Source organism: Acidovorax sp. FG60, from assembly GCF_057808995.1.
In genome coordinates, this window is the sequence record NZ_JBMDJC010000006.1 from 226,020 (window position 1) to 282,627 (window position 56,608).

Below are 56,608 nucleotides of genomic sequence, written 5' to 3' on the forward strand. Positions count from 1 at the left end.
GCCCCACACCGTGCTGCCCATCGCACCCAGCGTGGGAAAGCCACCGCTCTTGGATGCGCCCGGGTCCTTGCCCATCATCTTGGCGTACTCGATCTGCTCGGCCGTCATGCCCGCCGTGCCGCCACCGCCGCCGGAAGACGACGTGGCCACGTACCAGATGCCTAGCAGCGTGAGGAAGATGAGCACGGACAGCAGGCCCGCGCGCAGGTTGAGGTTTTTGGCGGCAGTCATGTCATGCCGCCTTGCGGATGGGGAAGCTCTTGGCGTACTCGGCCGCCTTCGCCGCATCGAACTCGCGCCCCATGATCTTGAACTTGGGGTACGCGCCGTCGGGCACCTTCTGGTCCAGCGCCTTCATCTGCTTTTTCGCGTCGGTGATGAGGAACACCTTCTCGGCGATCTGCTTGTAGTCCACATCACCCTTGATGTAGCCCCAGCGCTGCATCTGCGTGAGCATCCACACGGCCATGCTCTGCCAGGGCATGGGGTCGAAGTCTGCGCGATCGGGCACGTTCTGGATCTTGCCCAGCCCGTCGGCGAACTTGCCGGTGAGCACCTGGTTGATCACGGCCTCAGGCTGGTTCAGGTAGGCCTGTGGCGCAATCACCTTGGCGATCAGCTCGCGGTTCTTGGGGTCGCGCGCCATGGCGGCCGAGGTGAGCACCGCGCGGTACAGCGCGGCAAAGGTGTTGGGGTTCTTCTGGATGAACTCGGTGCTGGTGCCAAAGGCGCAACAGGGGTGGCCGTTCCACAGGTCCTTGGTGAGCAGGTGGATGAAGCCAACCTCCTCGAACACGGCGCGCTGGTTGAACGGATCGGGGCCCAGGAAGCCATCGATATTGCCCGCGCGCAGGTTGGCCACCATCTCGGCCGGTGGCACCACGCGCAGTTGCACGTCAGTGTCGGGGTTCAGGCCCGCCTCGGCCAGGTAGTAGCGCAGCAGGAAGTTGTGCATGCTGTACTCGAACGGAATCGCGAACTTGAAGCCCTTCCAGTTCTTGGGGTCGCGGTTGTCCTTGTGCTTGAGGGCGAGCGTGATGGCCTGGCCGTTCACGTTCTGGATGGTGGCCACGTTCATCGGCGTGGCGTTGGAGCCCAGACCCATGGAGATCGCGAGCGGCATCGGGCTCAGGAAGTGCGTGGCGTCGTACTCCTTGTTGATCATCTTGTCGCGGATCAGCGCCCAGCCTGCTGTCTTGGTGACTTCGACATTCAGGCCCTGCTTGCTGTAGAAGCCCAGCGGGTGGGCCATGATCAGCGGCGTGGCGCAGGTGATCGGGATGAAGCCGATCTTGAGGTTGGTCTTCTCCAGCGCGCCCTGTTTCTCTTGCGCCATGGCCTGCAGGCTGGCCACCGGCAACACGCTGGCAATGGCCGCCATGGCTGTGCCCTTGCCCACGGCCTTGAGGAAACGGCGGCGCACCGCGTCTTGCGGAAACAGCGCCTTGACCAGCGTGGCTTCGATGAACTCGTTGCTGTAAAGCTCGAACTCGCGGGTCTCGCTGCGCTGGCGCAGGGTGGCTGCAGCGGCATCGGCAGAGACCTCGGCATGGTGGTCGGCCACCGTGTGGTCGCGGCCACAGCTGCATTTCAGCATCAACGGGCGGTCGGCATCGTAGGGCGAGAAGAATTCGGACATGGCACACCTCGAAGAAGTTGGTGCCAGGCGTTACGCAAAGCGCGGGCCAGTTTTTGCCGGTGCCGGCCCGCTGTCATGAATTCGTGGGTGTGGTGTCTACAGCGTGTAGGGCCAGCACTACAAATCGGGCATGTAGCGCCCGCAAATCACTCGGCAGGCGCGCCGCGCGCCAGCAGCGCCAGCTCCACGTCATTGCGCGCGCCGGTCTTTTCGAGGATGCGGGCGCGGTAGGTGCTCACCGTGTTGGGCGCGAGCTTGAGCTGCGCACCAATTTCGCTCACGCTCTGCCCGGCCGTGAGCAGACGGAACACCTGATGCTCTCGATAGGAGAGCGCGTCTACTCCAGCGGGCGCGCCCTGCTGGGCGGCGCGCACCACCCCGGTGCGCTCCACGGCGCCCGCCAGGGCTTGCGCCGTGGCCTCGGTCAGGTAGCGCCCGCCTGCCGCCACCTTGCGCACGGCGGCCACCATGTCGTCGGGGTCGGCGCTTTTGTGCAGGTAGCCCGCTGCGCCCATCTGGATGCAGCGCACCGCGTACTGCCGCTCGGGGTAGGTGCTGAGCATCAGCACCGGCAGCGCGGGCCAGGCCTTGCGCAGCGCCTGCAGCACTTCAAGGCCATCCATGCCCGGCATGGCGATGTCCAGCAGTACCAGGTCCAGCCCGGGTGCTCCCGTGCGCCCCTGCAGCGCAGTAACCTGCTCCAGCACCTCGCTGCCCTGGGTGGCTTCAGCCACCACGGTGATCTCGGGCGCACCGTTGGCGGGGTCGCCCAGCACCTGCTTGAGCCCCTCCCGCACGATGCGGTGGTCGTCTCCGATCAATACGCGAACCACGGAATTCATGACAGCTCCAGAGGAATCAGCAATTGCAGGCACGAGCCCTGCCCCGGCTCGCTGGTGATAGTCAGCTGGCCTCCCAGCTGCCGCGCCCGTTCGCGCATGCCCATCACCCCATAGGCGGTGGGCGCATCCAGGGCCTGGCGGGTGGCGCCTACGCCGTTGTCACGCACGCGCAGCTGCAGCACATCGTCCTGCACGTCGATGGCAATGTCGATGGCGCTGGCCTGCGCGTGGCGGCCCACATTGCTCAGCATCTCCTGGAAGATTCGGAACACGGCGATGGCTGCGGGCTCAGGCAAGTGCAGGGTGGCAGGCACCTCCATGTGCCACGCCAGCTCCAGCTCGGCCGACTGCACGAACTCCTGCGCCTGCCACTCCAGCGCCGCCCACAGGCCCTGGTGGTCCAGGATGCTGGGGCGCAGGTCGGTGATGATGCGGCCCACGTTGTCCACGGCGTTTTCGATCAGGCGGCTCATGTTCTGGCACTTGCAGCGCATCTGGGTGCGCATGTCGCCTGCGGCCTCGGGCGTGCGCTCGCCCTGCTCGCCCAGGCGCTTGTGCAGCCAGTTGACATCCATCTTCAGCGCCACCAGCAGGCTGCCCAGCTCGTCGTGCACCTCGCGGGCGATGCGGGTGCGTTCGTCTTCGCGCACCTGCTCTGAGTAGGCCGACAGCTCACGCAGCTGTGCCAGTGCCTGCGACAGCTCCTGGGTGCGCGCGGCCACGCGGCGCTCCAGCTCGTCATTGGCGCGGGCCAGGTCGTCGTGCGCGCGCTGCAGCTCGTCGGCGGCGCGTTTGCGGCTGGTGATGTCCACAAAGGCGATCACGGCGCCGTGCACCTGGTCGCCCTCCAGGATGGGGTGGCTGGAATACTCCACGGCAAACGCCGAGCCATCGCGGCGCCAGAACACCTCGGTGTCCACCCGGCAAGGCAGGCCCTGGCGGAACGCGTTGAAGATGGGGCAGTCGCTGTCGGCATACGGGCTGCCGTCGGGGTGGCTGTGGTGGGTGAGCGCGTGCATGTTGCGGCCCATCACCTCATCGGCCGCAAAGCCCAGCATCTGCGCGCCCGCCCGGTTGATGAACACGCAGTTGCCCGCCAGGTCGATGCCAAACACGCCCTCGCCCGTAGACTCCAGCAGCAGCCCCAGGCGGTTTTGCCAGAGGGCACTGGCACCGGCAGGCAGGTTCAGGACATGGGTGGGCATGGCAGCTCCCAAGCAATGGACGTGCCCAGTGGGCGGGCAGGAACACATCGGGGACTGTGCGCCCGACCGCCAACATCGCACAATAAGCGGATGCAAACCGTTACCCCGTCCTCCGTGGCCACCGTGGCCCCGCCTCCGCCGTCGGTGTGGCGCCCGCCCAGCCTGTCCGTGCGCTGGTGGCCCGTGTTCCTGCGCAACCTGCTGGTCTGGCGCAAGCTGGCGATCCCCAGCCTGGTAGGCAATATTGCCGAGCCGCTGATGTGGCTGGTGGCCTTTGGCTACGGCATGGGGGCCCTGGTGGGGCAGGTGAACGTGGGCGGCGCGGCGGGCGACACCAAGGTGCCCTACATCCTGTTCCTGGCCAGCGGCTCCATCTGCATGAGCGCCATGAACGCGGCCAGCTTCGAGGCGCTGTACTCGGCCTTCTCGCGCATGCATGTGCAAAAGACCTGGGACGGCATCATGAACGCGCCGGTGAGCCTCGACGATGTGGTGCTGGCCGAGATGCTGTGGGCCGCGTTCAAGGCGCTGTTCACCGTCACCGCCATCCTCGGCGTGATGCTGGCCCTCTCCATCAGCCACAGCCCCAAGCTGTTGGTGGCCTGGCCGGTGCTGCTGTTCGTGGGGGTGATGTTCTCCAGCATCGCGCTCATCTTCAATGCGCTGGCCAAGGGGTATGACTTTTTTACCTACTACTTCACGCTGGTGCTCACGCCCATGATGTTTCTCTCGGGCGTGTTCTTCCCGCGCGAGCAGCTGCCTCCCATCGTGCGCGCCATCTCCGACTGGCTGCCGCTGACCAACGCGGTCGAGCTGGTGCGCCCGCTGTTCATGGACCAGTGGCCTGCCCACCCGCTGCGCCATGGCCTGGTGCTGGTGGTGACCACCGTGGTGGCCTTCTGGGTGGCCCTGGCCCTGACCCGCAAGCGCTTCAAGGCATGACCGCACTGCTCGGCTCCAGCCATATCGCCATGGTGGCCAAAGGCGTGTCAGCCATCGTGGCGTCACGCGACGCGGCCCTGCGGCCGAGCATCATGCGGGCCGTGGGCAGCCACATCAGCGACGATGGGCAGGAGGTCACGGTGTACCTGCGGAGCAGCCAGTCTGAACAATTGCTGCAGGACATTGCGCACACTGGAGAGATTGCCGTGGTGTTCAGCGTGCCGTCCACCCACCAGACGCTGCAGCTCAAGGCCCGCCGGGCCACGCAGCGCCCGGCCCATGACGGTGACCTGCCGGTGTTGCAGGCCTACCTGCAGTCCATGGTGCAGGAGGTGGGCCAGGTCGGCTACGGGCCGCAGTATGTGGGCGCCATGCTGGCGGCACCGCTGCAGGATGTGGTGGCCGTGAGCTTCACGCCCACCAGCGCGTTCGACCAGACACCGGGCCCGCGCGCCGGCGCGGAGTTGTGTTCGCCACCCACATCACCCTCACCACCTACGCCGCAGCCCTCACCACCTACGCCGCAGCCATGAGCACCGCAGCGCCGTCCCTGCACAGCATCCGCCCCTGCCTGGAGGGTGCGATTCCCGCCATCATGGCCACCTGTGACCCCGACGGCACACCCAACGTGGCCTACATCTCGCAGGTGGTCTATGTGGATGCGGGGCATGTGGCGCTGTCGTTCCAGTTCTTCAACAAGACCCGCCAGAACATCCTGCGCAACCCGCGTGCGTCCGTGCTGGTGCTGGACCCGCTCACCGCCCACTTCTACCGCCTGCACCTGCTGTACGAACGCACCGAGGACAGTGGCCCGGTGTTCGAGAGCATGCGCGCGCAGCTGGCGGGTATTGCGTCGCATGCGGGCATGGCCGAGGTGTTTGAGCTCAAAGGGGCCGACATCTACGCTGTGGAGCGCATCGAATCGGTGGCCGGCGAAGGCCTGCCGGCACCGACGCCACGTTCTGGCTTGCTGCACACGCTGCGCCTGTGCAGCGAAAGCATCGCGCGCTGCTCGGGGCTGGACGAGTTGCTGCAAGGCGCGCTGCAGGGCCTGCAGGACAAGCTGGGCATCCAGCACGCCATGGTGCTGATGCTGGACGCCAGCGCCCAACAGCTCTACACGGTGGCCAGCTGCGGCTATGCCACATCGGGCGTGGGTTCAGAAATCCGGCTGGGGCAGGGAGTGATCGGCATGGCTGCGCGCGAGCGCACGCCGGTGCGCATCAGCCACATGACGCACGCCGCCCTGTACAGCCATGCCATCCGCGAAAGCATGGACGCGCATGCCGCACCCGATGCGCCCCCGTTGCGCGGCCTGGACATCCCTTACCCCGGCCTGCCAGAGCCGCACAGCCAGGTGGCGGTGCCGCTGCTGTCGGCCGGACGCCTGCTGGGAGTGCTGTTTGCCGAGAGCCCCGAGGACATGCGCTTTGGTTTCGAGGATGAAGACCTGCTGGTGGCCATTGCGGGCCAGCTGGCCGCCGCCATCGACCTGCTGCAGGCCGCGCCCGATACGCCCGAGCCGCTGCCTACTCCAACAGCGGCACCGCCGGTGAGCGGCAGCGCGCTGCGGGTGCGCCACTTTGCGGCCAACGACAGCGTGTTCATCAACGACGACTATTTGATCAAGGGCGTGGCGGGCGCCATTGTCTGGAAGCTGCTGCGCGACCACCAGCACACCGGGCGCGTGGACTTCACCAACCGCGAGCTGCGGCTGGACCCCGCCCTGCGCCTGCCCGATGTGGCCGACAACCTGGAGGCCCGCCTGCTATTGCTGCAGCGCCGCCTGCAGGAGAACTGCCCGCACATCCACATCGAAAAAACAGGGCGCGGGCGCTTTCGGCTGTGCGTGCTGCGCCCTGTGGTGCTGGAAGACGCCTGACGCCTTCACGCCACTGATTTCTCCAAGTCAGTGCACTAGACCCGGCACCACCGGCAGGCCCAGGCTGCGCATCAGCTTGGTCCACTCGGGCTGCGTGAGGTGCGGCTGCACTTGCGCCAACACCGCTGCCAGCACAGGGGCAGGCGCATGTTGCTTCATGTCCGACAGCATGGCCGTGCGCTCGGCGGGTGACATGTAGGGCACCATCCAGCGGGCCACCACCATCATTTCGTGCGGCGGGATCGAGGCCACCAGCGCATCGTGCACGCCCGCCAGTTCTGCGTCGGTGTAGCAGTGCCAGAGCACGCGGTTGTGCGCAGTCTCTTCCTCGTGCATGTGCTCAAAGTTGTGCGCCACAAACAGCGCCAGCTGGCGGTACAGGGCCAGGGTGGCGGCCGGGCGTGCGGGCTTGGCGCAGGCCATCAGGTGGTTCACCCCGTCGGCCAGGGCCGTGATGGCCTGTTCGTGCTCCACATGCTCACCGGCAATGCTCTGGCTGGAGCCGGGCTGGCGCGCCTCCATGGCGGCGTGCACGAACTGGTTCTCGTGGTGCAGGTGCGCGCGGCACAGGTCCAGCAGCTGCATCACACGGTCGCAGGTCTGGGCAAACTCCAGGTCGTCGTCCACATCCATGCGGCCCAGGCCCAGCAGCGTGTCGGCCATAAAGGCGCGCAGCGCCTTGTGGATGCTGGCGTACATGTCCATGCGGGGCGCAGCGGGTTGGGCTTGGGTCAGTGCGGCAATTTCGCGGGCATCAATCTTCATGTGCTTCTTTCACGGCCTCGTGGGGCCTCTCGACACCCTGCTTTGAGGGGTGCCGGGCCGGGTGCACCATGCACCCGCTTCCATGAAAAGAAGTCTAGGAACGCGCGGCCGTTTTGCCTGTTAAAAACTCCTTAAGCAGACCTTCTGCGAACCTTAAAAATCGCGTTCAGCGCCGCAAACGTGAATTCCTTCACACCCGCGCACGCAGCAGGTCCACCGCCTTCTCCGCAATCATCACCGTGGGCGCATTGGTGTTGCCGCTCACGATGCGCGGCATGATGGACGCGTCCACCACACGCAGGCCTGCGAGGCCATGCACGCGCAGTTCGGCATCCACCACGTCCATGGGCCCAGGCCCCATGCGGCAGGTGCCCACGGGGTGGTAGATGGTGTCGGCGTACTGGCGGATGAACTGCTCGATCTCCGCGTCGGTGCGCGCACTGGCCGAGGCCACCAGCTCCTTGGCGCCGAACTTCGCGAGCGCCGGTTGCATCAGGATCTCGCGCGTGCGCTTGAAGCCACGCACCATGCGCGCCATGTCGTCGGGGTCCGCCAGGAAGTTCGGGTCCACCAGTGGCAAGGCCATGGGGTCACGGCTGGCCAGCGTGACCGAGCCCCGGCTCTTGGGTTGCAGCAGGCACACGTGGGCCGAGTAGCCGTGGCCGAACACCGTTTTGCGCCCGTGGTCCACCAGCTTGCCAATCACGAAGTGCAGCTGCAGGTCGGGTGCTGGCTCGGACGGGTCGCTCTTGATGAAGCCCCCCGCCTCGGCAAAGTTGGTGGTCAACATGCCCGTGCGGTGCTTGCGCCATTCGACAATGCCGCGCAGCGTCTGCGCCATGCCCGACAGTGACAGGCCGAACAGGTCCTTCAGATCGGGAGCGTCCAGCACCTGCACTACGTCGGGATGGTCGTGCAAATGCTGGCCCACGCCCGGCAGGTCGTGCAGCACCGGGATGCCGTGTTGCTGCAAGTGTGCGGCAGGCCCCACGCCCGACAACATCAGCAACTGCGGCGACAGCAGTGCGCCCGCACTCAACAGCACTTCGCGCCCCGCACGCACCTGCTTCAAGGCACCGCCCTGGCGGTATTCCACACCCACGGCGCGCGTGCCCTCGAACAGGATGCGCGTGGCATGCGCACCGGTGATGACCTGCAGGTTGGGCCGCGCCAGGTGCGGCGTGAGGTAGCCCTTGGCTGCGCTGTGGCGCTCGCCGTTCTTGTGCGTGACCTGGTACAGGCCCACGCCTTCCTGCGTGGCGCCATTGAAGTCGGTGTTGTGCGGGTGCCCGGCCTGCACACCTGCGTCGGTGAAATATTGGCTGAACCGGTTGGGTGCACGCAGGTCTGCCACGTTGAAGGGGCCGCCCTGGCCATGCCAAGCGTTGGCGCCGCGTTCGTTGTTCTCGGCACGCACAAAGTAAGGCTTCACATCCTCCCAGCCCCAGCCCGGGTTGCCCTGCGCGGCCCAGTGGTCGTAGTCGGCATGCTGGCCCCGGATGTAGACCATGGCGTTGATGGAGCTGGAGCCACCCAGCACCTTGCCGCGTGGCTGGTAGCCGCGCCGGTTATTCAGCGTGGCCTGCGGCGTGGTGTTGAAGCCCCAGCCGTTCAGCTCGAACTTGGCCATCACGGCCAGCCCAGCCGGGCAGTGGATGAGCACGCTCTTGTCGGCAGGCCCGGCCTCCAGCAGGCAGACGCGCACGGCGGGGTTCTCAGTCAGACGGCCGGCCAGCACGGAACCCGCCGATCCGCCACCGATCACGATGTAGTCAAACATGTTTTGTGTCTCCTCCGCCATGCTGCGCAGCGGCTTGTTGGTTCAGGTTTGACGCACGATAACCGAACGGTCGTGCGATTCGCCTTACCATTCCATCCATCCGTTTCACTTTGAAGAGGGCTCTCTATATGACGATTCAGACCGTAGGCATCATCGGCGCAGGCACCATGGGCAACGGCATTGCACAGGCCTGTGCGGTGTCGGGCATCAACGTGGTGATGGTCGATATCTCGGATGCTGCAGTGCAAAAAGGCCTGGCCACCGTGGCCGGCAGCCTGGACCGCCTGATCAAAAAGGAAAAAATCACCGAGGCCGACAAGGCCGCCGCGCTGGGCCGCATCAAGACCTCCACCAGCTACGACGACCTGAAGGCCGCGCAGCTTGTGATCGAGGCCGCCACCGAAAACTACGAACTCAAGCTCAAGATCCTGAAGCAAGTGGACGCACTGGTGGGCCCCGAGGTGCTGATCGCATCCAACACCTCGTCCATCTCCATCACCAAGCTGGCCGCCGCCACCAGCCGCGCCGACCGCTTCATTGGCATGCACTTCTTCAACCCCGTGCCCATGATGGCGCTGGTGGAGATCATCCGCGGCCTGCAGACCAGCGATGCCACGCACGACGCCGTGAAGGCCCTGGCCGAGGCCCTGGGCAAGAGCCCCATCACCGTGAAGAACGCGCCCGGCTTTGTGGTCAACCGCATCCTGGTGCCCATGATCAACGAGGCCTTCTTCGTGCTGGCCGAAGGCCTGGCCACGCCCGAGGACATCGACGCGGGCATGAAGCTGGGTTGTAACCAGCCCATCGGCCCGCTGGCGCTGGCGGACATGATCGGCCTGGATGTGTGCCTGGCCGTGATGGATGTGTACCTCACCGAGTTTGGCGACAGCAAATACCGTCCCTGCCCGCTGCTCAAGGAAATGGTGGCTGCGGGCCGCCTGGGCCGCAAGACTGGGCAGGGCGTGTATACCTACTAACCCCCTGAGCCGCTTCGCGCCTTCCCCCTAGCAGGGGGACGCCCCCAGCGCGGCGAAGCGGCCCTTGCGCGGGGGCACTGGTAAGGCGCCGCGCCGGTTTTTGAAGCCGCGGCCGCATGGGAGCGCTGCGCACATGCGTTGTCCCCCAGGGGACGGCGCAGTCGGCGCGCCGGGTTTTGAATCGTGGAAACGAAAAGGAGACCCGGCCATGTCAGAAGCCAACACCACCACACCATCCAGCACCATGCCCCCGCCCGAGGGCTGCATAGACACCCTGGTGCTCGGCCACGTGCTGCTGATCGGCATCAACCGCCCGGCCAAGCGCAACGGCTGGACGCCGCCCATGTTCCGCCAGCTGGCCGAGGCTTACACCCGCCTCGACGATGACCCCGAGTTGCGCGTCGGTGTGCTGCATGCCATGGGCGACCACTTCACGGCCGGGCTGGACCTGCCCGCCGTGAGCGCCTACATGCAGCGCGGCGAAAAAGCCATCCCCGAAGGCCTGGTGGAGCCCCATGACTACGGCCTGCCCGGCTACCGGCGCCGCACCAAGCCCATGGTGGTGGCGGTCAAGGGCATCTGCTTCACCGTGGGCATCGAGCTCATGCTGGGCGCCGACATCGTGGTGGCGGCCGACAACTGCCGCTTCTCGCAGATGGAGGTGCAGCGCGGCATCATGGCCACAGGCGGCGCCACGCTGCGCATGGCCGAGCGCGCGGGCACGGGCAATGCGCTGCTGCACCTGCTGACGGCCGACGAGTTTGGCAGCGCTGAGGCGTACCGTTTGAACTTCGTGCAGAAGGTGGTGCCGGCTGGCCAGGAACTGGACGAGGCATTGGCGATTGCCCAGCGCATTGCCGCCCAGGCGCCCCGGGCGGTGGTGGCCACGCGCTTGAATGTGCTCAAGGCCATCGAGCAAGGGCAGGCGGCTGCGGTGGGGGACTTCATTCCGGTGCAGAAAGAGCTGGCCAACAGCGAGGACGCGGCCGAAGGCGTGCGCGCGTTTGTCGAGCGACGGCCCGCGCAGTTCAGCGGGCGATGAGGTCCTGGTGGTGCGTCGCCGCCAGAGCCACCACGCGCCAGATTTCAAGCCCAATTGACCGCCAGCGCAGATAAATCACGCGCTAGCAGCTTCACTATTGATAGCACCTCCTAAGGGCGACGTAGATGCGGCACCCCCGCATGCGCCAGCGGAGCGCGCGAATAGCACCGATGGCGCGGCGCCGCTCCCCCATCGGCACAATCCCATTCATTAACAAAGTTTTTCACAATTCAATTGCACACAATTGAATTCACACTCACAATTCACCCCATGCCCAGCCCCAGCACCCCCTCCACCCCCAGCCCCGCCATCCTGCGGCTGGACAACCAGGTCTGCTTTGCGCTGTATTCCGCCTCGCTGGCGATGACGAAGCTCTACAAGCCCCTGCTCGACCACATCGGCCTGACCTACCCGCAGTACCTCGTGATGCTGGTGCTGTGGGAGCAGGATGGCGTGACGGTGTCCGAGCTGGGCGAGCGCCTGTTTCTCGACTCCGGCACGCTCACGCCGCTGCTCAAGCGCCTGGAGGCGCAGGGCCACATTGCCCGGCTGCGCGATGTGCAGGACGAGCGCCGTGTGCGCATCACCCTCACGTCGCAAGGCCGCGCGCTGCGCGACCAGGCTGAGGCCATCCCGCCCTGTGTGCTGCAAAGCAGCCAGTGCTCGATTGCCGAGCTGACGGCCCTGACCACCGAACTCAAGCAACTGCGGGACCGGCTCAGCGAGCAACGCTGACGGCCTGCAGACAACACAAACACCGATTCCCTCCACCGCCCGCCAGTGGGCAACAACCGCAAGGAAGACACCATGACCAAGCTCGAAAAAGTCCTGTACACCGCCAAGTCGCACGTGACCGGTGGCCGCGATGGCGCCGCCAAGACCGATGACGGCCGCCTGGAAGTCAAGCTGTCCTCGCCCGGCACGGCCGGCACCGGCACCAACCCCGAACAGCTGTTTGCCTCCGGCTATGCAGCCTGCTTCATCGGCGCCATGAAGGCGGTGGGCGGCAAGATCGGCATCCCCGTGCCCCAGGACGTGTCCATCGACGCCGAAGTGGACCTGGGCCCCATCCCGAACGCCTACGGCATCGCCGCCCGCCTGGCCATCAGCCTGCCCGGCCTGGACAAGGAAACCGCCCAGAAGCTGGTGGACGCAGCCCACCAGGTCTGCCCCTACTCCAACGCCACGCGCGGCAACATCGACGTGACCATCACGATCGTCTAAGACCATGGGCCGCCTGCTGATTCCCCGCATCGCGGTGGCCCTGGTGGCCATCGAGCATGTGTACATCCTCGTGCTCGAAATGTTCTTCTGGAACAAGCCGCTGGGCATGAAGACCTTCAACCTGACCCAGGAGTTCGCCGACGCCACCACCACGCTGGCGGCCAACCAGGGGCTGTACAACGGTTTTCTGGCGGCGGGCCTGTTCTGGGGGCTGTTCACCGGCAACCGGGTGTTCAAGATCTTCTTCCTGGCCTGCGTGATCGTGGCCGGGGTGTTCGGCGCGGCCACCGCGGCGCCCAAGATCTTCTTCAGCCAGGCGCTGCCCGCGATCATTGCGCTGGGCCTGGTGTTGGCGCTGGACAAAAAACCCGCCGTACAGCGCAGCCTCTGAGCTACCAAAACCATAGCTGCCAGCGCTTGATCAACAAGCGCTGGCAGCTATTTTTTCTTTGAATCCACGCAGGTACTGCCGCCTGCAAGCTGCCATTCAGCCATGCGCGCGATGATGGGGTTGGAGACAACACCATGAAAATCGCCCTGCTGTCCGACATCCACGCCAACCGCCAGGCCCTGGACGCCTGCCTGCAACACGCCCGCGCCCAGGGCGCCGAACAATTTGCGCTGCTGGGCGACCTGGTGGGCTACGGCGGCGAGCCCGTGGCCGTGGTGGAGCAGCTGCGCGACCTGGCCCAGCAGGGCGCCCTGTGTGTGCTGGGCAACCACGACGCCATGGCCCTGGCGCCGCCCGCCAACCCCCGCAACCGCAGCGAGCTGGGAGCGCAATGGACACACGACCAGCTCGGCAACAGCCACATCGCCTTTTTGCAGTCGCTGCCGCTCACGGCGCGGCTGGGCAGCAGCGCCTTGCTGGTGCACGCCAGTGCCGACATGCCCGCGCAGTGGCGCTACGTGGAGGACTCCAACGCCGCCGAGCGCAGCATGACTGCGGCCCAGGCCCTCGACCCCGCCATCCGCTACGTGTTCAGCGGCCATGTGCACGAACAGGTGCTGTACTTCCTCACGCCCACCGCCAAGCTCATGCGTTTTGCGCCCGAACCCGGCGTGCCTGTGCCCGTGCCGCCGCACCGCCGGTGGCTGGGCATCGTGGGCTCGGTGGGCCAGCCGCGCGACGGCGATGCGCGCGCCATGTACGCACTGTTCGACGACACCGCCAGGCAGATCACCTTCTACCGCGTGCCGTATGACCACCTGGCCGCCGCCGCCGCCATCCGCGCGGCAGGACTGCCCGCGTTTTATGCCGACAGGTTGGAGCATGGTCAATGAAACTGCTCGAACCCGGCACCGAGATCGACGGCTTTCGCGTGGTGGACTGCATCCACACGGGTGGTATGGCCCACATCTACGCCGTGGAATACGCACAGCCCGACCGCAGCCCCGGCTTTCCCATGGCGATGAAGATCCCGCGCATGACGGCAGGCGACGGGGCCGAGAACATCGTGAGCTTCGAGGTCGAGCTGCAGATCCTGCCCGTGCTCAGCGGCCCGCATGTGCCGCGTTTTGTGGCGGCGGGTGACCTGGTGCGGCTGCCTTACCTGGTCATGGAATACATCCCCGGCCAGACGCTGCAGCACTGGCTGGATGCCCCTGGCCACTGCGACATCGAAACAATAGCCCGCCTGGGCGCGGCCACCGCGCGCGCGGCGCACAGCCTGCACCAGCAGAACGTGTGCCACCTCGACCTCAAACCGGCCAACGTGCTCATCAAAGAAGATGGCACGGCCGTGCTGCTGGACTTTGGCCTGTCGTGCCACGCGCACTACCCCGACCTGCTGGCCGAGGAAATGCGCCAGGCCGTGGGCTCGCCCGCCTGGATCGCCCCCGAGCAGGTGGTGGGCGTGCGCGGCGACCCGCGCAGCGACATCTTTGCCATCGGCGTGATGCTGTACGAGCTGGCCACGGGCGAGCTGCCCTTTGGCGCGCCCACCACCAGCGGCGGCATGCGACAGCGCCTGTGGATGACGCCTGCCCCGCCGCGCAAACACCGCGCCGACATCCCGCCCTGGCTGCAGGAAGTCATCCTGCGCTGCCTGGAGCCTGAGGCAGGGAGCCGCTACCCGTCGGCCGCGCACCTGGCCTTCGACCTGTCGAACCCCGAACAGGTGCTGGTTACCGAACGCGGCGAACGCACCGAGCGCACTCCACTGCGCACGCATGTGCGGCGCTGGTTGCGTGCTGCGGGCATGCACTACACGCCCAGCCCCCTGCCCTCGCAGCAGATCGAAGACACGCCCATCCTCATGGTGGCCGTGCCCCATGCCGATGTGAGTGACGCCACGCTGTACTCGCTGCGCCAGGCCGTGGCCCGCTCGCTGGGCATCCGCCCCGGCGCGCGGCTGGCCTGCGTGACGGTGATCTCGCCGGGCGCCAGCAGCACCAGCGACAGTGAGCGCAGTGAAACCACGCTGCACCGCCAGCACATGGCACGCCTGCGCCAGTGGGCCCAGGGTCTGGACCTGACCGGACATGCCGTGAGCTACCACGTGCTCGAAGCGGGCGACGTGGCCCAGGCGCTGGTGCGCTATGCGGCCAGCAACCACGTGAGCATGATGATCCTGGGCGCCGCCACGCACGGGCTGCAGATGCAGCGCTTCATCGACACCGTGCCCATCCGCGTGGCGCGTGATGCGCCCTGCACCGTCATCCTGGTCAAACAGGCGCTGCCGTTCGAGCAGCTGGGCCAGACGTTCCCGGGCTAAGCGCCCGTTCAAAGAGTGGGCCCCGCTGTCGCCGAGGTGGCGCGGCCCGCTTGAGCCGCGCCGGGCTTTCGTTTAGCGTGGCGGCATGAGCACCACCACCCTCCTCGTGCGCCAGGACAACCTGGCCAGCACCCGCCTGTTGACCGCCGACGACACCCCGCTGGAAGGCGGCCAGGTCCGCGTGCGGGTCGAGTCGTTTGCCCTCACGGCCAACAACATCACCTACGCCGCGCTGGGCGACATGCTGAACTACTGGCAGTTCTTCCCCACGGGCGAGGCAGGCTGGGGCATCGTGCCCGTGTGGGGCTTTGGCACGGTGACAGAGTCACAGCACCCCGAGGTGGCCGTGGGCGAGCGCCTCTATGGCTACTGGCCCATGGCCAGTCAGGCCGTGCTGTCGCCCCAGCGCGTCAACCCCACAGGCTTCAGTGACGGCGCCGCGCACCGCGCGGGCCTGCATGCGGTCTACAACCACTACCTGCGCACCGGCACCGACGGGCTGTACCGCGCCGACAACGAGGACGTGCAGGCACTGCTGCGGCCGCTGTTCATCACCTCGTGGGTTATCGACGATTTTCTGGCCGACCAGCAGTTCTTTGGCGCCAAGCGCATGCTGCTGTCCAGCGCGTCGAGCAAAACGGCCTACGGCACCGCCTTCCAGCTTGCACAGCGGGAGGGCATCGAGGTCATTGGCCTCACCTCGCCGGGCAATGTGGCGTTTTGCGAAAGCCTGGGCTGCTACAGCCGCGTGGTTACCTACGACGCACTGGACAGCATCGACAGTGCCACACCCAGCGTGTACATCGACTTTGCGGGCAGCGTGGGCCTGCGCCAGCGCATCCACGCCCACTTCACGGGCCTGGCCTACAGCTGCTCGGTGGGCGCCAGCCACGTGCAGGACCTGGGCGGCGCAGGCCAGCTGCCCGGCCCGCGCCCGGTGATGTTCTTCGCCCCCGCCCAGGTCAAGAAGCGCCACGCCGACTGGGGCGCTCAGGGCCTGAACGAGCGCCTGGTGGCGGCGTGGAACCAGTTCAGCACCGCCGTGTCGGCCGGGCCGCAGCCCTGGCTGGTGGTGCAGCACCATACAGGGCCCCAGGCCACGCAGGCGCTGTTTGCGGGCGTGCTGGCGGGCAGCGGCGACCCGCGCGCCGGGCATATCGCGACGATGCTGCCTGGCTGAAACGCTATGCCGGGCCGTCAAGGGCGCGGCGGCGACAATGGGGCATGACCCCATTGCCCCCCGATACCGCTGCCAACGCCTCGAACGACCAACACCCCTACGCCCGCCTCACGCCCGACCAGGTGCTGGACGCGCTGGCCAGCGTGGGCCTGTATGGCGATGGCCGCCTCATGGCCCTGTCGTCGTACGAAAACCGGGTGTACCAGGCCACGCTGGAAGACGGCGAACGCGTGGTGGCCAAGTTCTACCGCCCAGGCCGCTGGAGCGAGGCGCAGATCCTCGAAGAACACGCCTTTGCCGCCGAGCTGATGGCCGCCGAGGTCCCCGCCGTGGGCCCGCTGGTGCTGAAAGGCACCACCCTGCACCAGCACGATGGCTTTGCGTTTTCCGTCAGCCCCTGGCGCGGCGGGCGCCAGCCCGAGCTGGACGACTTCGAGGTGCTGGAATGGATCGGCCGCTTTCTGGCGCGCATCCACACCGTGGGTGCGGCCCAACCGTTTGTGCACCGGCCGCTGCTGGACCTGGAGACCTTTGGCACGGCATCGCGCGACTGGCTGCTCACGAACGAGATCATTCCGCTCGACATGCAGGCCACCTGGAAGGCCCAATGCGACAAAGCTCTTGAATTGATAGCTGCCAGCGCTTATCCATCAAGCGCTGGAGCCTCATTTGGCTTAGAAAATGCAACAGCAATCCGCCTGCATGGCGACTGCCACCCCGGCAACATCCTCTGGACTCCGCTGGATGAATGGGGCCGGGGCGGCCCGCATTTTGTGGACCTGGACGACGCGCGCATGGGCCCGGCCGTGCAGGACCTGTGGATGCTGCTGTCGGGCGACCGGCGCCAACGCACCCACCAGCTCGGCGCACTGATCGACGGCTACGAGCAGTTCCGCAGCTTCGACCGCCGCGAACTGGCGCTCATCGAGCCGCTGCGCACGCTGCGCCTCATCCACTACAGCGCGTGGCTCGCGCGCCGCTGGCAGGACCCGATCTTTCCCGTCAACTTCCCGTGGTTTGGCACCAGCGACTACTGGCGCGGGCAGGTGGACATGCTGATCGAGCAGATTGAGGCCATGCAGGAAGAGCCCCTGGTGGCGTGAGATGAACGCGCACTGAGCCGCCTGCGCTGCGGTGTGGTGCAAGCCGCTGCGGCGCCCCGGAGAGGCGCCAGAGGCGCCCGGGCATTGCAAACGATTGTCAACCCGTGTGCACAGGGGCGCGATGTCGCGCAACATCCAGAGACGCCTTCCTGGAAAGGCGTTTTCTGACTTGCGAAGGGCGCTTGCGCCCGAAGACCGACACCATGCGCATTGCCGTCCTGCACGACGACCCCCTCTTGCCCGACATGATCCGGGGCGCCCTTGAGCGCCACCACCATGTGTGCCATTTCTATACCAGCGGTGCGAGCCTGCTCAAGGACACACGGCACGAAACCTTTGACCTGCTGATCTCTGGCTGGCACCTGCCGGACATGGACGGCATCGAGGTCATCCAGCGCCTGCGCGAGATGGCCGGCCAGCAACTGCCCATCCTGCTGGTTACACGCCGCAATGAAGAACGTGACGTGATCGAAGCACTCAACCGGGGCGCGGACGACTACATGGTCAAACCCCTGCGTGTGGGGGAGCTGGTCGCCCGCGTTGCGGCCTTGCTGCGGCGGGCGTATCCGCAGGCCATGGGCCAGCAGCTGGTCTTCGGCCCCTACCGGTTCGATCCGGAGAAGCGGCTGTTATCCCTGCACGGCGAGCCACTGGCGCTGAAGAACCTGGAATACGAACTCGCCCTTTTCATGTTCCGCAACGCGGGCCGCCTGTTGTCGCGCGCGCACCTGCGCGAAGCGGTGTGGGGCGAGCGCAGTGAAGCACCTTCACGCTCGCTCGACACCCACGTTTCGCGCCTGCGCACCAAGCTGCAGTTGACGCAGCAGGCCCACGGCTATGCGATCACGGCCATCTATGGCATGGGGTACCGGCTGGACACGGTAGACACGGTGGCCCTGGCGGACCCACGCGGCTGACACGCCGCGCGCAGGGCGGCGCACAAGCCGCCACGTGCTCCTTCCCTGAACAACAAAAAAAGGCCAGCACGCTTTGCAGCGTGCTGGCCTTTTGGCGTTCAGCCCGCCGCCGCGAAGTGATCGCGGCGGTGGTGGCTGCCGGGCTACCGGCGGCGGCCCATGGCAGGGTGCTGCCAGGCCATCAGACCCAGCAATGCAGCCAGCAGGATCAGGCCCCATTCCGACAGCGTCGGAATGTTGCTGGCGTTGCCCGTCACCGTCGTCGAGGCGCTGGACGTGTTGTTGCTAGGGTTGGTGTCGCCCGGCGCATCCACCGTGGCAGAGTTCACCAGAGGACGCGCACCGCTGTAAGGGGTGGCCAGGGTGGTGTTGATCGTGAAGGTGCGCGATGCACCCACCGCCAACGCTCCGACGCCGCAGCTGACAGTCCCGGCCGCGTTGACGCAACCTGGCGCTGAAACAAAGTTCACCCCGGCGGGCAGCACGTCCACGACCTGCGCTCCATCACTGGCCAGCGGGCCATTGTTGGTGACCACCAAGGTGTAGGCGAGCCCAGCGCCGGGCGTAAGAGGACCTGCCGGCGCTGTCTTGTTCAGTGCCAGATCCGTGGCCACGGTAAAGCGGCGCGCGGTGGTGTCATGGGTCACCACGTTGTTGGCCAGCGTGGTCTCGGTTTCGTCCACCACCACACTCGCCTGGTTGAAGGCCGTGCCGCTGGTGGCGCCATTGACGGTAAGGGTCTCCGCGCGCATGACGTAGGTGATGGTGGCGCTCTGGCCGCTGCTCAGCCCCGGAAAGCTACAGGTCAGCGTGCCGCTGGTCGCCCCCATCGTGGGTTCGGTACACGCGCCGCCTGCATTCACCGTGAGCGCGCCCTGGTAGCTGAAGGTGGCCGTGGGCGAGGAGCCCGGTGCGGGGAAGATGTCGGTCATCACCACATTGGTGCCGAACGACGGCCCGCTGTTGTTCACCGTGATGGTGTACGTCGTCGATTGGCCCAGGTCTACCGGGTCAGAGCTGTCCACCTTGTTCACCAGGATGTCCAGCTGCGCGGCAGTGACCGGGGTGCTGGTGGTGGCGCTGTTGTTGGCGGTGTTCGACTCGGCGGTTGCCGTGGTCGCAGCCACACTGTTGACCACCGTGCTGCCCGTTGCACTGCCCAGGGGGCGCATGCGGTAGTTCACCGTCTGCTGCGATCCGGAATTGATGCTGGCCCAATTACAGGTGAGCGTTCCGCCCACCGTGCCCGCGGCGATGGGCGCGCAGCTGCCGCCCCCGCTCACGCTCACCACGTCGATAAAGGCGGCATTGGACGGCAGGGTGTCCACCATCTGCACGGTCTGTGCCGTGGAAGGCCCTGTGTTGCCAATCGTCGCCACGAAGGTGATGGGAGCCCCGGCCGCAACGGTGGACGGAGTGGCCGTCTTGGCAGCCGTCACATCCACGATGGCCGTGACCTGGCTGGTCACGCTGCCACTGTTGTTGGCCTGGTTGGGGTCGCCCACGTCGGTAGAGCGCACGGTCGCGGTGTTGGTGCGAGGGCCACTGACGGCAATGCTGGGGCGCACCACCACAGTCACGGTGGCCTGCGCGCCGGAGTTCAGCGTGCCCAGGTTACAGCTCAGGTTCTGCGAGGTGCCGTTGGTGACAGCGTTGGGCGTGCAGCTGCCTTGCGAGGCCACGGCAGATTGAAACCCCCCGGTGTTCACAAGACTACCCAGCGTATCCGACACCACCACGTTCGTGGCAGCGGCCGGGCCGACGTTGTCCACAGTGATGACATAGGTCAGGTTCTGGCCCGCGACCACAGGGTCGGGCGCAGCGGTCTTGGACACGACGCGCAGGTCGGCCTCGGTGGCCGTGGAGGTCACGCCCACACCCACGCAGTTGTTCGCACCGTTGCTGTCCACGCGCACACCCGCCCCCAGCGCCACGCAGGCGTTGTTGGTGGCGGTGCCAGTGCCCGTCAGCACGGCCGACACCGTGACGGCAGGGGCATTGGTATTGGCGTTCAGGCCGGTAGAGCGCGAGCAGGCCCAGTTGCCGGGGCCGGTGAACGGCAAAGCGTCGCAAGTCCAGCCCGTCGCGCTGACCAGGCTGTCGAGCCTCACGCCCGCCGGCACCTGGTCGGTGATGGTGATGGTCTGGCCATTGGGCACGGCCAGCGGCCCGGTGTTGCGCGCGGTCAGCGTGTAATTGAAAGCCTGGTTCGGCACCACGGGGTTGATGCTGGCCGTCTTGGTCAGCTGCATGTCGGCGTCGTTGCTGGCCGTCACGTTGACCGAAGCCGAATTGTTGGCGGGCACCGGGTCTGGCAGCACCGTGCTGATACCGGCCGTGTTGCCCAGCGTGCCTGCGCTGTTGGCCGTGGCGGTCACGGTGATCGTGGGCATGTTGCTGAAGTTGGCACCGGTGTATTCGGTGCGCGTGCAGGTGATCGTGGCGTCACAGACCCAGCCCGTGCCGACGGCAGATACGAAGCTGAGTCCGGCGCCCAGCGTATCGGTCACGGTGACCGGCTGACCCGCCAGCGACACCCCGCCGTTGAGGCGCGGCGTGAGCGTGTACACCACGTTGGCACCCTGGGCCACATTGGAGCTGGCGGCTGTCTTGGTGATGGACACGTCGGCACCCGAGGTGGACGTTACGTCCGCCGACGTGGTGTTGTTGGAGGTGTTGCCATCGGGCATGGCGGAGTTGTCGGGCTTGATGCCATCGATGGCAAAAGCTGCCGTCACCGTGCCATTGACGTTGGACACGGCGGGAACCGTCAGCACCGAGGCGGACGCTCCACTGGCCAGGGTGCCCGTGCGCGTGCAGGTCACATTGCCGCTGCTCAGCGGATAGCCGCCCGATGGCGTGCAGGACCAGCCCGTGCCTGTCGGAACAGAGGTAATCGACGCGCCGGCTGGCACTGTGAAGGTAATGCGCTGGCTGCCATCGGCCGCGTTCGGGCCGTTGTTGGCAGCCTGCAGCGCGTAGCTGTAGGCCTGGCCGGCCACCACGTTGGCCGTGGAGGGCGTAGCCACCAGCGCAAGGTCGGCCGCCTGCGTGGCAGTGGTGTCCTGCACGCTGTTGACGTTGTTGCTGGTGTTCGGGTCGGACGTGGCGCTGCCAGCCGTGGCGGTGTTGGTCCAGACCCCGGCGGAAGGCAGCCGCACCCGGATGGTCACGGTCTGGTTGCTGTTGAACGGGATATTGCCCAACGTGCAATCGACGACACCCGCCGCCTGGCTGCAGGTGCCTGCTGTGGTGGCCACATCCACGAACGTGGAGCCCACCGGGAGTGTGTCCGTCAGCGTGACGCCGGTGGCGCCGTTGGGGCCGTTGTTGTCGATGCGCAGCGTGTACGTGAAGATGCCGCCTGCGGGCCCGGGGTCCGGCGAATCCGCATGGTTGACCACCAAGTCGGCAGACTGTGCCATGGCTGCACCCGCAAACAGGCCACCCGCCAGCAAGAGCCAGCGGAAGCGGCGTACCGCGCTGTGCGCAGGGCTTGTAGCAGGCTGCGCGGGCCCACTGGATGTGCGCGCGCGCCAGAAAGCGCATGCGCCCTCCCAAGATCGCGTCAATCGATAAAGCATCAAAAATACTCCTGAGGTGAATGGCTCCGACTTCCGGCCACGCCGCAACCTCACCAGGCCCCGAGGGGCTGGCAAAAAATGCAGGGAGTGCGTGGATGTACCGTGGCCGCCACGGACCAAGGCTGGGTTGGAATTTATCGACGGACGGGGGCGCAATCCGCCCGGCAACAATCGTTAACGGTTGCGAACGGTATTGCGTATTGTTTGCACCACGGGTGCACGCCACCCCGGTTGGCAGCACGGGTGGTGGACCGGCTGGGGGCCCCTGGGCTATGCTGCGCCATCTTCGATCTACCGCGAGTTGGCCCACCCATGAAGGACATGTTTCGCACGCTCCTCTCCATTCGCCAGAAGCGCAAGCCCGCCCCCGTGGGGCCTTTGCCCGCCGTGGGCACCGTGATCCTGCGGGGGCAGGTCAAGATGGCCGTCACCCATCCGCTGCCCAGGGAACTGTGGGACTGGCTGGTGCTGTCGGGCTGGCGCAACCTGCCGGTCAAGAACGACCGGCGCAAGGGACTGCGTTTGCCAGAGGGCGCGCTCAAGGAGCTGATCGACACCCCCTCACAGGAACGCAACCAGGCACACAGCCGCATCCTGGAGCAGGCCCAGCCCGAAGATTGAGCGGCTTTGTAAAGCCCCATAAAAAAACCGGTGGTGCCAGGCACCACCGGTTTTTACTACTATTTTTATAGCACCTAGCGCTTGATGGACAAGCGCCAGAGGCCGATTTGGCCTAAATTTTTACACCAGCAAGGCGTTCACGCGCTTCACATACGCGGCGGGGTCTTCAGGCAAGCCGCCCTCGGCCAGCAGCGCCTGGTCGAACAGGATGTGCGCCAGGTCGTGGAAGTGCACGCTGCCATCGAGCTTCTTGACCAGCGCGTGCTCGGCATTCACCTCCAGCACAGGCTTGGTCTCGGGCGCCTGCTGGCCGGCCTGCTTGAGCATGCGCGCCAGCTGGGTGCTCATGCCATCGTCCTGCACCACCAGGCAGGCGGGTGAATCGACCAGGCGCGTGGTCACGCGCACGTCTTCGGCCTTGTCCTTGAGCGCTTCCTTCAGCTTGGCCAGCACAGGCTTGAAGGCTTCGGCGGCTTCTTCAGCGGCCTTCTTCTCGGCTTCGTCCTGCAGCTTGCCCAGGTCCACCGCGCCCTTGGCCACGCTTTGCAGCGGGGTGCCGTCAAACTCGTGCAGGTAGTTCAGCGCCCACTCGTCCACGCGGTCGGTCATCAGCAGCACTTCGATGCCCTTCTTCTTGAAGACTTCGAGCTGCGGGCTGTTCTTGGCAGCGGCCAGGGTGTCGGCGGTGATGTAGTAGATCGCCTCCTGGCCTTCCTTCATGCGGGCCTTGTAATCGGCAAAACCGACCGTCACCGCATCGCTGGTGGTGCTGGCAAAACGCAGCAGCTTGGCCAGGCGCTCGCGGTTGCCAAAGTCCTCGCCCAGGCCCTCTTTCAGCACCGCGCCAAACTCGGCGTAGAACTGCGTGTACTTGCCTTCCTTGGCCTTGTCGTCGGCATCCACCACATCGGTCACGCCGTCGGCATTGGCGGCGGTGTCGTGCTTGTCGTGCTTGTCGTGTTTGTCGTGCTTGGCCAGGTCTTCCAGCATCGAGAGCACGCGCTTGGTCGAGCCTTCGCGGATGGCACGCACGTCGCGGCTTTCCTGCAGCAGCTCGCGGCTCACGTTCAGCGGCAGGTCGGCGGAGTCGATCACGCCCTTCACAAAACGCAGGTAGGTGGGCATCAGCGCTTCGGCGTCGTCCATGATGAACACGCGCTTCACATACAGCTTCACGCCCGCCTTCTTGTCGCGGTTCCACAGGTCAAACGGCGCCTTGGCAGGGATGTACAGCAGCTGCGTGTACTCGGTATTGCCCTCGACGCGGTTGTGCGCCCAGGTCAGCGGGGCCTCGTGGTCGTGACTGATGGTTTTGTAGAACTCGGCGTACTGCTCGTCGGTGATGTCCTTCTTGGGACGCGTCCACAGAGCGCTGGCCTTGTTGATGGTTTCCCACTCGCCGGTCTTGACCATGCCGCCGGGCTGGCGGCCGCCGTTTTCGTCGTTGGGGTTGATCAGCTCGCCGTCTTTCCACTCTTCCTTTTCCATCAGGATGGGCAGGCTGATGTGGTCGGAGTATTTGGCGATGACCTGCTTGAGCTTCCAGGCGTTGAGGTATTCCTCGGCGTCGTCGCGCAGGTGCAGGATGATGCTGGTGCCGCGCTGGGCGCGGGTGATGGTTTCCACCTCGAAGTCGCCCGTGCCGCCACTGATCCAGCGCACGCCTTCTTCGGCCGAAAGGCCCGCGCGGCGCGATTCCACGGTGATCTTGTCGGCCACGATGAAGCCGGAGTAAAAGCCCACGCCGAACTGGCCGATGAGCTGGGCGTCTTGCTTCTGGTCGCCTGAGAGACGGCCCATGAAGTCCTTGGTGCCGCTCTTGGCGATGGTGCCCAGGTGGTCGATGGCTTCTTGCTGGCTCATGCCGATGCCGTTGTCGGTGATGGTCAGCGTCTTGGCGGCCTTGTCGAAGGTCACGCGCACTTCGAGGTTGGGGGCGTCTTCAAACAGCGCGGAGTTGTTCAGGCCTTCAAAACGCAGCTTGTCGCAGGCGTCCGACGCGTTGGAGATCAGCTCGCGCAGGAAGATCTCCTGGTTGGAATACAGCGAATGGGTGACCAGGTGCAGCAGTTGCGCTACTTCGGCCTGGAAAGACAGGGTTTGTTTTGTGCTCATGGTGTCTTGGAGGTTGCTGTGTAAGGTGCAAAAAGAACGCGTTTCACGCCCAGGAGGCTAGGAAAGGCATTCGCGCGTGTTCACCTCGGGGCGGACTCGGTGATTTCAAGGGTTGCACTGTGCGGCGCACGCCCCTCACCACCCGCGGCCCGCACCGAAGCCATCCCGCACAGCCATTTCGGCGCTGAAGATTGTTGACAATTTGCAGGCATTTGACAGCATTTTCTGTCATTTAGACCCCATAAGATGCACGCCACCGAAGGCGCTCGGTGCGAGGCCGCCTTCCCATCCTCTGCCCCCTTTCCTCCGGAGCCCTCTTGCCATGCCCACATCCCTGAAAAAATGGTCCGCTGAGTTCCTCGGCACGTTCTGGCTGACATTTGGCGGTTGCGGCAGCGCCGTGTTGGCTGCCGCCTTCCCGCAGCTGGGTATCGGTTTTGTCGGCGTGTCCCTGGCCTTTGGCCTCACGGTGCTGACCGGGGCCTATGCGCTGGGGCCGATCTCGGGCGGGCATTTCAACCCTGCCGTGTCGGTAGGGCTGGCGCTGGGGGGCCGGTTCAAGGCGTCCGAGCTGCCGGGCTACGTGGTGGCCCAGGTGCTGGGCGCCATTGCTGCAGCGGCCGTGCTGTACCTCATTGCCACGGGCAAGCCGGGCGCAGACATCGGGGGCTTTGCCACCAACGGCTATGGCGAACACTCCCCAGGCGGCTATGGGCTGATGGCCGCCGTGGTGACGGAGGTCGTGCTGACAGCCATCTTCCTCATCGTGATCCTGGGCGCCACGGCCAAACGTGCGGCGAGCGGCTTTGGCGGGCTGGCCATCGGCATGTGCCTCACGCTCATCCACCTGATCTCCATCCCGGTGACCAACACCTCGGTCAACCCGGCCCGCAGCACCGGTCCGGCGCTGTTTGGCCCAGCCTATGCGCTGTCGGAACTGTGGGTCTTCTGGGCCGCACCCATTGCCGGCGCACTGCTGGGCGCCGCCATCTACCGCGCGCTGCTGAGCGACGACTGAAGTGAAACACCCCCTGAGTCGCTTCGCGCCTTCCCCCTCTCTCGCCTCGCTGCGCGAGCTGGGAGGGGGACGCTCCCAGCGCGGCGGGGCGGCCCTTGCGCGGGAGCACTGGCCTGGGCCGCGCCAGCTTCGTGTGCCGTGGTTGGCGCGAAGCGCAAGGGATCACTGGTACGACGTGCCTTGCCGCGCTACAGCACTGTCGGCAGCTTCCAGCCTGGCATTCCGGTTGAATGCAAACCATGCGGGCCTTGTGGCGGCCTGCCCCCTCAGCCTTCCAGCGTGATGCGCTGCACCAGCGACTGCAGGATCTGGTCGGCCTTGTCATTGGCCACCTGGCAGGTGCCCGCTGCCGCATGCCCACCGCCCCCAAACTCCAGCATGAGGTTGCCGATGTGAACCTGGCTGCTGCGGTCCAGGATGGACTTGCCGGTGGCCAGCACCGTGTTCTGTTTTTGCAACCCCCACATCACGTGGATGGAGATGTTGCAGTCAGGGAACAGCGCGTAGATCATGAAACGGTTGGTGGCCCAGATGGTGTCCTCCTCGCGCAGATCGAGCACGACCAGCTTGCCGATGCGGATGGCGCAGCGCTGCAACTGCTCCTGGGCCTTGGGGGCGTGTTCGCGGTAAAGCTGCACGCGCTCCTGCACATCGGGCAGGGCCAGGATCTCTTCAATGGTGTGGTCGCGGCAGTACTGGATGAGATCCATCATCAGTGCGTAGTTGCTGATGCGGAATTCGCGAAAGCGCCCGAGACCCGTGCGCGAATCCATCATGTAGTTCAGCAGCACCCAGCCCTGGGGGTCGAGGATGTCTTCGCGCGAATACTGGGCCGAGTCGGCCTGGTCCACCGCCGCCATCATCTCGTCGGTGATGCGCGGAAAGGCCGCCTTGCCGCCGTAGTGGTTGTAGACCACACGGGCTGCCGAGGGGGCATGGGCTTCGATGATGTGGTTTTCGGAGCGCCGCCCCGAATTGCGCACCGTTTCGGACTCGTGGTGGTCGAACACCAAATGGGCCCCGGGCACATAGGGCAGGTTGGTGGTGATGTCACGGCTGGTGATGGCAATCTTGCCGTCCTGCATGTCCTTGGGGTGGACGAAGGTGATCTCGTCGATGAGGTTGAGCTCATTGAGCAGCACGGCGCACACCAGGCCGTCAAAGTCGCTGCGGGTTACCAGGCGGTATTTCACGTCACTCACTAGCTTCTCCTTGTTACATATCTCGTGGCCACATGGTAGCGGTGGCCTCACACCCGACAAGACCGCTGGCGGGGAAAAACAGGCCATCCGAACCGCTTTTCCGGTTCTGCCGTGTTGCCTGTTTTTTTGCTTGTCTTCACGCAGGCTGCAGCCATTGCTCCAGCTGCTGCGCCACACCCGCATCTCCCAGCAACGCCAGGTGGCCCATCCGGTGGAACACGGCCTGCCGACTCTTGGCAAAACCCAGGGTTCGTTTCGCATCATCATGGATGCCCAGGGCACTGTGCAATGGCACCAACCCGTCCCCCACCAGCCGCTCGGCCGCCGGACTGCGCCGCGCCGCCAGCGTGGCGGCCACGGCATGGCAGGCCACCCCTTCGGGCAGGGGCACGGGGGTACGCCGGTCGGGGTGCCGCACGAAGCGGTCACGCCCCTGCCAGTCGGCCTCCAGCACATGGCCATGGCGCAGGTCAGTAATGCCCGCGCTGCGCAGCTGCGCCAGCCGGGCAAACGGCCGGGAATACGGCGTGCTGCCCAGCAGGGTGTCCACCCAGTGCCCTGCGCGCTCCAGCGGTGCGCCATGGTGGGGCGTTCCCAAAAATACGAGGTGGCGCAGCAGCGCCAGCCAGCCCTGCCCCGCAGCCGCCGCCTGGTGGCAGGCACTGCGGGCCACCAGGCCGCCCATGCTGTGGGCCAGCACCGCTACCTCTTTCACGGGCACGGGCCAGGCCGCCACCAGGGATTCCAGCTGGGCGGCCAACTCGGCACCGTTGGCGGACGTGTGAAGGCCCGTGTTGTAGCGCAGGTAGACCGGCGTATAGCCCAGCGCCTGCGCGAGGTGGGCGCCATGGTCATGACCCTGGTGCAGCCACTGCAGATCGTTCATGCACAGGCCATGGACCAGCACCAAGAGCTTGCCCGTGGCCCCGCCGCTGGCGGCCAGGGCGGGCAGGTCCAAAGGCAGCCCATCCCGGTAGAACCCCATGCGGGTGCACAGTGGGTTGTCGTCGCGCTGCAGGCGGTCGCCCATCACGCCGTTGAGGGCGGCGAGCACGGCCTCGCGCTCCCACTGCACTGCGGTGGGCGGCGCATCGGGTTCAAAAAACGGCTCCAGCCGCGCCAGGCCTGCCTGCAGGCCCGCGTCCACCAAGCGTGTCACGCCCCGAATGCTCTGGTAGACCAGCCCGGTCAGGCCGCGCGCCTGGCCCGGCTGCGCCCCTCCAGGCAGGCCCAGCGTGCCCAGCACCGACTGGTGGACCCCCTCGGCCACGCGGCTGATGCCCGTGGTGGCCTGTGTGGCCAACCGCGCCACTCCCCGCAAGTCGGACGCACGCAACTGGCGCAGCGGATGGGGTTTGGCGGCGTTGGCAGCATCAGCGCGCGGTCGCGGTGGGGTAGACATGGAGAAGGCTCCGTTCAAGGGATGCAGTGCGGTGACGCGGGGAGCCTGGTGGTACTCAGAACCGCTCGCTGGGAGACAGGTAGCGCCACTGCCCCACCGGCAGATTGCCCAGGGTGACGCGGCCGATGCGAATGCGCTTGAGCCCCACCACCTTGAGGCCCACCAGCTCGCACATGCGGCGGATCTGGCGCTTCTTGCCTTCGGTGAGCACAAAGCGCAGTTGCTCGGGGTTCTGCCAATCGACCTTGGCGGGCTTGAGCGGCTCGCCGTCCAGGCTCAAGCCGTGGCGCAGGCGATTGAGCAAATCGGGCGGGAACACCGCCTGCACATTGGTGCTGACAGGATCGCGCTCGTCAATCTCCTGCAGCGGCGCGGAGCGCTCACTGGGATGGCGTGGCACCACCTGACCCGGTGCCTGGTAGACGACGCGCACCAGGTACTCCTTTTCCATCTCGGAGTCCTCACCAATGATCTGCCGGGCCACCCGACCATCCTGGGTCAGCACCAAGAGCCCCACCGAGTCGATATCGAGCCGCCCCGCAGGCGCCAGGCCACGCAACTGCGGCGGAGAAAATCGGTTGCGGCTGGGGTCGTCACGCCAGTGCGTGCGGGGGTTGATCAATGCCACCGCGGGCGTGTGGCCATCCTCGGCCTGGCCGCTCACATAGCCGATGGGCTTGTTCAGCAGGATGGTGACCCGCTGGTCCTGGAAACCCTGGGCAACCTTGTCTACGTCGATGCGGTCGGTAGGCAACACCTGCACGCCCATCTCGGCCACCTGGCCGTTGACCTTCACCCAGCCCTGGGCGATCCAGTCGTCCGCCTCGCGCCGCGAGCACAGGCCCAGCTCGGCCATGCGCTTGTTCAGGCGGGAGCTGACCATGCCGTTCACGGTGATCGTCGCGGACGCCCGTTCGGGCGCTTGCTTGATGGGCGCAACAAACGAGCCCGACGCCGTGCGGTAGTTGGGGGGCGCGGGCGCCCTGGCAGCGCGCGGCGGCGGCGCAGGCCGGACGGGAGCGGCTTTGACGGCCACGGCGGGACGGCGGAGAACAGGACGGGTTGCGGGTGCCGCTGGTGCGCTGGCACTTGCAGCAGGCGCAGGGGCAGCAGCGGGGCCGGCAGGCGGGCGGGAACAGGAAGGAGGAGACATTGCGCGTATTTTCGCCTGCGGGGCCTGGCAGACCAAGAACTAAAGAAACTTACCCCTGGCGCACCTGATGCGCCTGCCCCTCTTGCCAGGCCAGGAAATCATCGACCGGCAGTGGTCGTGCAATGTGATAGCCCTGCGCCTCATCGCACGCCAAGGTGCGCAAGCGCTCCAGAATGGCGGCGGTTTCCACCCCCTCGGCCACCACGGTGAGCCCCAGGTTGTGCGCCAGATCGATGGTCGAGCGCACGATCATCGCGTCGTCCTCGCCCGTCTCCATGCCCATCACAAACGACTTGTCGATCTTGAGCTCATGGACCGGCAGGCGCTTGAGGTAGGCCAGCGAGGAATAGCCGGTGCCGAAGTCGTCAATCGACAGCTTGAAGCCCTGCTCCGACAGCCGGTTGAGCATGGCCTCGGCGCGCTGGGGGTCGTCCATGATGGCGCTTTCGGTGATCTCCAGGCAGAAGGCACTGGCCGGCACGCCATGGCGCACCAGAATGTCGGCAAGGCGGGTGCTGAGTTCCGGGTCGAGCAGATCGCGTGTGGACAGGTTGACCGACACCCGCAGCGCCAGGCCCTGGGTGCGCGGGTCGGCCAGCAGGCGCGCCACCTCTTCGAACATCCACAGCGTGAGCTGCCGCACGAACCCCGTCTGTTCGGCAAACGGAATGAACTGCATGGGCGGCACCAGGCCGCGCTGCGGGTGCTGCCAGCGCACCAGGGCCTCGGCAGCCCGGCCGGGCTGCCCGTGCAGCGGCACCTTGGGCTGCAGGTACAGGCGCAGCTCGTGGTGCTCCACCGCGTGGCGCAGCTCGGTCAGCAGCGACAGGGTCTGCGCGCTGGCCGAATCAAATGAGGCGTCGTACTGCTGTGCCCCGCTGAGCCTTCGCTTGGCGGCATACATGGCGATCTCGGAGCGGCTCAGCAGCGTGTCGGCATCGTCGGCATCGCCAGGCCAGCAGGCAATGCCAATGCCAGCGCTCAGGTCCACCGTCTGGTCCTCGAAGGCCAGCGGCTCTTCGAACGATTGGGTGATGCGCAACGCCGTGGCATGGGCGGTGGCCGCATCGGCGCCCCGCAGCAGCACGGCGAATTCGTTGCCGCCCAGGCGGGCGACCATGTTGTCGGGCGATGGCACCTGCTGGCGCAGCCGTTCGGCCACCGCCTGCAGCAGGCGGTCACCAAAGGAATAGCCGAGCACGTCGTTCACGTGTTTGAAGCGGTCCAGGTCGAGCGTGAGCACGGCCAGCGGGTGCGAGGGCACCGCACCGCCGGTGTTGCGTGCAATGGCAAGCACCACCGCCTCGCGAAAGCGCTCCCGGTTGGGCAGGCCCGTGAGGCGATCCCAATAGGCCAGGCGGCGGACCTCGGTTTGCTGCGCAGCAATGTCCCTGCGCATGTGATCGAACGAACGTGCGAGGTTGCCAATCTCGTCGCTGCGGTCGGTGTGTTCCAGCGGCACATCGTATTCACCGCGCGACAGCCGCTGCGTGGCGGCCAGCAGCGAGCGCAGCGGCGTGGTCAGGCGTTGTGCGACCAGCCCCGTGCCCACCGCAAACAGCATCACCCCCGCCACGGTGATGATGGCCAGCAGCACCTGCAGCTGCCGGTAGGGGGCGAGCACTTCCTCCACCGACCGCAGCAGCAGCGCCTGCACCTCGCCCCCCACGCTGTCCAGGCGAATGGCCCTCGCCAGCAGGATGCCCTCGGGCGTCTGCAGCTCGCCAGAGGGCACACCCTCGCGCTGCAGCAGCGCCAGCGAGCCGGGCGGCAGCGTGCTGACGGGCACCTTGGCCCTGCCGTCCTCGCCCTTCACGACCAGCGCCACGTGCACCGCCAGCAGCTGCCGCATCTCATCGGCCAGCGGCTGGTTGACCGGGAACCCCATCAGTACCCAGCCAATGACCACCGGTGCGCGCAGCGGCACCATCACGAACTGGTAGGGCACGCCGCCCATCACCGCGATCTGGCTGCCCTGCGGCTGGGCGGCCAGCGGCGGCACCAGCGCGCGCAAGGTGGCCGGAAACGCCTCCATGTTGCCCGCCAGGCTGACCGCGCGCAGTTCCAGGTCGGTGCCCAGCAGCGCGGTGACCGCCGCGCCAATGCGGTTGCCGTGGTTTTCGAGCACCGACTGGATGGTCTCCTCGTCGCCCGAATTCACGGCCGAGCGAAAACCGTAGTCGGCGGCCAGCAAGGCCGAACCCTGGCGCAGCTTGTCGGCGTTCTGCTCCAACAGACGGCGCCAGACGTTTTCATCCAAGTCCAGGGCCTGGGCAATCTGCGCACGGGCATTGCGCTCGATGGTGGCGCGCACCACGGCAAAACCTGCAGCCTGCACGATGAGCAGCAGCAGCAACGTGAGCCCAATCAGCCGCAAGATCAGGCTGCGCCCCAGTTCGCACAGCTTCTTCCGGTTCAAGGCTGCAGCCCTGCCAAACGCACCGATGCCGCCGCAGCACCCGTGGCGGGCACCGTGAGCGCCTGCTCCTGCGCGGGCGCGCCCACGGGCAACCGCGTGTGCCAGGTGCGCAAGGTGTAGGTGCCGGGCGGCACGTTGTCGATCTGCGCCCGGCCCGGTGCGGCAGGTGTGCGGGCGTAGTACGGGGTGTCCACCACCACAATCCAGCCGACCATCTGGTCGTGGATATTGCAGCCCAGCACGGCCACCCCAGGGCGGTCGAACAGCACAGGGTTGGAAGGCGTGCCTGTATAGAGCTTGAGTTCGAACTTCTTGGCCGGAGAGAACGAATAGACGTGGTGGCGCACCGAATCATGGTTGGGGAACCGCACCTCGGTGCCTACGGGCACCACGAGGACGCCGGGCACAAACTGCCGCTTTTCCTGCGCCATCTCCGCACCGGACAGCGGCTTGACCGCCTTGCGGGCATCGGCGGATTCGAGAAACACCACGGCGTCTGGCAGCGGCCTGCCCGCCGCATCCAGCACCTCCACCTGCACTGTGGCAGCCTGGGCAGCGGTGGGCAGGCCTGCCAGACACGCCACAAACACCACAACCACGCCGGTCAGCGCAGACAAAGCCCTGGTGCGCTGGGCATGGCAGCTGGTGGTCATGGTTCGATGGCCATGCCCAGCAGGGGGGCGCCTTCACCCACGGTGCCCAGCGGCCGGGTGGCCCCTGTGCGCAGGTCTACGAGGTGCAGCCGCGTGTGGCTGTCTACCGAAGTGCGCACCGCAATCAGCGCGGTATTGCCGACGTCCGAAATATCGAACGCCACGTCGGTGAGCCGTGGCAGCCCCAGCGACCCCACGGTGCGCAGCTGGCCGGTGTTGGGCGACACCACAGGCGTGGTGCCTTCGCGTGAGCCCTGCATCACCAGCACGCCGAGGGTCCGGTCGATGGCGTAGTTGGTGGTGATCTTGCTGTCCTGGGCGTTGTAGGTATAGGCGGCGCCTGCGATGTCGGGATTGCGGCCGGCGTGGGTGTCGCTCCACGCATAGCGCAGGGCCGGGTCGGGTTGCACACCCTCGACGGCCGGGTCGCCATCCACGGCAGCCCCGGTGTCGGGGTGCAGGCGCAGGTTCTGGCCCGTGTTCGACACCACACGGATCCGGTCGGCCGCAGGGTTGAAATCGAAGCCGAAGGCCGTGCCCCGCAAGCCCAGGACCGCTGGTGCAGGCCCCACGGGGCGCAGCGCGCCAGTGGGAATGTCGAGCGTGTACAGGCGGCCCGCCTGAGAGAGTGCATAGAGCACGCCACGCGCCACCCGAAAGTCGATACCCACCAGCCGCTCACCTGTGGGCAGACCCGTGACGGGGCGCCGCTCCAGGATGCGGTCTGGCTGGCCGGCGTGGAAGGTGATGAGTTCGTGCGAGGCCGTGATCGCAACGACCAGTTCGCGCTGGCTGGATTCTGGCGCGGGTGCGGTGGCGCAACCCGCCAGCGCGGCGCCTACCAGCGCTGCAGCAGCCATATGGCGCACCAAGGGGAAGGAAAGAGCTTTCATCGTGGGGCCTCGCATCTGTAACGGATTTATACCTGATGGGCCACTCCCGCGTGGCCACAGAGCAATCCAAGGAAAGTGGATTGCTATATTTTGTATAGCATTTGATGCCTTAAATACAGGCGTAAACACCAGTTCTATCTGCAATCTTGCGAAGCAACAATACCGCCATACGCTTTCACAAATGGCAAAAAACTGCCCGCCAATTTGTAACAACGAGCCCATGCACATTGGGCATACCACTATCCGCAAGCGTCATGACACATTTTGTAATTTGTGCCTACACTGCCTTGAACCCGGACGCAGACCAAGGCCATTCAGCAGGTGGCTGACACGGGCACCCTTATTGCTTCGTTCTCCCCACACGATTCATTGTCCCCAGAGACTCCAAGGAACACCATGCAGGCCGCAACGTCACTCAAATCCCTGTCGATTTCCAGCCGGCTGAGCCTGGGCTTTGGCTGCATGCTGGTGCTGCTGGTGGCGGTGGCCGCCGTGGGCCAGCTCTCGGTGGGCAAGGTGCACGAGCAGATGCGCCAGATCACGGGCATCGGCGCCAACAAGGCCAAGCTGGTCAATGGCATGCTGGAGAGTGTGAGCGCCATAGGCATTCAGAGCCGGTCGGCGGCCATGCTCAACGACATCGACCCCAAACAGGCCCGCGAACAGATTGATGCTGTGGCCAAGACGCTCAAGCTGTATGCGACCCAGGAAGCCGCGCTGGCGGAGTTGCTGACCCCCGCCAACGCCACCCCCACCGAGATCAAACTGCTGGGCGAAGTGCAGGCCCTGGGCAAGAAGACCCGCCCCGAACTGGACACAGCCATCAAGGCCGCCGACGACGGCGATACCGTGAGCGCCACCCTGGCGCTGATGACCCGCGTGGCCCCCGCCGAAACCGCCTGGCGCACCAAACTGGGCGAACTCATCGACCTGCAAAACACGCTGAATGCCGAAGCCACTGCATCGGCCGAGCACACGCAGAGCCAGGCCCGCGTGGTGGGCGGGCTGCTGGTGCTGCTGGCCATTGGGTTGGGCGCGCTGATTGCCTGGCGCATCACCACCAGCATCACGGCCCCCATTGGCCGCGCCGTGGTGGTGGCCGAACGCATTGCGCGCGGCGACCTCACCTCGCAGGTCGAAGTGCGCATCCACGACGAAACCGGCCGCCTGCTCGAAGCCATCGCCGCCATGCAGGAACGCCTGCGCACCCTGGTGGGTGAGATTGGCCAGACGGCAGATTCCATCCTGGTCGCCAGCTCGGAAGTGGCCTCGGGCAACCTGGACCTGAGCCAGCGCACCGAACAAACCTCGCACAACCTGCAAAGCGCGGCCAGCTCGCTGGTGGACCTGACCGGTACGGTGTCGCAGAGCGCCGACTCGGCCCGCCAGGCCAACCAGCTCGCGTCCACCGCATCGGATGCCGCCACGCGCGGCGGCGAGGTGGTGTCGCAGGTGGTGCGCACCATGGACACCATCAGCGCCAGCTCGCGCAAGATCGCCGACATCATCAGCGTGATCGACGGCATTGCGTTCCAGACCAACATCCTCGCGCTGAATGCGGCAGTCGAAGCAGCCCGTGCAGGCGAACAAGGCCGGGGCTTTGCCGTGGTGGCCGGCGAGGTGCGCAACCTGGCGGGCCGCTCGGCCAATGCCGCGCGCGAGATCAAGGCGCTGATCGGTACCAGCGTAGACCAGGTGCAGGAAGGCAGCACCCTGGTGAACCACGCCGGCAAGACCATTGAAGAACTGGTGCTTTCGGTGCGCCGTGTGTCGGACATCATGGGCGAGATCACCGCCGCCACACAGGAGCAAAGCCAGCGTATTGGCCACGTGAGCCACTCGGTGGGTGCGCTGGAAGAAATGACCCAGCAGAACGCGGCGCTGGTGGAAGAAGGCGCCGCCGCCGCCGACAGCCTCAAAGACCAGGCCGGGCGCCTCACACAAATGGTGGGCACCTTCCGCCTCACGCGCGACGGCGGCGATGACAACAGCTGGGGGGCAGGCAGCCCCTCAGCATCGCCAATGGCTGTGCCCGCCCCAGCCCGCACCACCGGCAGCCGCCCCCTGTCCTCGCCACCTTCCCGCCCCCGCGCCCTGCCGCGCAGCTAACCGGACTTTGAAACCGGCGCGCCCCACGCCAGGGACGCCCAGCAAGGGCCGCCCCGCAGCGAGGGCGTCGCCCCCAGGCGCCGATCGCCTCAGGGGGGAAACACGCTCGACCGCAGCGCAGCAAGGTCCAGCACACGCAGGCCGCCATACTCCACACGGATGGCGCCCTGCGCTTCCAACGCGGCCAGCGCCTCGTTCACGCGCTGGCGCGACAGACCCACCAGATAGGCCAGCTCCTGCTGCGTGATGCGCAGCACCTCGCCCACGCCCGGGTACAGCACCGGGTTGAACAGCGACGCCAGGCTGCGGGCCACACGCACATCGGGGTTGTTCAGGCGGTCGATCTCGCGCGCGGCGATGAACTGGCCCAGGCGCTCGTTGAGCTGGTTCATCACAAAGCGGTTGAAGCCGATGGAGTGGTCCAGCAGCCAGTGAAAGCTGTCAATCGGCAACCCCGCCACCACACTCTTGCGCAGCGCCTGGATGTTGTAGCGGTAGGGCTCGCGCTTGATGGTGGTGCCCTCGCCAAACCAGCCGCCCGGCGGCAGGCCCGCGTACGTCATGGTCTGGCCCTGGGCGTTGTCCGTGCTCATCTTGAGCAGCCCCTCGACCACACCAAACCAGTAGGTCACCGGGCGCCCCACGCGGCACACATAGTCGCCCGCCTTGGCATCCCCCACCAGCAACGAGGCCACAGCGCGCTCGCGCTCGGCGGGCAGCAGCAGTCGCAGCCAGGGAATGCCGTCCAACTCATCCGCCGTGGGCGGCCGACGACGCTGGTGCAAAGACAGATCCTGGTTCATGCGTGAGTCCATGGCGCGAAGGTTCTCATGAAAAAGGGCAGTCTGCCGCGATGGGGAAGTGCGGGAATACCACGATCCCAATTGTCGCCAGACCGACAAAAAAATGCCAATCGTGATTGGATGATGTCGCCTCCCCCGGCCGCCGCTGCGCAGGCCCGGGCCTTTTGAGGAGACACACATGCCCGCCGACCTGCCCCCGACCACCGCCCGCCCACCGTCCCACATCGCCCGGCGCCAGTTGCTGGCTGCCGCGACCGCCACCATCAGCCTGCCCTGGCTGGGCCTGGGCAGCGCCCGCGCACAGGAAGGGACCATCCGTATTGCACAGTCCACCGCCCTCACCGGCCCGCTGGGCGATCTCGGTTCGGCCATGCACCAGGGTGCCAAGGCGGCGTTTGCGGGCATCAATGCACGGGGTGGCATCCACGGCAAGACCATTGAACTGGTCACACAGGACGACACCTACGATGTGCCCAAGGCGCTGGCCAATGTGGAGCAGTTCCTGGCAGACCCTGGGTACTTTGCGCTGTTCAACTGCATGGGCACCCCCATGATCGACGCCATGCTGCCCAAGGTGATCGAGAGCGGCATTCCGTTTTTTGCACCCTTCACCGGCGCGCAGCTGAGCCGCACCAAGGCTCGCAGTGTTTTCAACATCCGCGCCAGCTACGCCGACGAGGCCGAAAAGCTGGTGCAACACCTGTCTACCATCGGCATCCAGCGCATCGGCATCGTCTACCAGAACAACGCGTTCGGCAAAGAGATCTTTACCGCCGCCAAACAGTCGATGGACCGCCTCAAGCTGCCCGAGGCGCTGACGGTGACGGTCGAAAACAACGCGTCGGATGCCGGCGCCGCAGCCACCAAACTGGCAAGCGGCAACCTCGAAGCCATCGTGATCGGCCTGGCAGGCAAGCCCACGCTGGAATTCGTGAAGGCGTTTCGCGCCATTAAGCGCGGCGTGACGCTGTATGCACTGTCGGTGATGGGCACCCCCGCTACGGTGAAGGCCCTGGGCGCAGATGCCACGGGCATGGCCATCTCGCAGGTCGTGCCCCTGCCCTCCAACGTGGTCATGCCGGTGGTGCGCGACTTCCAGGCCGCCTGGAAGGCCTCGGGCGCCGCGGCCGAGCCCTCGCACCTGGCGCTGGAGGGCTACATCAACGCCCGCGTCTTTGCCGAGGCCCTGCAGCGCGCGGGCCGCAACCCCACACGAGCCGCTTTCATCGACGCCACCTGGAACCTCAAGAAGTGGGACCTGGGTGGCTTCGAGATCAACGCCAGCACCCCCGACCGCAATGCATCGCGGTTTGTGGAGCTGACGCTGGTGGGGCGCGACGGCAGGTTTATCCGGTGATCCCCGGGGTTGCTGCGCCGCCCCCACCCGGACGCTGGTGGGCCGGTGACGCCGACTCCACCGTAGCTCTCGCTTTGCGTGGAGCCAGGTGTTGAAAGCACAGCGCCTCACAAAACAACTATCAAATAGATAGCTATTAGCGCTTACAGGATAAGCGCTAGAGGCTGTTTTAACTGATTTTTTTACTACTGCGCCGCCACACCATACCGGTAGCCCTTGAACGACCAGACAGTACGCCCAGGCTCGATCTTTTCCAGCACCAGGCCGGGTGCCGCCTGGTCGCCTTCGTGCAGCACCTGTCCGTTGACGATGGCCATGCGGTAGGCCGGATTGTTCGAATGGGTGGCGCCCGTCACCTTGAGCGCAGGCAACTGCGTGCGCAAGGCCTCGGGCAGGTCTCCCTGCGCAAACACGGGGCTGGCGGGCGGTGGTGCCACTCCGGCGTCTGGTGACGGCCGTGGCGCAGGCGCTGCGGGGGCCTGGGGGGCGGGCGCAGCTGCCGGGCTGCGCGGGCGCACGGGCTGCTCGGCTGCGGGGGCGCGGGCCGCCGCAGGAGCCGCCACCACCACGGAGGCCACGGGCCGCTCACGTTCACGCGGGGGTGGCTGAGGTGCTGCGCTGCGTTTGTCAGCCGGGCGCTTGTCGGCGCTGCGGGGCTCAAGCGGTGCCATCGGTGCGGGTGCGGGTGCCGGGGCAGGCTCCGGCGCGGGCACAGGGGGCGGCGGCGGGGTTGGCGCTGCCACGGGGGGCGCCACGGCAGCGGGCGTTGGCACAGCCGGGGCCGCTGCCACCACAACAGCCGGGGCCTGGGGCCGCAGGGCCCACCAGGTGCCGCCGGCCGCCAGCGCAGCGGCTCCGACCACGCCCGCTGCTACAAACCACAGGTTGATCGGCCCGGCCTGACTCGGCATGGAGGAAGCGCCAGAAGTGGGCGCAGCCTGCGTGTGCAGGCCCGGCACGGCGCCCCGGCCGCGTTCGGCATCGGCACGCCGCAGGGCATCAAGGATGTAGGACATGGTTAAGGCGTGTTCCGCAGACGTGGCTCGTTCACGCCGGTGGCGCGGTTGAGCAGCATGAGGGTCAGGGGGCCGGCGCGGCCGTCGGGCGTCACGCCCTGGGCCAGCTGGAACCGGTGGATGCGCGACTGGCGCTGAGCGGGTGTCACCGGCTTGCTGCCGGGTCCCGAGCCACCGGCGGCCTTGCTCGCCAGCCGTTGGTCCAGCCAGGCCGCGCCCGCCGGGGAATCGGTGATCTCGCCCCGGTCGGGCATGCCCACCGGGGCGCGCCACAGCGTGGCCATCTCGCCGCGCCAGACCTGGGCCAGTTCGGCCACGGGCACGCGCAAGCTGCGGCCGCCGCCTTCGAGCGTGGCGTTGTCGCCATCCAGTCCACGCAGCAAGACCGAGACAGGGGCCTCGGCCTCTTCCGACGGGTACAGCGCAAGCAGGACGGGCCGGTCGATCTGGCGCACCAGGTTCAGGCCCGCACGGCGGTTGCGGTAGCAGCGCAAGCCCTCGCGCGGCAGGGTAGTGCAGGCATCCGCGCCCGCAGGCAAAGCCGCCCCCCAGGCCGAGGCCAGCGCCTGCCAGGCCGGCGCATCGGTGGCAGGCTGGGCCTGCATAAATTGGTCCAGCGCAGAAGACGGTGCCGCCGATGACGCCGGTACAGCGGGCGCGGCAGCTACCGGGGCGGAGGCAGCCGCAGCGGATGCGGGCAGCACTGCCGCAGGCGCCGCAGGCGCCGCAGCCGCCGGGGGTTTCGCGCCCAGGCTGGACGCCGCACCCTGCGCCACGGCGGCACCAGGGCCTGTAGTGGCCACCTGCGGGCCGCCACGGTGCGCAGGCCACACCCCCATGCCCCAGCCCGCAGCCGCCACCGCTGCAGCACCCGCCACGGCACCCAGGCCCGCCAGAGCCCAGCGCGGCAATCCAGCCTGCCGGGTGCTGCGCGCTGCAGCGGCCGAGGCCGGCGCATCGAAGACCTCGCGCGCAGCGCGGTTGACGATGGCCCGGTTCACCTGCCGCGCGCCAGCCGCATAGGCACCGAGGAGCGCCCTGTCGCACAGCAGGTTGATGCGCCGGGGCACGCCGTGCGAGAGCGCATGCACACGCCGCAGGGCACCCCGGTCAAACGGCAGCGGCCCGGTGAGCCCGGCCACGGCCAGGCGGTGTGCGATGTACTGCTGTGTCTCCTGCGGGCTCAGTGCGCCCAGGTGAAAACGTGCAATCACGCGCTGGGCCAATTGCTCCATCGACGGCTTGGCCACCATGGCGCGCAGCTCGGGCTGGCCGATGAGGATGATCTGCAGCAGCTTGCGCTCGCTGGTCTCCAGGTTGGTCAACAGCCGCAGCTGCTCCAGCACGTCGGCCGAGAGGTTCTGTGCCTCGTCGATGATGAGCACGGTGTTGCGCCCGGCGGCGTGCGCCGCCAGCAGCGAGGCGTTGAGCGGGTCGATGTAATCCTTGACCGTTTCCACACCACCCGGCACGGTGGGCTTGTGCGGCACCCCGAACTCGTCGCAGATGGAACGCAGCAGCTCACGCACCGTGAGCTTGGGATTAAAGATGTAGGCCACGTTGCAGTGCGACGGGATCTGCTCCAAAAAGCAGCGGCACACGGTGGTCTTGCCCGCCCCCACCTCGCCCGTGAGCAGCACGAAGCCCCCCCCTGCATCCAGTCCATAGAGCAGGTGGGCCAGCGCCTCGCGGTGCCGCTCGCTCATGAACAGGTAGCGGGGGTCGGGGGCGATGGAGAACGGCGGGTGCTGAAGGCCGAAGAACGGGGCGTACATAGCCCGTGAGGATACCGCCCCCCTGTGAAGCGTTCCGCGATACCCCGTCCGCCACCCTCGCCAATCGGCCATTCGCCGTGCGTCAGGGTTTTACCCGAGGAGTAGTTTCCCGTAAATTGTCGTCGGCAAGACAAGATGACGTCAAAGTCAGTCCTAGCATCCATCCCATACACAGATACGCAGCCACAAGGCCGCGCTCCCGGCAGTCACCGGACGGACACCTCTTACTTTCAGGAACCTGCAATGTTGACCACGTTCCCGCAATTGCTGCTCAAGCATGCCGCCGAGCGCCCCACGGCCCCGGCCCTGCGCGAAAAAGAATATGGCATCTGGCAAACCCACAGCTGGGCTGACCTGGTGCGGCTGGTGGAGCAGGTGGCCGCCGGCCTGCACCTGGCCGGGCTGCAGCGCCATGAACACATGGTGGTGATCGGCGCCAACCGCCCCCGCCTCTACGCCACCATGCTGGCCGCGCAGTCACTGGGCGCGATTCCTGTTCCGCTGTACCAGGACGCCGTGGGGGCCGAATGCGTGTTCCCGCTCAACAACGCCGAAGTGCGCTTTTGCCTGGTGGAAGACCAGGAGCAGGTGGACAAGCTGCTGGAGATCCGCGAGCAATGCCCCCAGATTTCGAACATCTACTTTGACGACCCGCGCGGCCTGCGCAACTACGAGGAACAGGGCCTGGCGTCGCTGGACTCGCTGATCGAAGCAGGCAAGGCGCACGTCGCCAAGAACCCCCAGTGGTTCCAGAGCGAGGTCGCCAAGGCCCAGCCCGACGATGTGGCGGCGATGTTCTTCACCTCGGGCACCACGGGCAACCCCAAGGGCGTGGTGCACACCCACAGCACCCTGCTGGACCGCGCCAGCGCAGGTGCCGAGTTCGACAAGCTCACCAGCAGCGAAGAAGTGCTGGCCTACCTGCCCCCGGCCTGGATCGGCCAGAACATCTTCAGCTACGCCCAGTGGCTGGCCTGCGGCTACGTGGTCAACTGCCCCGAGTCGGCCAGCACGGTGACCATCGACCTGAAGGAAGTCGGCCCCACCTACTACTTTGCGCCGCCGCGCATTTTTGAAGGCCTGCTGACCAGCGTGATGATCCGCATGGAAGACGCAGGCACCATCAAGCGCGCCATGTTCCACGCCTGCATGAGCGTGGCCAAGCGGGTGGGCCCCGCCCTCATGGACGGCGAACCCGTGGGCACCCTGGACCGCATCAAGTACGCGCTGGGCAACCTGCTGGTGTACGGCCCGCTGCGCAACAACCTGGGCTTTAGCCGCGTGCGCGTGGCGTACACGGCAGGCGAGGCCATTGGCCCGGATCTGTTCACGTTCTACCGCTCCATCGGCATCAACCTCAAGCAGCTGTATGGCTCCACCGAGACCGCCGTGTTCGTCTGCCTGCAGCCCGACAACCAGGCGCGCGCCGACACGGTGGGCGTGCCGATTCGCGGTGTGGAGATCAAGGTGGCCGACAACGGCGAGATCCTCGTCAAGTCCGCCGGCCTGCTCAAGGAGTACTACAAGAACCCCAAGGCCACGGCCGAGGTGCTCACCGCCGATGGCTGGTACCACACCAGCGACGCAGGATTCCTCGACGCGCACGGCCACCTCAAGATCATTGACCGCGTGAAGGACGTGGGCCGCATCAAGGGCGGCGCCAACGATGGCGCCATGTTTGCGCCCAAGTATGTGGAGAACAAGCTCAAGTTCTTCCCGCACATCAAGGAAGTGGTCGCGCTGGGCGACGGCCGCGAGAAGGTGTGTGTGATGGTCAACATCGATTTCGACGCCGTGGGCAACTGGGCCGAACGCCGCAACCTGCCCTACGCGGGCTACACCGACCTGGCGCAAAAGCCCGAGGTGTACGAGCTGATCCGCGAGTGCATCGAGAAAGTCAACGCCGACCTCGCCACCGACACCATGCTGGCGGGCAGCCAGGTCAGCCGCTTCCTGGTGCTGCACAAGGAGCTGGACGCTGACGACGGCGAACTCACGCGCACCAACAAGGTCCGCCGGGGATTCATTGCCGAAAAGTACGCGGTGCTGGTGGATGCGCTGTACGCAGGCCGCACCGAGCAGTACATCGAGACCCAGGTCAAGTTCGAGGACGGCCGCACAGGCAGCGTGAGCGCCACCCTGAAGCTGTCGGACACCAAGACCTTCGCGCCCGTCAAGGCTGCAGCATGAAACCCGCTCTCTACCCGCCTGAGCAGCAACACCCCACCATGACCAAAAAGAAGATCGGCGACGTCATCCTGGACGTCAAGAACATCAGCCTGCGGTTTGGCGGCGTGAAGGCGCTGACCGACATCTCGTTCAACGTGAAAGAGCACGAGATCCGCGCCATCATCGGCCCCAACGGCGCGGGCAAAAGCTCCATGCTCAACTGCATCAACGGCGTCTACACGCCGCAGGACGGCTCGATCACCTTCCGGGGCAAGACGTTCTCGCACATGAACTCGCGCCAGGTGGCCGAGATGGGCGTGGCGCGCACGTTCCAGAACCTGGCGCTGTTCAAGGGCATGAGCGTGATCGACAACATCATGACCGGCCGCAACCTCAAGATCAAAAGCAACCTGCTGATGCAGGCGCTGCGCATCGGCCCGGCCGAGCGCGAAGAGATCCGCCACCGCGAGTACGTCGAGCACATCATCGACTTCCTGGAAATCCAGGCGTTTCGCAAGACGCCCGTGGGCCAGCTGCCCTACGGCCTGCAAAAGCGTGTGGACCTGGGCCGCGCCCTGGCCATGGAGCCGCAGGTGCTGCTGCTCGACGAGCCCATGGCCGGCATGAACGTGGAAGAAAAGCAGGACATGTGCCGCTTCATCCTCGATGTGAACGACGAGTTCGGCACGACCATCGTGCTCATCGAGCACGACATGGGCGTGGTGATGGACATCAGCGACCGCGTGGTGGTGCTCGACTACGGCAAGAAGATCGGCGACGGCAGCCCCGACGAAGTGCGCAACAACGAAGACGTGATCAGTGCCTATCTGGGCACAAGCCACTGATCGGGAGAACAACTCATGGCATTCTTTTTGGAAACCCTCATCGGCGGCCTCATGGCCGGCATGCTGTATTCGCTGGTGGCGCTGGGCTTTGTGCTGATCTACAAGGCTTCAGGCGTGTTCAACTTCGCGCAGGGCGCGATGGTGCTGTTTGCAGCGCTGGCCATGGCCCGCTTTGCCGAATGGATCCCCAAGTGGACCGGCATCGACAACCCCATCGTGGCCAACCTGGCCGCCTTCGTGATTGCGGGCGCCATCATGTTCGTGGTGGCCTGGCTGATTGAAAAGCTGGTGCTGCGCCACCTGGTCAACCAGGAAGGTGCCACGCTGCTGATGGCCACATTGGGCATCACGTACTTTCTTGAAGGCCTGGGCCAGACGCTGTTTGGTAGCGACATCTACAAAATCGACGTGGGCATGCCCAAGGAGCCCATTTTTGCTTTTGACACGGTGTTCCAGGGCGGCATCCTGATCAACAAGGAAGACGTGATTGCTGCCGCCATTGCCGCTGCGCTGGTGGCCCTGCTGTCGGTGTTCTTTCAGAAAACCTCGACCGGCCGCGCACTGCGCGCCGTGGCCGACGACCACCAGGCGGCCCAATCCATCGGCATCCCTTTGAACCGCATCTGGGTGATCGTGTGGTGCGTGGCAGGTGTGGTGGCCCTGGTGGCCGGGATGATCTGGGGCAGCAAGCTCGGGGTGCAGTTCTCGCTCACCACGGTGGCCCTGCGTGCGCTGCCGGTGGTGATCCTGGGCGGCCTGACTTCGGTACCCGGCGCCATCATCGGCGGCCTGATCATCGGCGTGGGCGAGAAGCTCTCCGAGGTGTACCTGGGCCCGTTCGTGGGCGGGGGCATCGAGATCTGGTTTGCGTATGTGCTGGCGCTGGTGTTCCTCCTGTTCAGACCGCAAGGTTTGTTCGGAGAAAAGATCATCGACCGCGTGTAACCCATAACAACAAGAACAGGAGACTTCCATGCTCTACCGCGAAAACGGCCAGTTCAAGACGAGCTACCGCGCTGACCAGCAGATCTTTCCGATCGCGCAGGACCGCATTGCCATCGGCATCATCCTGGCCATCGCCTTCATCGCTGTGCCCATGCTGGCCAGCGACTACATCTTCCGTGCCATCCTGATCCCCTTCGTCATCATGGCACTGGCGGCCCTGGGGGTGAACATCCTGGTGGGCTACTGCGGCCAGATCTCGCTGGGCTCGGGCGCCTTCATGGCCGTGGGCGCCTACGGGGCCTACAACTTCTTCGTGCGTTTCCCCGGCATGCCGCTGATCCCGGCCCTGATCCTGGGCGGGCTGTGCGCCACGTTCTTCGGCATCCTGTTCGGGCTGCCCAGCCTGCGCGTCAAGGGGCTGTACCTGGCCGTGGCGACGCTGGCCGCGCAGTTCTTCAGCGACTGGATGTTCCTGCGCATCAAGTGGTTCACCAACAACTCCGACTCGGGCTCGGTGTCGGTCACCAACCTGCAGGTGCTGGGCATGCCGATCGAAAGCGCCACCAGCAAGTACATCTTCTGCCTGGCCATCCTGGTGGTGGTGGCCCTGCTGGCCAAGAACCTGGTGCGCGGCGCCATCGGGCGTGAGTGGATGGCCATCCGTGACATGGACGTGGCTGCGGCCGTGATCGGCATCCGCCCCATGTACGCCAAGCTCAGCGCGTTTGCGGTCAGCTCGTTCATCGTGGGCATGGCCGGTGCGCTGTGGGCCTTTGTGCACCTGGGCGCTTGGGAGCCTGCGGCCTTCTCGGTGGAAATTTCGTTCCGCCTGCTGTTCATGGTGATCATCGGCGGGCTCGGCTCGATCATGGGTGGCTTCTTTGGTGCGGCCTTCATCGTGGTGCTGCCCATCGTGCTCAACCAGTTCCTGCCGGCCTTCATGGGGATCTTTGGCATCGAGGTGTCCACCGCCGGTGTCTCGCATGCCGAGCTGATGATCTTCGGAGCTCTGATCGTGTGGTTCCTCATCGTGGAGCCCCATGGCCTGGCCAAGCTGTGGTCCACCGCCAAACAAAAACTCCGCCTCTGGCCCTTCCCCCACTGATCCCCTGCCAGTTTTCCCCGTGCTTCAACACATTCATCCAAAGGAGACATCCATGAAGCTTTCGAAACTCGTGATCGCCGCTGCGGTGGTTGCTGCCGGTGCCTCGTCCGTTGCGACGAGCGCCCTCGCACAAGCCAAGGAGCAGTTCTTCCCGCTGCTGTCCTACCGCACAGGACCCTACGCACCCAACGGTGTGCCATGGGCCAACGGCAAGCAGGACTACATCAAGATGATCAACGCCCGCGACGGCGGCATCAATGGTGTGAAGCTGACTTTTGAAGAATGTGAAACGGGCTACGCCACCGACCGTGGCGTCGAATGCTACGAGCGCCTCAAGAGCCGCCCCGGCGTGTCGCTGTTCGACCCCCAGGCCACCGGCATCACGTTTGCACTGACCGAAAAAGCCCCTGTGGACAAGATTCCGCTGATGACGCTGGGCTACGGCCTGTCGGTGGCGCAGGACGGCCAGGCGTTCAAGTGGAATTTTCCGTTCATGGGCAGCTACTGGACCGGCGCCGACATCCTGATCCAGCACATCGGCAAGGCCAATGGCGGCCTGGACAAGCTCAAGGGCAAGAAGATTGCGCTGGTGTACCACGACAGCCCGTTTGGCAAGGAACCCATCCCGCTGCTGCAAGAGCGCGCCAAGATGCATGGCTTTGAGCTGCAGATGCTGCCCGTGACCGCGCCCGGCGTGGAACAAAAAGCCACCTGGCTGCAAGTGCGCCAGAGCCGCCCTGACTACGTGCTGCTGTGGGGCTGGGGCGTGATGAACTCCACCGCCCTCAAGGAAGCCCAGGCCACGGGCTACCCCCGCGACAAGATGTATGGCGTGTGGTGGGCGGGTGCCGAGCCCGATGTGCGTGACGTGGGCGAAGGCGCCAAGGGCTACAACGCGCTGGCACTGAACACCTCGGGCCAGCAGCCCAAGGTGATCCAGGACATCCTGAAGAACGTGCACGACAAGGGCCAGGGCACGGGTCCCAAGGACGAAGTGGGCTCGGTGCTGTACACGCGCGGCGTGATCATCCAGATGCTGGCCGTCGAATCGGTGCGCCGCGCACAGGAGCGTTTTGGCAAGGGCAAGGTCATGACCGGCGAACAAGTGCGCTGGGGCATGGAAAACCTGGCCCTGGACCAGAAGAAGCTCGATGCGCTGGGCTTTGGCGGCGTGATGCGTCCGCTGTCCACCAGCTGCGCTGACCACATGGGATCCACCTGGGCGCGCGTCCACACCTGGGATGGCAGCAAGTGGAACTTCTCGTCCGACTGGTACCAGGCCGATGAGCAGATCTTGAAGCCCATGGTCAAGGCCGGTGCGGACAAGTACCTGGCCGACAAGAAGATGACGCGCCGCGACGCTGCGGACTGCCAGAGCTAAGCACATCCCCCTGAGCGGCTTTGCCGCTTCCCCCTTCTCTCTTAGCGCTTCGCGCTGCGGGAAGGGGGACGCCACCAGCGCGGCGGGGCGGCACTTGCGCGGTGGCCCTGGCCTGGGCAGCGACCGTTTCAAGGGCCAGTGAAAAGCGGTTGCCTCTTTGGCAGCCGCCAATCCAAAGGGTTGTGCAACAGCTCTTTGGATTGGTACAGGAAGGCAACACCATGGACTCCAACAGCAATATCGTTCTCAACGTCAACGGCATCGAGGTCATCTACAACCACGTGATCCTGGTGCTCAAGGGCGTGTCACTGCAGGTGCCGCAGGGCTCCATCGTGGCCATCCTGGGGGGGAACGGGGCGGGCAAGACGACCACGCTGCGCGCCATCTCCAACCTGCTGCAGGGCGAGCGGGGCGAGGTCACCAAGGGTTCCATCGAGCTGCGCGGCGAGCGCATCGAAAACCTCTCGCCCGCGGACCTGGTGCAGCGTGGCGTGGTGCAGGTGATGGAGGGGCGCCACTGTTTTGCCCACCTGACCATTGAAGAGAACCTGATGACGGGCAGCTACACCCGCACCAGCAAGGCCGAGATCGCAGCCAACCTGGAGAAGGTCTACAACTATTTTCCGCGCCTCAAGACGCGCCGCACCTCGCAGGCCGCCTACACCTCGGGTGGCGAGCAGCAGATGTGCGCCATCGGCCGCGCGCTGATGGCCAACCCCAGCATGGTGTTGCTGGACGAGCCCTCGATGGGCCTGGCGCCGCAGATCGTGGAGGAGGTGTTCAACATCGTGAAGGACCTGAACACCAAAGAAAAGGTCACCTTCCTGCTGGCCGAGCAGAACACCAACATGGCGCTCAAGTATTCCGACTACGGCTACATCATGGAAAGCGGCCGCGTGGTGATGGACGGCGCAGCGAGCGACCTGGCCAACAACGAGGACGTCAAGGAGTTCTACCTGGGCGTGGGCGGCGGCGAGCGCAAGAGTTTCAAGGATGTCAAAAGCTACAAGCGGCGCAAGCGCTGGCTTGCTTAGGGAGCCCCCTGAGGCGCTGACGCGCCATCCCCCTCAGGGGGACGCACCCAGTGGCCTGGCAGAGCCAGTTCCACGGGTGCGCTGGTGGGGCAGCGCGGGCAGCCAGGGCAGTGCTCATTTTCGGACCTCGGACAAATTCACTCTCAATTTCATAGCTGCTTGCGCTTTATGGATAAGCGCTAGAGGCCAATTTCACCTCAAACCACCTCACAAGGAAACCCAGGCATGAGCACGTTTTATGACGCCCTGGAAACGCGCAGCCCCGCAGAGCGCGAAGCAGCGTTGATGGCTGCGCTGCCGCAGCAGATCGCCCATGCCCAGAAGGCATCGCCCGCATTTGCCGGCATCCTGGCTGGCGTGGATGCAACCACCATCACCGGCCGCGCGGCCCTGGCAACGCTGCCCGTCACCCGCAAGTACGAGTTGCTGGAGCGCCAGCAGGCAGGCCGCGCGACCAACGTGTTTGGCGGCTTCAGCGCGCTGGGTTTTGGCGCGGCCATGCCGCGTGTGTTTGCCAGCCCCGGCACCATCTACGAACCCGAAGGCACGCGGCGCGACTACTGGCGCATGGCGCGCGCCATCCACTCCGCAGGCTTTCGGCCCGGTGAGCTGATCCACAACAGCTTCAGCTACCACTTCGTGCCCGCGGGCTCGATGATGGAAACCGGCGCACACGCTCTGGGCTGCACGGTGTTTGCAGGCGGCACGGGGCAGACCGAGCAGCAGGTGCAGGCCATGGCCGAACTGCAACCTGCGGGCTACATCGGCACGCCCAGCTTTCTCAAGATCATTGTCGAAAAAGCCGCCGAGATGGGTGTAACGCTGCCCACGGTGACCAAGGCGCTGGTGTCGGGCGAGGCCTTTCCGCCCTCACTGCGCGAGTGGTTTGCCGAGCGCGGCATCGCGGGCTACCAGTGCTACGCCACGGCCGACCTGGGGCTGATTGCCTACGAAACCTCGGCCCGCGAAGGCTTGGTGCTCGATGAAGGCGTGATCGTCGAGATCGTGCGCCCCGGCACCGGCGACCCGGTGCCCGAGGGCGAGGTGGGCGAGCTGGTGGTGACCACGCTCAACCCCGACTACCCGCTGATCCGCTTTGGCACGGGCGATCTGTCGGCCGTGCTGCCAGGGCAGTGCCCCACGGGCCGCACCAACACCCGCATCAAGGGCTGGATGGGCCGGGCCGACCAGACCACCAAGGTCCGCGGCATGTTCGTGCACCCCGGCCAGGTGGCCACGATTGCACAGCGTTTTCCGCAGGTGCTGCGCGCACGCCTGGTGGTCAGCGGCGAGATGGCCAACGACCAGATGGTGCTGCAGGTGGAAACCGTGGAGACCGCCGAGGGCCTGGCACACCAGCTCTCGGACGCTATCCGCGAAGTGACCAAGCTGCGGGGCGACGTGCAGATGGTGGCCCCTGGCACGCTGCCCAACGATGGCAAGGTGATCGAGGACGCGCGGAGCTATAAGTAGCCTCCGCCATGGCGCCCTGCGGCGCCTAGCCGCAGCTGCCAGGGGCTGCAGCTCCTCTATCCCCAACGGAAACGCCGCCCGTGGCCTGGCAAAGCGTTCCACGGTGGCGCTGGCATCGGATCGTGCCTGTCTCGGTGATGAGGGGCATGGGCGTGCTGTCAATGCGCAAACGTGGGCCCTTCCCGCTCCGCCCAAAGGTTTGCGTCAGCGCAAAAAGTGCCCGCTTTGCGCGGTGGCATGCCGCAGTGTTTACCCTAGCATTGCTCCTTATTTTGTAGCATTCAGCGCTTTATAGACAAGCGCTACAGACGTCTTTTTGTTAAAGACCATGCCCCCTGTGTGCTACGTAATATCCGCAATGTTCCCGCAAACCCCCCTCGCTATCATGGCCCGTCATTCACAGGAGAGACCCATGAAAACAACGCTGAAACTTGCATTGATCGCTGCGGCCGCAGCCACCGCTTTTGGCGCCAGCGCCCAAGACTATCCCGCCAAGGACAAGACCGTCACCATCGTGGTTCCCTTTGCTGCGGGCGGCCCCACCGACCGCGTGGCGCGCGACCTGGCCGAAGCACTGCGCAAGCCCCTGGGTGCTACTGTGGTGGTGGACAACACGGCCGGCGCCGGCAGCTCCATCGGTGCAGCCCGCGTAGCCCGCGCCGCGCCGGACGGCTACACGCTGCTGCTCAACCACATTGGCATGTCCACCATGCCCGCGCTGTACCGCAAGCTGTCGTTCAGCGTGCCCAACGACTTTGAATACCTGGGCATGGTCAACGATGTGCCCATGACGCTGATCGCTCGGCCCACCATGCCTGCGAACAACTTCAAGGAACTCACCGCCTGGATCCAGCAGAACAAGGGCAAGATCAACCTGGGCAATGCCGGCCTGGGCGCAGCGTCGCACCTGTGTGGCCTGATGTTCCAGAGCGCCATGCAGGTGGACATGACACCCGTGCCGTACAAGGGCACGGCCCCCGCCATCACCGACCTGATTGGCGGCCAGATCGACCTGCTGTGCGACCAGACCACCAACACCACGCCACAGATCGAAGGCAAGAAGGTCAAGGCCTACGCCGTGACCACGCCCAAGCGCCTGACCACCCCGGCTCTGAAGGACCTGCCCACCCTGGCGGAGTCGGGCCTGAAGGACTTCAACGTCAGCATCTGGCACGGCCTGTACGCGCCCAAGGGCACGCCAGCTCCCGTCGTGACCAAGATCAACGAAGCCCTCAAGCTTGCACTGAAGGACCCCGAGTTCATCAAGAAACAAGAAGGCCTGGGCGCGGTGGTCGTCACCGACAAGCGCATGGAACCCGCTGAACACAAGAAGTTTGTACAGGCCGAAATCGACAAATGGGGCGCTGTGATCAAGGCTGCAGGCACCTACGCAGACTGATCAAATTTTCCCTTCCAGTCATTGATGGAATAGCCGCCTCGGCCTTGGCCGAGGCGGCTTTTTTGTGCCTGCCATCGAGCTCGGCGCCACCACCTTGGGGTAATCCATCTGCACGGATCGCGCCGCGCCGCGTAAAAAGCTTTGCATGCATACGAAACACCTGCGAAAGGACGCCCCCGCCATGACAACACGCCCCCATCCACGCCGCCGCACCGTTGCGGCACTGGCCTGCGCCGCCCTGGGTTGCGCTGCCCTGCTGCCCCTTGCGCACGGCCAACAACAAGCCAGCACCTGGCCCGCCAAGCCCGTGCGCATCGTGGTGCCCTTTGCCCCCGGTGGCACCACCGACATCCTGGCGCGCGCCATGGCGCCCGAACTCTCGCGCGCGTTTGGCCAGCAGTTCATTGTGGACAACCGCGCCGGTGCTGGCGGGAATGTGGGCGCCGACATCGTCGCCAAGTCGCCGGGGGACGGCTACACGCTGCTGATGGGCACCGTGGGCACGCACGGCATCAACCGCGCGCTGTACGCCAAGCTGCCCTACGACCCCATCAAGGACTTTGTCCCCGTCACGCTGGTGGCTGCGGTGCCCAATGTGATGGTGATGAATGCCGACAAGGCCAAGGCCCAGGGCATCGCCAACGTGCAGGATTTCATCCGCGTCGCCAAGGCCAGCCCCGGCAAGATGAACATGGCCTCCAGCGGCAACGGCACATCGATCCATCTGGCAGGCGAGCTGTTCAAGAGCATGACGGGCACCTTCATGCTGCACTTGCCTTATCGGGGTTCCGGCCCCGCGCTCATGGACATGGTGGCGGGCAACGCCGACGTGATGTTTGACAACCTGCCTTCGTCGATGGCGCAGATCAAAGCGGGCAAGCTCACGGCCTTGGCCGTAACCAGTTCAGAGCGCTCCAGCGCCCTGCCCGACGTTCCCACAGTGGAGCAGGCCGGAGGCCCGACCCTCAAGGGCTACGAGGCCAGCTCCTGGTTCGGCCTGCTCGCCCCGGCGGGCACGCCCCAGGACATCGTGAACCGCATCCAGCAGGAAGTGGCCAAGTCACTGGCCACCCCGGCGATGAAAGAACGGCTGGTGGCGCAAGGCGCTATTCCGGGTGGCAACACACCCGCCGAGTTTGCCAAACACATCGACAACGAACACAAGAAGTGGGCTCAGGTGGTGAAGGCGTCGGGGGCGAAGGTGGACTGACCTCTTGCCGTGATGGCGGACCTGCGGGTCAGCCCGTGATGGCTGCCTGCGCGGGCTGCAGGCGCTTTTCACCCGTGGCAAACGAGGCGCGCTGGATGCGCCCGTTCGAGACTTCATACACGCACAGCATCTCCAGCGTCCCCAGACCCTCGGGGAAATTGCGCGTGATCAATTCGCAGTCCACCACCACATTCGCCACCACCGTGCGCGACAGCAGCCGTGCATGCAGGTCGGGCTCGGCAAAGCGCGCCAGAAAGCGTGGACGCATTTCGGCATGCCCTTGCGCAAGCCGTTCTCCGTGGAGGACAAACTGCTGCGCGTCTTCGGCGTAGGTCGCCAACAGGGCGTCGATGTTCTTGGCGTTGTAGGCGTCCAGCTGAGCCTGGACGACGGCCAGCGGAGAAAGGTCGCGGGTCATTGGAGGATTGCACGAGAAAGAAGAAACCTGCAGGGGGCTGCCGTGAAGATGCGCCGCGAACGAAGCTGCCCGCAGCCCACTGGGCTCAAAAGACGAGGCGCTATACCCCCCAGACCACGTCCACATCCGCCGCAGCACTGCGCTTGAGCATGTCGATCAGCGGTGCCACCCGCTGCCGCAGGCGCACGGCCTCAGCGCGGTCTTCCGCACTGGCCTCGTCCTCTCCACCCGCGTCTGCGGACGCCTGCTGAGCCTCTTCGGACGCCACGGCGGACTCCAGCGCAGCGATGGCGGCAGGGATCTGGGCGGCCGTCACGATGCCGCTGGCACCGGGTGTCTTGCCCATGATGGTCACCACCTGGCGGCCCTGCGGCTCCAGCATGATCAGATCGGCTGCGGCGCGGGATTTGAATTTGTATAGCATGGTGAAGCGTTTTCGTGGAAGAAGCAGACTCAGCTGCGGTAGATGTAATCGCGAATGAACGGATAGCCTGATTGTGCGCCGGGCATGGTCCCGGTGGCCACATCTCCGTCAGGCTTGATGGCCAGCATCTGGTGCAGTGCCATCCAGCCACGCTCAAACCCCAGGGCACTGCCCGCAAGATACAGGCGGTACGCACGCAAGACCTTATCACCCGGCTGCGCCCCACCCTGTGCGGCCAGCACCTCGCGGGCCGCAGGCAATTGGGCTTCGAGCCCGTCGGACCACGCCCACAGCGTACGCGCATAGTGTGGGCGCAGGTTCTCGGTGTCCACCATCTCCAGGCCTGCGCGGGCCATGTCGTGCAGCACCGTGCTCACATGCAACAGCTCGCCGCCGGGGAAGATGTACTGCTCGATAAAGTCACCCATGCCCGCACCCAGTTGCGCGTTGTCTGCGCCCCCCGCTGTGATGCCGTGGTTCAGCACCAGCCCTCCGGGCCGCAGCAGGCGCGCCACCGTCTCAAAGTAGCGCTGCATCTGCGCGCGGCCCACATGCTCGAACATGCCCACCGAGGCGATCTTGTCGAAGGGCTGCGCCACCTGCAGCTCGCGGTAATCCACCAGTTGCATGCGCACGCGCCCCTGCAGCCCACGCTCTTCAATGCGCCGCTGTACATGGGCGTGCTGGTTGCGCGACAGCGTGATGCCTGTGGCATCCACGCCGTAGTGCTCGGCCGCCCACAGCAGCAGGCCACCCCAGCCCGCGCCAATGTCCAGAAACCGGTCCCCCGGTTGCAGCTGCAGCTTGCGGCAAATGTGGTCGAGCTTGGCCTCCTGCGCCTGGGCCAGCGTCAGGTCTGGGGACCGGTAGTACGCACACGAATACACGCGGCGCGGGTCCAGCCACAGCGCGTAGAAGTCGTCCGACAGGTCGTAATGGAACTGCACATGGCGCGCGTCATGCGCCAGCGTGTGCACCGCCATCGACCGCGCGCGTGCCAGCACCCGCTGCCACCAGCCGTGGTGCTGGTCGCGGGCCGGGTCGCGGGTCAACAGGCCCGCAGCGGCGGCCATCAGGTCGCGCATGCCGCCTTCCAGCGCCACGCGCCCCTCGACGATGGCAGCCCCCACATTGCCGATCTCGCCCGTGGCCAGCGCCACCAGCGCCATGCGGTCACGAAAGCGCAGCGTTACAGCAGGCTCGGGCGCGCCCAGTTGCTGGCCCGCAGGCAACTGGACGGCCATCGGCACCGGCAAGGCCGCGAGCCGCCCCTCCAAGGTGTGCAGCAAGTGCTTCATGCGGCGCATCTTGAGAAATTTGCTGCACTGCGTCAACACCCCGCGATGGCATCAGGGGTTTCGCCGGGAAGGCCCCATTGACAGCATTTTGTTTAAGCCTAAACTATTTTGGCATGAACATCCTTTGCATTGGCGGTGGGCCCGCCGGTCTCTACTTCGCCCTGCTCATGAAGCAGCAAAACCCCACGCACCGCGTCACGGTGGTCGAACGCAACCGGCCGTTCGACACCTTCGGATGGGGGGTGGTGCTGTCGGACCAGACGCTGGCCAACCTGCAGGCGGCCGACGCGCCCACGGCCGCGCTCATCGGCGATGCGTTCAACCACTGGGACGACATCGAGGTGTTTTTCAAGGGCCGCAGCGTGCGCTCCACGGGCCACGGCTTCTGTGGCATCGGCCGCAAGCGGCTGCTCAACATCCTGCAGGACCGGTGCCTGGCGGTGGGCGTGGAGTTGGGGTTCGAGACCGATGTGGCCGACGACCAGGCGCTGGCCGCCGAGTACAACGCCGACCTGGTGATCGCCAGCGACGGCCTCAACAGCCGCATCCGCACGCGCTACGCCACCACCTACCAGCCCGACATCGACCTGCGCGAATGCCGTTTCGTCTGGCTGGGCACTCACAAAAAACTCGACGCTTTTACGTTTGCTTTCGAGCAAACGGAGCATGGCTGGTTCCAGGCGCATGCCTACCAGTTCGATGCCGACACCTCCACCTTCATCATCGAGACACCCGAAGCGGTGTGGAAGGCGCACGGTCTCGACCAGATGGAGCAGCCCGAGGCCATTGCATTCTGCGAAAAGCTGTTTGCCAAATACCTGGACGGCAACGCGCTCATCAGCAACGCCACGCACCTGCGCGGCTCGGCCAACTGGATCCGCTTTCCGCGCGTGATCTGCAACACCTGGGTGCACCGCGAGACCATCGGCGGGAAGCAGGTGCCCATCGTGCTGATGGGTGACGCGGCGCACACCGCACATTTCTCGATTGGCAGCGGCACCAAGCTCGCGCTCGAAGACGCCATTGACCTGGCCAACGAATTCGCCACGGGCTTGCCGATTGACGAGGTGCTGCAGCACTACGAGGCGCGCCGCAGCGTGGAGGTGCTCAAGATCCAGAACGCCGCGCGCAACAGCACCGAGTGGTTTGAGAACGTGGCGCGCTACGCCGGCATGCCCGTGGAGCAGTTCACGTACTCGCTGCTCACGCGCAGCCAGCGCATCAGCCACGAGAACCTGCGGCTGCGCGATGCCGCATGGCTGGAGGGCTATGAGGCCTGGCTCGCGGGTGGCAAGGCCGCGATTCCGCCCATGCTCACGCCCTTCACGCTCAAAGGCCTCACACTCAAGAACCGCATCGTCGTCTCGCCCATGGCCACCTACAGCGCGGTCGAGGGCGTGCCGCAGGACTTCCACTTGGTGCACCTGGGCGCTAGGGCCCTGGGCGGCGCCGCGCTGGTGATGGTGGAGATGACCAGCCCCACGCCCGAGGGCCGCATCACCCCCGCCTGCCCCGGCCTGTGGAACGACGCACAGCAAGCCGCCTTTGCGCGCATCGTGAACTTTGTGCACGGCAGCAGCACAGCCAAGATCGGCCTGCAGCTGGGCCACAGCGGCCCCAAGGGCTCGACCCGCGTCGGCTGGGAAGGCACGGATGAGCCGCTGGACGCGGGCAACTGGCCCCTGCTGGCCGCGAGCCCCCTCGCCTACGGCGCGCAGAACCAGACGCCTGCCGCCATGACCCGCGCCGACATGGACCGCGTGACCGCCGCGTTTGTGGACAGCGCCCGCCGCGCCGTGGCCGGCGGCTTTGACTGGCTGGAGCTGCACTGCGCACACGGCTACCTGCTGGCCAGCTTTTTGAGCCCCGCCACCAACCAGCGTACCGATGCATACGGCGGCAGCCTGGAGAACCGCTGCCGCTACCCGCTGGAGGTGCTGACCGCGCTGCGCGCCGTGTGGCCGGCCGACAAGCCGCTCTCCGTGCGTATCTCGGCCCACGACTGGCTCCCTGACGGAAATACTGCCGACGACGCCATTGCCATCGCGCGCCTCTTCAAGGCCGCAGGCGCAGACCTGATCGACGTGTCCTCCGGCCAGACCACGCGCAACTCGCGCCCGGTGTATGGCCGCATGTACCAGACGCCGTTTGCCGACCGCATCCGCAACGAGGTGGGCATTGCCACCATGGCCGTGGGCGCGATCACCGAGGCGGACCACGCCAACAGCATCATCGCGGCCGGCCGCGCCGACCTGTGTGCCATTGCGCGCCCCCACCTGGCCGACCCGGCCTGGACATTGCATGCCGCCGCGCAGTTGAGCCCCCAGGCCGCAACGCACACCGACTGGCCTGTGCAATACCACAGCGGCCGCGACCAGATGCTGCGCGAGATTGCCAAGCAAAAGCAGATGGCCGCGCTGACCGCACCGGCGCAGGAATCCAGCAAACCCGCAGCCATCGAGTAAGCCACCATGGACCTCGAAGCCCGCCTGCACGGCGCCGCCCCCAGCGAACATCCCGAGGCCCTGCGCCTGTGGCTGCGCCTGCTCACCTGCACCCAGCTCATCGAAAA

The 56,608-nt window shown here is 66.0% G+C and carries 48 protein-coding genes (2 of these 48 only partly in view); 28 read left to right on the plus strand and 20 right to left on the minus strand.

The window, feature by feature from the left end; translation table 11 throughout:
• From ntrB to ACODS0_RS11530, 4 genes are all read right to left on the minus strand, one after another.
• Positions 1-231: the 5' portion of a nitrate ABC transporter permease gene (ntrB, locus tag ACODS0_RS11515; protein WP_488835016.1), read on the minus strand. It extends 636 nt beyond the left edge of the window; only the first 231 of its 867 coding nucleotides appear in the window; its start codon is at positions 229-231; its stop codon lies off the left edge, out of view.
• Between the two features lies 1 nt (position 232).
• Complete coding sequence (locus ACODS0_RS11520; RefSeq protein WP_488835018.1) at positions 233-1,639, minus strand: CmpA/NrtA family ABC transporter substrate-binding protein; 1,407 nt, start codon at positions 1,637-1,639, stop codon at positions 233-235.
• Between the two features lie 146 nt (positions 1,640-1,785).
• The gene (locus tag ACODS0_RS11525) at positions 1,786-2,481 is read right to left on the minus strand and encodes a response regulator (protein WP_066783585.1); all 696 of its coding nucleotides are present in this window, start codon (positions 2,479-2,481) and stop codon (positions 1,786-1,788) included.
• Entirely contained in the window at positions 2,478-3,686 is a 1,209-nt protein-coding gene (locus ACODS0_RS11530) for a sensor histidine kinase (RefSeq protein WP_488835021.1), read from the minus strand. The genes ACODS0_RS11525 and ACODS0_RS11530 overlap by 4 nt, the downstream gene beginning before the upstream one ends.
• Before the next feature lie 90 nt (positions 3,687-3,776).
• Between ACODS0_RS11530 and ACODS0_RS11535 the strand changes: the two genes are divergently transcribed.
• The 3 genes from ACODS0_RS11535 to ACODS0_RS11545 are packed head-to-tail and all read left to right on the plus strand — an operon-like array spanning position 3,777 to position 6,510.
• Positions 3,777-4,628: an ABC transporter permease gene (locus ACODS0_RS11535; protein WP_488835022.1), complete on the plus strand. Its 852-nt coding sequence runs from the start codon at positions 3,777-3,779 to the stop codon at positions 4,626-4,628.
• On the plus strand, positions 4,625-5,161 hold the full coding sequence (locus ACODS0_RS11540; protein ID WP_488835024.1) for a hypothetical protein: 537 nt from the start codon (positions 4,625-4,627) through the stop codon (positions 5,159-5,161). The genes ACODS0_RS11535 and ACODS0_RS11540 overlap by 4 nt, the downstream gene beginning before the upstream one ends.
• On the plus strand, positions 5,158-6,510 hold the full coding sequence (locus ACODS0_RS11545) for a GAF domain-containing protein (protein WP_488835083.1): 1,353 nt from the start codon (positions 5,158-5,160) through the stop codon (positions 6,508-6,510). The genes ACODS0_RS11540 and ACODS0_RS11545 overlap by 4 nt, the downstream gene beginning before the upstream one ends.
• Before the next feature lie 27 nt (positions 6,511-6,537).
• On the opposite strand, the gene ACODS0_RS11550 is transcribed toward ACODS0_RS11545, so the two are convergent.
• On the minus strand, positions 6,538-7,275 hold the full coding sequence (locus ACODS0_RS11550) for a hemerythrin domain-containing protein (RefSeq protein ID WP_488835025.1): 738 nt from the start codon (positions 7,273-7,275) through the stop codon (positions 6,538-6,540).
• A gap of 190 nt (positions 7,276-7,465) precedes the next feature.
• The gene (locus ACODS0_RS11555) at positions 7,466-9,055 is read right to left on the minus strand and encodes a GMC family oxidoreductase (protein ID WP_488835027.1); all 1,590 of its coding nucleotides are present in this window, start codon (positions 9,053-9,055) and stop codon (positions 7,466-7,468) included.
• A gap of 128 nt (positions 9,056-9,183) precedes the next feature.
• Here ACODS0_RS11555 and ACODS0_RS11560 point away from each other — a divergent pair, with 128 nt between their 5' ends.
• From ACODS0_RS11560 to ACODS0_RS11605, 10 genes are all read left to right on the plus strand, one after another.
• Positions 9,184-10,032: a 3-hydroxybutyryl-CoA dehydrogenase gene (locus tag ACODS0_RS11560; protein WP_055396310.1), complete on the plus strand. Its 849-nt coding sequence runs from the start codon at positions 9,184-9,186 to the stop codon at positions 10,030-10,032.
• A 208-nt stretch (positions 10,033-10,240) separates the two neighbouring features.
• Complete coding sequence (locus ACODS0_RS11565; protein ID WP_488835030.1) at positions 10,241-11,074, plus strand: crotonase/enoyl-CoA hydratase family protein; 834 nt, start codon at positions 10,241-10,243, stop codon at positions 11,072-11,074.
• Positions 11,075-11,344: 270 nt separating this feature from the next.
• Entirely contained in the window at positions 11,345-11,809 is a 465-nt protein-coding gene (locus tag ACODS0_RS11570; RefSeq protein WP_488835031.1) for a MarR family winged helix-turn-helix transcriptional regulator, read from the plus strand.
• 72 nt (positions 11,810-11,881) lie between these two features.
• Positions 11,882-12,298 (plus strand): organic hydroperoxide resistance protein, encoded by a 417-nt coding sequence (locus tag ACODS0_RS11575; RefSeq protein WP_010462826.1) that lies wholly within the window; start codon positions 11,882-11,884, stop codon positions 12,296-12,298.
• A 4-nt stretch (positions 12,299-12,302) separates the two neighbouring features.
• Complete coding sequence (locus tag ACODS0_RS11580) at positions 12,303-12,689, plus strand: DUF1304 domain-containing protein (protein ID WP_488835034.1); 387 nt, start codon at positions 12,303-12,305, stop codon at positions 12,687-12,689.
• A gap of 134 nt (positions 12,690-12,823) precedes the next feature.
• A complete protein-coding gene (locus tag ACODS0_RS11585; RefSeq protein ID WP_488835037.1) occupies positions 12,824-13,582 on the plus strand; it encodes a metallophosphoesterase family protein in 759 nt (252 codons plus the stop codon).
• On the plus strand, positions 13,579-15,015 hold the full coding sequence (locus ACODS0_RS11590; RefSeq protein WP_488835038.1) for a serine/threonine protein kinase: 1,437 nt from the start codon (positions 13,579-13,581) through the stop codon (positions 15,013-15,015). The genes ACODS0_RS11585 and ACODS0_RS11590 overlap by 4 nt, the downstream gene beginning before the upstream one ends.
• Positions 15,016-15,100: 85 nt before the next feature.
• Positions 15,101-16,195 carry a DUF2855 family protein gene (locus ACODS0_RS11595; protein ID WP_488835040.1) on the plus strand — a complete coding sequence of 365 codons (1,095 nt, stop codon included), beginning with the start codon at positions 15,101-15,103 and terminating at the stop codon, positions 16,193-16,195.
• A 44-nt stretch (positions 16,196-16,239) separates the two neighbouring features.
• Entirely contained in the window at positions 16,240-17,298 is a 1,059-nt protein-coding gene (locus tag ACODS0_RS11600; RefSeq protein WP_488835041.1) for a serine/threonine protein kinase, read from the plus strand.
• 203 nt (positions 17,299-17,501) lie between these two features.
• The gene (locus ACODS0_RS11605) at positions 17,502-18,215 is read left to right on the plus strand and encodes a response regulator transcription factor (RefSeq protein WP_228897503.1); all 714 of its coding nucleotides are present in this window, start codon (positions 17,502-17,504) and stop codon (positions 18,213-18,215) included.
• A 143-nt stretch (positions 18,216-18,358) separates the two neighbouring features.
• Here ACODS0_RS11605 and ACODS0_RS11610 read toward each other — a convergent pair whose 3' ends face one another.
• The gene (locus ACODS0_RS11610; RefSeq protein WP_488835044.1) at positions 18,359-21,640 is read right to left on the minus strand and encodes an IPTL-CTERM sorting domain-containing protein; all 3,282 of its coding nucleotides are present in this window, start codon (positions 21,638-21,640) and stop codon (positions 18,359-18,361) included.
• A gap of 471 nt (positions 21,641-22,111) precedes the next feature.
• On the opposite strand from ACODS0_RS11610, the gene ACODS0_RS11615 reads away from it, so the two are divergent.
• A complete protein-coding gene (locus tag ACODS0_RS11615; protein WP_055400148.1) occupies positions 22,112-22,420 on the plus strand; it encodes a hypothetical protein in 309 nt (102 codons plus the stop codon).
• A 120-nt stretch (positions 22,421-22,540) separates the two neighbouring features.
• Here ACODS0_RS11615 and htpG read toward each other — a convergent pair whose 3' ends face one another.
• The gene (htpG, locus tag ACODS0_RS11620; protein WP_488835046.1) at positions 22,541-24,535 is read right to left on the minus strand and encodes a molecular chaperone HtpG; all 1,995 of its coding nucleotides are present in this window, start codon (positions 24,533-24,535) and stop codon (positions 22,541-22,543) included.
• Positions 24,536-24,857: 322 nt separating this feature from the next.
• Between htpG and aqpZ the strand changes: the two genes are divergently transcribed.
• Positions 24,858-25,553: an aquaporin Z gene (gene aqpZ, locus ACODS0_RS11625; RefSeq protein ID WP_055400143.1), complete on the plus strand. Its 696-nt coding sequence runs from the start codon at positions 24,858-24,860 to the stop codon at positions 25,551-25,553.
• Between the two features lie 266 nt (positions 25,554-25,819).
• Here aqpZ and ACODS0_RS11630 read toward each other — a convergent pair whose 3' ends face one another.
• From ACODS0_RS11630 to ACODS0_RS11655, 6 genes are all read right to left on the minus strand, one after another.
• Positions 25,820-26,755, minus strand: a complete 936-nt coding sequence (locus ACODS0_RS11630) for a hypothetical protein (protein ID WP_055400141.1) — start codon at positions 26,753-26,755, stop codon at positions 25,820-25,822.
• Between the two features lie 136 nt (positions 26,756-26,891).
• Positions 26,892-28,157 carry an esterase/lipase family protein gene (locus ACODS0_RS11635; protein ID WP_488835049.1) on the minus strand — a complete coding sequence of 422 codons (1,266 nt, stop codon included), beginning with the start codon at positions 28,155-28,157 and terminating at the stop codon, positions 26,892-26,894.
• A gap of 55 nt (positions 28,158-28,212) precedes the next feature.
• Positions 28,213-29,040: a pseudouridine synthase gene (locus ACODS0_RS11640; protein WP_488835084.1), complete on the minus strand. Its 828-nt coding sequence runs from the start codon at positions 29,038-29,040 to the stop codon at positions 28,213-28,215.
• Positions 29,041-29,359: 319 nt separating this feature from the next.
• Positions 29,360-31,729 (minus strand): putative bifunctional diguanylate cyclase/phosphodiesterase, encoded by a 2,370-nt coding sequence (locus ACODS0_RS11645; RefSeq protein WP_488835050.1) that lies wholly within the window; start codon positions 31,727-31,729, stop codon positions 29,360-29,362.
• Positions 31,726-32,382, minus strand: coding sequence for a methylamine utilization protein (locus tag ACODS0_RS11650; RefSeq protein ID WP_199731314.1), 657 nt, complete (start codon positions 32,380-32,382; stop codon positions 31,726-31,728). The genes ACODS0_RS11645 and ACODS0_RS11650 overlap by 4 nt, the downstream gene beginning before the upstream one ends.
• Positions 32,379-33,275 (minus strand): DUF4394 domain-containing protein, encoded by an 897-nt coding sequence (locus tag ACODS0_RS11655; RefSeq protein WP_121507712.1) that lies wholly within the window; start codon positions 33,273-33,275, stop codon positions 32,379-32,381. The genes ACODS0_RS11650 and ACODS0_RS11655 overlap by 4 nt, the downstream gene beginning before the upstream one ends.
• Before the next feature lie 396 nt (positions 33,276-33,671).
• On the opposite strand from ACODS0_RS11655, the gene ACODS0_RS11660 reads away from it, so the two are divergent.
• On the plus strand, positions 33,672-35,384 hold the full coding sequence (locus tag ACODS0_RS11660; protein ID WP_228897511.1) for a methyl-accepting chemotaxis protein: 1,713 nt from the start codon (positions 33,672-33,674) through the stop codon (positions 35,382-35,384).
• Positions 35,385-35,473: 89 nt separating this feature from the next.
• Here the strand turns inward: ACODS0_RS11660 and ACODS0_RS11665 are convergent, their stop codons facing one another.
• Positions 35,474-36,187, minus strand: a complete 714-nt coding sequence (locus ACODS0_RS11665; protein WP_199727044.1) for a Crp/Fnr family transcriptional regulator — start codon at positions 36,185-36,187, stop codon at positions 35,474-35,476.
• Between the two features lie 178 nt (positions 36,188-36,365).
• On the opposite strand from ACODS0_RS11665, the gene ACODS0_RS11670 reads away from it, so the two are divergent.
• Complete coding sequence (locus ACODS0_RS11670; RefSeq protein ID WP_121422124.1) at positions 36,366-37,544, plus strand: ABC transporter substrate-binding protein; 1,179 nt, start codon at positions 36,366-36,368, stop codon at positions 37,542-37,544.
• Positions 37,545-37,729: 185 nt separating this feature from the next.
• Here the strand turns inward: ACODS0_RS11670 and ACODS0_RS11675 are convergent, their stop codons facing one another.
• Positions 37,730-38,560 carry a general secretion pathway protein GspB gene (locus tag ACODS0_RS11675; protein WP_488835053.1) on the minus strand — a complete coding sequence of 277 codons (831 nt, stop codon included), beginning with the start codon at positions 38,558-38,560 and terminating at the stop codon, positions 37,730-37,732.
• Positions 38,561-38,562: 2 nt separating this feature from the next.
• Positions 38,563-40,335, minus strand: a complete 1,773-nt coding sequence (locus ACODS0_RS11680; protein WP_488835054.1) for an ExeA family protein — start codon at positions 40,333-40,335, stop codon at positions 38,563-38,565.
• 243 nt (positions 40,336-40,578) lie between these two features.
• Here ACODS0_RS11680 and ACODS0_RS11685 point away from each other — a divergent pair, with 243 nt between their 5' ends.
• The 9 genes from ACODS0_RS11685 to ACODS0_RS11725 all read left to right on the plus strand — a co-directional run bounded on the left by ACODS0_RS11685 (position 40,579) and on the right by ACODS0_RS11725 (position 51,896).
• Positions 40,579-42,525: an AMP-dependent synthetase/ligase gene (locus ACODS0_RS11685; protein ID WP_121507718.1), complete on the plus strand. Its 1,947-nt coding sequence runs from the start codon at positions 40,579-40,581 to the stop codon at positions 42,523-42,525.
• Positions 42,526-42,563: 38 nt separating this feature from the next.
• On the plus strand, positions 42,564-43,349 hold the full coding sequence (locus ACODS0_RS11690; RefSeq protein ID WP_055400027.1) for an ABC transporter ATP-binding protein: 786 nt from the start codon (positions 42,564-42,566) through the stop codon (positions 43,347-43,349).
• Between the two features lie 15 nt (positions 43,350-43,364).
• Entirely contained in the window at positions 43,365-44,294 is a 930-nt protein-coding gene (locus ACODS0_RS11695) for a branched-chain amino acid ABC transporter permease (RefSeq protein ID WP_055400015.1), read from the plus strand.
• A gap of 28 nt (positions 44,295-44,322) precedes the next feature.
• Positions 44,323-45,399, plus strand: coding sequence for a branched-chain amino acid ABC transporter permease (locus ACODS0_RS11700; RefSeq protein WP_055400013.1), 1,077 nt, complete (start codon positions 44,323-44,325; stop codon positions 45,397-45,399).
• Between the two features lie 52 nt (positions 45,400-45,451).
• The gene (locus tag ACODS0_RS11705) at positions 45,452-46,780 is read left to right on the plus strand and encodes an ABC transporter substrate-binding protein (RefSeq protein ID WP_055400011.1); all 1,329 of its coding nucleotides are present in this window, start codon (positions 45,452-45,454) and stop codon (positions 46,778-46,780) included.
• Between the two features lie 221 nt (positions 46,781-47,001).
• Entirely contained in the window at positions 47,002-47,814 is an 813-nt protein-coding gene (locus ACODS0_RS11710) for an ABC transporter ATP-binding protein (RefSeq protein ID WP_055400025.1), read from the plus strand.
• A gap of 225 nt (positions 47,815-48,039) precedes the next feature.
• Positions 48,040-49,287, plus strand: a complete 1,248-nt coding sequence (locus ACODS0_RS11715; protein WP_436130381.1) for a phenylacetate--CoA ligase family protein — start codon at positions 48,040-48,042, stop codon at positions 49,285-49,287.
• Between the two features lie 412 nt (positions 49,288-49,699).
• A complete protein-coding gene (locus ACODS0_RS11720) occupies positions 49,700-50,686 on the plus strand; it encodes a tripartite tricarboxylate transporter substrate-binding protein (RefSeq protein WP_055400007.1) in 987 nt (328 codons plus the stop codon).
• Between the two features lie 181 nt (positions 50,687-50,867).
• Positions 50,868-51,896, plus strand: coding sequence for a Bug family tripartite tricarboxylate transporter substrate binding protein (locus tag ACODS0_RS11725; protein WP_488835060.1), 1,029 nt, complete (start codon positions 50,868-50,870; stop codon positions 51,894-51,896).
• 28 nt (positions 51,897-51,924) lie between these two features.
• Here ACODS0_RS11725 and ACODS0_RS11730 read toward each other — a convergent pair whose 3' ends face one another.
• The 3 genes from ACODS0_RS11730 to ACODS0_RS11740 form a co-directional block, all read right to left on the minus strand.
• Positions 51,925-52,314, minus strand: a complete 390-nt coding sequence (locus ACODS0_RS11730; RefSeq protein WP_306554200.1) for a nuclear transport factor 2 family protein — start codon at positions 52,312-52,314, stop codon at positions 51,925-51,927.
• Between the two features lie 100 nt (positions 52,315-52,414).
• A complete protein-coding gene (locus ACODS0_RS11735) occupies positions 52,415-52,738 on the minus strand; it encodes a DUF1840 domain-containing protein (RefSeq protein ID WP_121422116.1) in 324 nt (107 codons plus the stop codon).
• A 29-nt stretch (positions 52,739-52,767) separates the two neighbouring features.
• Complete coding sequence (locus ACODS0_RS11740; RefSeq protein WP_228897523.1) at positions 52,768-54,036, minus strand: class I SAM-dependent methyltransferase; 1,269 nt, start codon at positions 54,034-54,036, stop codon at positions 52,768-52,770.
• Between the two features lie 113 nt (positions 54,037-54,149).
• Between ACODS0_RS11740 and ACODS0_RS11745 the strand changes: the two genes are divergently transcribed.
• On the plus strand, positions 54,150-56,501 hold the full coding sequence (locus ACODS0_RS11745) for a bifunctional salicylyl-CoA 5-hydroxylase/oxidoreductase (protein WP_488835066.1): 2,352 nt from the start codon (positions 54,150-54,152) through the stop codon (positions 56,499-56,501).
• Positions 56,502-56,507: 6 nt separating this feature from the next.
• Positions 56,508-56,608, plus strand: the 5' end (the start) of a protein-coding gene (locus ACODS0_RS11750) for a MarR family winged helix-turn-helix transcriptional regulator (RefSeq protein ID WP_218298982.1). It continues 391 nt past the right edge of the window; the window shows 101 of its 492 coding nt (coding positions 1-101); its start codon is at positions 56,508-56,510; its stop codon lies beyond the right edge, outside the window.

What these genes read in the sequence shown, in the direction of transcription:
- ACODS0_RS11520 (WP_488835018.1), bottom strand. Translation starts at nt 1,639, where the DNA reads ATGTCCGAATTCTTCTCGCCCTACGATGCCGACCGCCCGTTGATGCTG.
- ACODS0_RS11525 (WP_066783585.1), bottom strand. Translation starts at nt 2,481, where the DNA reads ATGAATTCCGTGGTTCGCGTATTGATCGGAGACGACCACCGCATCGTG.
- ACODS0_RS11530 (WP_488835021.1), bottom strand. Translation starts at nt 3,686, where the DNA reads ATGCCCACCCATGTCCTGAACCTGCCTGCCGGTGCCAGTGCCCTCTGG.
- ACODS0_RS11535 (WP_488835022.1), top strand. Translation starts at nt 3,777, where the DNA reads ATGCAAACCGTTACCCCGTCCTCCGTGGCCACCGTGGCCCCGCCTCCG.
- ACODS0_RS11540 (WP_488835024.1), top strand. Translation starts at nt 4,625, where the DNA reads ATGACCGCACTGCTCGGCTCCAGCCATATCGCCATGGTGGCCAAAGGC.
- ACODS0_RS11545 (WP_488835083.1), top strand. Translation starts at nt 5,158, where the DNA reads ATGAGCACCGCAGCGCCGTCCCTGCACAGCATCCGCCCCTGCCTGGAG.
- ACODS0_RS11550 (WP_488835025.1), bottom strand. Translation starts at nt 7,275, where the DNA reads ATGAAGATTGATGCCCGCGAAATTGCCGCACTGACCCAAGCCCAACCC.
- ACODS0_RS11555 (WP_488835027.1), bottom strand. Translation starts at nt 9,055, where the DNA reads ATGTTTGACTACATCGTGATCGGTGGCGGATCGGCGGGTTCCGTGCTG.
- ACODS0_RS11560 (WP_055396310.1), top strand. Translation starts at nt 9,184, where the DNA reads ATGACGATTCAGACCGTAGGCATCATCGGCGCAGGCACCATGGGCAAC.
- ACODS0_RS11565 (WP_488835030.1), top strand. Translation starts at nt 10,241, where the DNA reads ATGTCAGAAGCCAACACCACCACACCATCCAGCACCATGCCCCCGCCC.
- ACODS0_RS11570 (WP_488835031.1), top strand. Translation starts at nt 11,345, where the DNA reads ATGCCCAGCCCCAGCACCCCCTCCACCCCCAGCCCCGCCATCCTGCGG.
- ACODS0_RS11575 (WP_010462826.1), top strand. Translation starts at nt 11,882, where the DNA reads ATGACCAAGCTCGAAAAAGTCCTGTACACCGCCAAGTCGCACGTGACC.
- ACODS0_RS11580 (WP_488835034.1), top strand. Translation starts at nt 12,303, where the DNA reads ATGGGCCGCCTGCTGATTCCCCGCATCGCGGTGGCCCTGGTGGCCATC.
- ACODS0_RS11585 (WP_488835037.1), top strand. Translation starts at nt 12,824, where the DNA reads ATGAAAATCGCCCTGCTGTCCGACATCCACGCCAACCGCCAGGCCCTG.
- ACODS0_RS11590 (WP_488835038.1), top strand. Translation starts at nt 13,579, where the DNA reads ATGAAACTGCTCGAACCCGGCACCGAGATCGACGGCTTTCGCGTGGTG.
- ACODS0_RS11595 (WP_488835040.1), top strand. Translation starts at nt 15,101, where the DNA reads ATGAGCACCACCACCCTCCTCGTGCGCCAGGACAACCTGGCCAGCACC.
- ACODS0_RS11600 (WP_488835041.1), top strand. Translation starts at nt 16,240, where the DNA reads ATGACCCCATTGCCCCCCGATACCGCTGCCAACGCCTCGAACGACCAA.
- ACODS0_RS11605 (WP_228897503.1), top strand. Translation starts at nt 17,502, where the DNA reads ATGCGCATTGCCGTCCTGCACGACGACCCCCTCTTGCCCGACATGATC.
- ACODS0_RS11610 (WP_488835044.1), bottom strand. Translation starts at nt 21,640, where the DNA reads ATGGCACAGTCTGCCGACTTGGTGGTCAACCATGCGGATTCGCCGGAC.
- ACODS0_RS11615 (WP_055400148.1), top strand. Translation starts at nt 22,112, where the DNA reads ATGAAGGACATGTTTCGCACGCTCCTCTCCATTCGCCAGAAGCGCAAG.
- htpG (WP_488835046.1), bottom strand. Translation starts at nt 24,535, where the DNA reads ATGAGCACAAAACAAACCCTGTCTTTCCAGGCCGAAGTAGCGCAACTG.
- aqpZ (WP_055400143.1), top strand. Translation starts at nt 24,858, where the DNA reads ATGCCCACATCCCTGAAAAAATGGTCCGCTGAGTTCCTCGGCACGTTC.
- ACODS0_RS11635 (WP_488835049.1), bottom strand. Translation starts at nt 28,157, where the DNA reads ATGTCTACCCCACCGCGACCGCGCGCTGATGCTGCCAACGCCGCCAAA.
- ACODS0_RS11640 (WP_488835084.1), bottom strand. Translation starts at nt 29,040, where the DNA reads ATGGTCAGCTCCCGCCTGAACAAGCGCATGGCCGAGCTGGGCCTGTGC.
- ACODS0_RS11650 (WP_199731314.1), bottom strand. Translation starts at nt 32,382, where the DNA reads ATGACCACCAGCTGCCATGCCCAGCGCACCAGGGCTTTGTCTGCGCTG.
- ACODS0_RS11655 (WP_121507712.1), bottom strand. Translation starts at nt 33,275, where the DNA reads ATGAAAGCTCTTTCCTTCCCCTTGGTGCGCCATATGGCTGCTGCAGCG.
- ACODS0_RS11660 (WP_228897511.1), top strand. Translation starts at nt 33,672, where the DNA reads ATGCAGGCCGCAACGTCACTCAAATCCCTGTCGATTTCCAGCCGGCTG.
- ACODS0_RS11665 (WP_199727044.1), bottom strand. Translation starts at nt 36,187, where the DNA reads ATGAACCAGGATCTGTCTTTGCACCAGCGTCGTCGGCCGCCCACGGCG.
- ACODS0_RS11670 (WP_121422124.1), top strand. Translation starts at nt 36,366, where the DNA reads ATGCCCGCCGACCTGCCCCCGACCACCGCCCGCCCACCGTCCCACATC.
- ACODS0_RS11675 (WP_488835053.1), bottom strand. Translation starts at nt 38,560, where the DNA reads ATGTCCTACATCCTTGATGCCCTGCGGCGTGCCGATGCCGAACGCGGC.
- ACODS0_RS11680 (WP_488835054.1), bottom strand. Translation starts at nt 40,335, where the DNA reads ATGTACGCCCCGTTCTTCGGCCTTCAGCACCCGCCGTTCTCCATCGCC.
- ACODS0_RS11685 (WP_121507718.1), top strand. Translation starts at nt 40,579, where the DNA reads ATGTTGACCACGTTCCCGCAATTGCTGCTCAAGCATGCCGCCGAGCGC.
- ACODS0_RS11690 (WP_055400027.1), top strand. Translation starts at nt 42,564, where the DNA reads ATGACCAAAAAGAAGATCGGCGACGTCATCCTGGACGTCAAGAACATC.
- ACODS0_RS11695 (WP_055400015.1), top strand. Translation starts at nt 43,365, where the DNA reads ATGGCATTCTTTTTGGAAACCCTCATCGGCGGCCTCATGGCCGGCATG.
- ACODS0_RS11700 (WP_055400013.1), top strand. Translation starts at nt 44,323, where the DNA reads ATGCTCTACCGCGAAAACGGCCAGTTCAAGACGAGCTACCGCGCTGAC.
- ACODS0_RS11705 (WP_055400011.1), top strand. Translation starts at nt 45,452, where the DNA reads ATGAAGCTTTCGAAACTCGTGATCGCCGCTGCGGTGGTTGCTGCCGGT.
- ACODS0_RS11710 (WP_055400025.1), top strand. Translation starts at nt 47,002, where the DNA reads ATGGACTCCAACAGCAATATCGTTCTCAACGTCAACGGCATCGAGGTC.
- ACODS0_RS11715 (WP_436130381.1), top strand. Translation starts at nt 48,040, where the DNA reads ATGAGCACGTTTTATGACGCCCTGGAAACGCGCAGCCCCGCAGAGCGC.
- ACODS0_RS11720 (WP_055400007.1), top strand. Translation starts at nt 49,700, where the DNA reads ATGAAAACAACGCTGAAACTTGCATTGATCGCTGCGGCCGCAGCCACC.
- ACODS0_RS11725 (WP_488835060.1), top strand. Translation starts at nt 50,868, where the DNA reads ATGACAACACGCCCCCATCCACGCCGCCGCACCGTTGCGGCACTGGCC.
- ACODS0_RS11730 (WP_306554200.1), bottom strand. Translation starts at nt 52,314, where the DNA reads ATGACCCGCGACCTTTCTCCGCTGGCCGTCGTCCAGGCTCAGCTGGAC.
- ACODS0_RS11735 (WP_121422116.1), bottom strand. Translation starts at nt 52,738, where the DNA reads ATGCTATACAAATTCAAATCCCGCGCCGCAGCCGATCTGATCATGCTG.
- ACODS0_RS11740 (WP_228897523.1), bottom strand. Translation starts at nt 54,036, where the DNA reads ATGAAGCACTTGCTGCACACCTTGGAGGGGCGGCTCGCGGCCTTGCCG.
- ACODS0_RS11745 (WP_488835066.1), top strand. Translation starts at nt 54,150, where the DNA reads ATGAACATCCTTTGCATTGGCGGTGGGCCCGCCGGTCTCTACTTCGCC.